Raw genomic sequence first — 55,447 nt, 5'->3', positions numbered from 1 at the left:
TCATGTTCAGCCGCGCGGCCTTCCCGGCCTGGCGCGCGATGGCCGTGGTCCGGGGAAGCCGGGCCGCGGTGTACTCGGCGAGGCCTGCGGTGATGGCGGCGCCCTGTGCTCCCGTGGCGCCGGGTGCCTGGAAGTGCGCAAGGACGATCGCGTCCTCGACGGCCTGGTTGCCGCCCTGCCCGAGGGTCGGCGGCATCGCGTGGGCGGCGTCTCCGAGCAGGGCCACCCGGCCGCGGTGGTACGCGGGCAGCGGCTCGGCGAGGTGGTGCACGTCGTGACGCAGCACGTCCTCGGGCCGGGCGGCGGCGAGCACGGCGGGTACGGGGTCGTGCCAGTCCCCGAACAGCCGCAGCAGCTCGGCCTTCTCGTCGTCGGGCGCGCGCCGCCCCGGGGGCGTGACGGCGGCGGCGTACGCGTAGACACGGCCGTCCTTGAGGGGATGCGTGCCCCAGATGCGGCCCCGGCCCCAGGTCTCGTGCGAGGCGAACTCCGCACCGGGCACGGGGATGACCACCCGCCAGGTGGTGAACCCGGCGTAGGCGGGCCCTGGATGGCGCGGGAAGAGGACGGGGCGTACGGCGGAGTCGACGCCGTCCGACGCGACGACCAGGTCGGCGTCCCACGCGCCGTCCGGGGTGGTCACGCGGGCCGGGCGGTCCGCGTCGCCGGGCTCGGCGAGGGTCGCCGGGGCCGAGGTGCGCACGAGGTCCTCGGGGAGGCGCGCCCTCAGGGCGTCGACCAGCGTGGCGCGGTGCAGCAGGACCAGCGGGCCGCCGAAGCGCTCGGCCAGCGCGTGGGCGCTGGACCGGGTCAGCCACCGTCCGTCCGGGGTGCGCAGTCCGCCGTCGCCCTGCCAGGCGGCGAGCGCGCGGATCTCGTCGCCGAGGCCGACGACGTCCAGGGCCCGCAGGGAGTTGGGCGCGAGCGAGATGGCCGCGCCGACGGGGGCGAGGGAGCGGGCGCGTTCCAGGACGGTGACCTGCCAGCCGCGCCGGTGCAGGGCGAGGGCGGCGGTGAGGCCGCCGATGCCGCCGCCGATCACGACGGCACGGGGCGGGACGGACGACGCTGCCATGGCTCCCCCTTGTTCCGGGTTCCCGAGGGTTCACTACATCTGTAGTTGGCTCGGTGTCGACCGTACTACAGGTGTAGTCGGAGCGGTAGGTTGAAGGGCATGTCCGTACCCACCACGGGCGCGTCCCGCGCCGATCTCGTCGCCGACACCGCCCTCGCCCTGCTGGCCCAGCGCGGGATGCGCGGGCTGACGCACCGGGCGGTGGACGAGGCGGCCCGGCTCCCCCAGGGCTCCACCTCCAACGTCGCCCGCACCCGCCAGGCGCTGCTGGAGCTGGCGGTGCGGCGGCACGCCGAACGGGAGGCGCGGGTCCTCGCCCTGCACGAGATGCCGGACCCCGAAGGAGGGCTCGACGCGCTGCTCGACGGCCTCGCCCTCGCGGTGCACCGCTCCCTCACCCACCACCGCGAACTGGTCGTCGCCCGCTACGAACTCGCCCTGGAGGCCACCCGCCGCCCCGAACTGCGCGCGTACTACGACGCCACGGGCGCCCGCTTCCGCGTGCAGCTGAACGAGCTCGTCACGGCGATGGGGTCGACCGACCCGGCCCGGCACGTGCTGATGCTGGTCGCCTGGGGCGAGGGGCTGATGTTCAGCTGTGTGGCGGGGTCGTTCAACGCGGAGGTGCCGGGTCCGGACGAGGTGCGGGCGGGGCTGCGCGAGCTGCTCGGCGGGATGTTCGGCGGGGCCGCCGGCGAGGAGTTCGGCCGGGCGCCGGGGCGGCCGAAAAGGACCTTGGTGGATCCTGCGGGGTGAGCGAGGATGCGCTCATGAATACGGAGCGCCGCGAGCCCGCCCAGGACGCCGATGAACGGGCCATGCTGGAGGGCTGGTTGGAGTATCACCGGCAGACGCTGGCGTGGAAGTGCGAAGGGCTGAGCGACGCGCAGCTCCGGACCGCGGCCGTGGAGCCGTCCGAGCTGTCCCTGATGGGGCTGGTGCGGCACATGGCGGAGGTGGAACGGGGCTGGTTCCGCAAGGTGCTGGTCGGCGACGACCCGGGGCCCATCTACTACACCGAGGAGGACCGCGACGGCGACTTCCACCTCACCGAGGCGGACACCTGGGCGGAGGCGTACGCCACCTGGCAGGCGGAGATCGCGACCGCCCGGACCAACGCGGCCGGCTTCGCACTGGACGACCTCTCCAAGGGCCGGAGCCGCCACACCGACAAGCCGTTCAACCTGCGCTGGATCTACACCCACATGATCGAGGAGTACGCCCGCCACAACGGCCACGCGGATCTGATCCGCGAGCGCGTGGACGGGGCGACGGGCGACTAGACCGCGGGCCCGGCGCACCTGACGCGCCCCGAACGTCAGCCCGGCGATTCACGCAGCCTCCCTGCGGGGGCGTACTTCACCCGTCCGGAGCAAACTGCGCTTGTCCATCGGGTCCCGCGGGGCCCGAGCCACCAGAGTTGCGCGGGTGCATCGAACGACGACCACCGCGACGCTGCTCGTCACCGTGGCTCTCTCCGCGGTCTCCGGCTGTGTGACCGTCCAGCGGGGCCCCGCCGCCGTGCCGCCGGCGCCGGCCCCGCCGTCGGCACCGGGTCGGGACGGCCGCACCGAGCCGCAGATCGTGCAGGCGCCGGCCCGCGAGGCCCTGGAGCTGATCGGCCCGTCCCGCCGGCCCGGCACCGCCGCGCCGGAGTCACGCCGTCCGCGGGCCCCGGCACCGGCCCAGCAAGTCCCGTCCCCGCCGCGCGCGCAGTCCCGCCCGCACTCCGACCCGCCCCGCCCGGAGCCGCACCGCCCACGGCAGCCGCCGCCGGCCGCGGTCCCGGACGTCTCCGCCACGATCGGCGCGACCACCGACGTGTGCGCCCTGGGCAGGAAGTACGGCGGCTGGCGCCCGGACAGCCCGGAGGCGGTGATCTGCGAGCAGACCTACGGCCGGTGAGGCAGCCGCCTCACAGATCCCAGGGCCGGTTGGGCGGCTGCCTCACAGACCCGGGCCCCGCGAGGCAGCCGCCTCGGCACCGGTACGGCTCACGGCCGCTGGCGAGGCGGCCCCCAGGAACTCCCACCCGGCAAACCCCCATCCCCAAGCCGCAGCTCCATCCGCCCGATGGCCGCCCGCACCCCCTCCCCGTACCGGTCGTCGGCCAGCGCGTCCGCCGCTCCGCGAGCCCGGCGGAGATGCGTACGGGCGGCGTCGGAGCGGCCGAGTTTGACGTAGTCGGCGGCGAGGTTCAGGTGGAGGGAGGGATACAGGGCGCGCACCGCGAGGGCGCCCTCGTGGGCCGCGAGGCGGTCGTCGCTCAGCTCCTCCGCGGCGCCCAGCGCCCTGAGATCCCAGGCCAGCTCGTCGCACGGGTCGTCCTGGGCGTCGGCCATGTAGTGGGCCAGCGTGCAGCGGTGCAGCGGGTCGCCGTCCTCGCCGATCTCCGTCCACAGTTGGAGGAAGCGGTGCCGGGCCTCCTCGCGGTCCCCCGCGTGGTGCAGCATGACGACCTGCCCGATCCGCGTCATCACGGCATCCGGCGCCGCCTGCTCCTGTTGCTCCGACACCGCATCCTCCGCGCGCTCACCGACATCCCGTCCGTGCCGACGCTAACGGCCGCCACCGGCAATCCCGGCGAGGCGGGGCCGACCCGGAACGCCGGCCGGCCCTCGGCTCCTCGCGCATCAGGCCGGGTCGGCCAGGTTCGGGATGCGCCAGTCCACCGGCTCGTGTCCCTGCCGCGCGATCGCCTCGTCGATCTGCGTGAACGGACGGGAGCCGAAGAACCTCTTCGCCGACAGCGGCGAGGGGTGCGCACCCTTCACCACCACGTGCCGCGTCTCGTCGATCAGCGGCAGCTTCTTCTGAGCGTAGTTGCCCCACAGCACGAACACCGCCGGGTCGGGCCGCTGGGCCACCGCGCGGATCACCGCGTCGGTGAACTTCTCCCAGCCCTTGCCCTTGTGCGAGTTGGCCTCGCCGGCCCGGACCGTCAGCACCGCGTTGAGCAGGAGCACTCCCTGGCGGGCCCACGGCATCAGATAGCCGTTGTCCGGGACCGGCAGGCCCAGCTCCTGCTGCATCTCCTTGTAGATGTTGCGCAGCGAGGGCGGGGTCTTCACCCCGGGACGCACCGAGAAGCACAGGCCGTGGCCCTGTCCCTCGCCGTGGTACGGGTCCTGGCCGAGGACCAGGACCTTCACCTTCTCGTAAGGGGTGGCGTCGAGCGCCGCGAAGACCTCCTCGCGCGGCGGGTAGACGGGACCGGCAGCCCGCTCCTCCTCCACGAACTCCGTCAGCTCCTTGAAGTAGGGCTTGTGGAGTTCGTCGCCCAGGACCCCGCGCCAGGACTCGGGCAGCATCGCGATGTCGGTCACGTCAACTTCCTTACGGTGTGCGGTCGGTTCCGGAGCACAGAACCTACCGGCGACCACTGACAACGCCCGCCACGGGCCGCGTCACCAGCTGGTCTTCCGGGACAGCTCCCACACCATCATGATCGTCGACGGGTCCAGGGCGCGCTCGGCGCCGGAGATCTCCACGCTGGCGGCGACATACTGCTTGCCCTGCCACAGCGGCAGCAGCCGTACGTCCTGGACGAGGATCTGCTGGGCCTCCTCGAAGTCGGACTCCACCTGGGCCCGGTCGCTCTCGCGGCGGGAGCGGGGCAGCAGCTCCCCGGTGATCTTGGGCGCCGGGTACGGCGTACCGAGGGCGTTCTGTTCGCCGACGAAGGGCGCGATGTAGTTGTCGGCGTCCGGGAAGTCGGGGAACCAGCCACGCCCGAACACCGGGTACTCGCCCTTCTGGTAGCCCTCGACGTAGGTCTTCCAGGGCCGGCTCTTCAGGGTGATCTGGAACAGGCCGGAGGCCTCCAGCTGCCGCTTGAGCTCCTGGAACAGGACGGCGGTCTCGGAGCCGTAGCGGTCGGTGGTGTACCAGAAGGTGAGCGGGACCGGCTCGTCGATGCCGTCGTCGCTGAGGATCGAGCGGGCCTTGTCCGGGTCGGGGTCGCCGAAGTTGTCGAAGAAGCCGGTGGTGTGGCCGGTGAGGCCCTTGGGGACCATCGAGTAGAGCGGGTCGACGGTGTCCTTGTAGATCGCATGGGCGATTCTCGGCCGGTCGACGACCTGGGCGACGGCCCGGCGCACGGACGGCTTGCCGGCCCACGAGTCCTTCGGGTTGAACACCAGATAGCTGATGTCGGCGCCCGCGCCCTCGACGAGCTGGAGGGTCTCGTCGGCGTCCCTGCCCTGCAGCGCGACGATGTCGTCGGCGGCGAGACCGCGGTAGGTCACGTCGATGTCCTGGTCGCGCAGTGCCTTGACCATGGCACCGGATTCCTGGAAGTAACGGATGGTGACCGCATCGTTTCTTCGTTCGGCGAAGCCCTTGTAGCTGTCGTTGCGCACGAGTTCGGCCCGCGTGCCCTCGTCGTACGAGTCGAGGAGGTACGGCCCGGAGCCGGTCACCCCGCCGTCCTCGCGGAGCTTGTCGGCCGGGTAGTCGTCGGGGTCGACGACGGACATGGCGGGGGTGGCGAGCACGAACGGGAAGGTGGCGTCCGCGGTCTTGAGGTGGAAGACGACCTCGCGGTCGCCGAGCGCCTGCACCCGGTCCAGGCTGCCCAGCAGCCCGGCGGGACCGCCCGGCGCGTCGATGGCCAGGATCCGGTCGATGGAGTGCTTGACGGCCTGCGCGTCGAGCGCGTCGCCGTCGGAGAAGGTCAGCCCCCCACGCAGCTTGCAGCTGTACACCCGGTTGGTCGCGTCGGCGAACTTGCAGCTCTCGGCGGCGTCGGGCTGGGGCGTGGTGGCGCCGGTGGGGTAGCTCAGCAACGTCTGGTAGATGTTGCGGAACAGCTCCCAGGAGCCGTCCCAGGAGGCGGCCGGATCCAGCGTGCTGGGGGCGCTGGTGGTCCCCACGACGATCGGACCCCCTTCGGCAGGGTCGCCGTCCGAAAACAGGCTGCAACCGGCCAACAGGGATATGGAAGCGATCGCCGCCACTTGCCGCAGGCCTCGGTTCCGGTTGAACACGCGCACGCTCCTCGATCTGCCATACCAAGGGTCGGCAGACCCTATCGCAGGCAAAGACGGCCTGAACCGTGCTTGCGCGAGGTCGTTGATCAGTCTCCGTATGACGACGTTGTCATCGACCCGCACGCCGCCAATTTGTCGACAGGGGCGCCGATTTCGTCAACAAAATCGCGTCAGGCGATCACCGTTGACGGAGCCGACGCCCCTGTCCGAAAAGATCCGATCCGCTCAGGCCCGATCCGGAACGTCCGAACCGATACGGCCCGATCCGGTCAGCCGACCCCGGCGTTGAGGAAGATGCCGCCGTCGACGACGAGCGTCTGGCCGGTGATCCAGTCGGCCTGCGCCGAGGTGAGGAACGCAGCGGCGCCGCCGATGTCGGAAGGCACGCCGAGCCGGCCGAGCGGGTAGGCCGACGCGGCCTCCGCCTCCCGGCCCTCGTACAGGGCCTGCGCGAACTTGGTCTTCACCACCGCCGGGGCGATCGCGTTGACCCGCACCTTGGGCGCGTACTCGTGCGCCAGCTGCAGGGTCAGGTTGATCATCGCGGCCTTGCTGATGCCGTAGGCGCCGATGAAGGGCGAGGGGGCGACACCGGCCACGGAGGCGATGTTGACGATCGCGCCGCCGTTCTCCTTCTGCCAGGCGTGCCAGGTCTTCTGGGCGAACCCGAGCGCCGAGACGACGTTGGTCTCGAAGACCTTTCGCGCCACGTCGAGGTCGAGGTCGGCGATCGGCCCGAACACCGGGTTCGTACCGGCGTTGTTGACCAGGTAGTCGACCCGGCCGAAGGCCTCCATCGTCCGCTCCACGGCGATGGCCTGGTGGTCGAGGTCGTGGGCCTTGCCCGCGACGCCGATGACCCGGTCGGAGCCGAGTTGCTCGACGGCCTCCTTCAGGGCCTCCTCGTTGCGGCCGGTGATGCAGACGCGGTCACCGCGTGCCACCAACGCCTCGGCGACGCCGTAGCCGATGCCGCGGCTGCCGCCCGTGACGAGGGCGGCCTTGCCGGAGAGTCCGGGCAGTTCAGTCATGTCCGTGCCCCCTAGTCGAGCGGTCCGCCGGCGACGTACAGCACCTGGCCGGAGACGAATCCGGCCGCCTCACCCGTGAAGAAGGCGATGGCGTTGGCGATGTCGTCGGGCTCACCGACGCGCTGCACGGGGATCATGGTGGCGGCGGCGGCCTTGAAGTCGTCGAAGCCCATGCCGACCCGCTCGGCGGTCGCGGCGGTCATGTCGGTGGCGATGAAGCCGGGGGCGACGGAGTTGGCGGTGACGCCGAACTTGCCGAGCTCCTTGGCGAGGGTCTTGGTGAAGCCCTGCAGACCGGCCTTGGCGGCGGAGTAGTTGACCTGGCCGCGGTTGCCGAGGGCGGAGGAGGAGGAAAGGTTGACGATGCGGCCGAAGCCGGCGTCCACCATGTGCTTCTGGCAGGCCTTCGACATCAGGAAGGCACCGCGCAGGTGCACGTTCATGACGGTGTCCCAGTCGGCGACGCTCATCTTGAACAGCAGGTTGTCGCGGAGCACGCCCGCGTTGTTGACAAGGATCACCGGCGCGCCGAGCTCCTCGGCGATCCGGGCGACGGCCGCCTCGACCTGCGCCTCGTCGGAGACGTCGCAGCCGACGGCGACGGCCTTGCCACCGGCCGCGGTGATCTTCTCGACGGTGTCCTTGCAGGCGGCCTCGTCGAGGTCGAGCACGGCGACCGCGCGGCCCTCGGCCGCCAGGCGTACGGCGGTGGCGGCCCCGATGCCGCGCGCGGCGCCGGTGACGACTGCGACCCGCTGCTCAGTGGTGGACATTGCTGCTTCTCCTCGCCCTTGGGATGCGGCTCAACGGCACTCTCTTCGATGAGCGACCGCTTAGTACCTTCAGCAGACGTGACGCTAGAAGCCCTGGCACCCGGTGTCAACGGCCCATCGGGTGCATGTGATCCATCACCTCACCAGCAGGTCGAGCAGCCGTTCGGTCTCGGCCGCCGGATCGAGGGTCAGCCCGGTGTGCACCGGGCCGGGCCGTACGACCGTGGAACGGGGCGCGATCAGCCAGCGGAAACGCCGCCCGGCGTCGTCGCCCGCCGCCTGTCCGGCCGCCTCCCCGCCCCCGCAGACGCTCTCCACCGCGCGCAGCGCGGCACGCACTCCGGCCACGTCCGCGTCCGGGTCGAGGGCCAGCAGTCGCGCCTCGTCGAGGTGGGTGCGGGCACCGACGTACGCCTTGGCGCGGCAGTACACGAGCACGCCCGCGTTGATGCACTCGCCACGTTCGACGCGCGGTACGACCCGCAGCAGCGCGTACTCGAAGACGTCCCGGCCGCCGCCCTGGCCGGCCCTGGTGATGTGGCGCTCGCTCACTTGATCCCCTCGATGCGTTCGTGGATGACGGCGGCGCGCGCCAGCAAGGGCCGCGCGTAGGCCCTGCGCAGGTCGTCGGGGGTGTCGAAGCCGGGCTCGCCGGTCAGCCAGGCGTCGGGGATCTCGGCGGTGACCTCGGCCAGCAGGTCCTCGGTGACGAGGGGGGCGAGCCCGGCCGCGGCCGCCGTGACGTCCGGTGCGAAGGTCCGCAGGGCGTGGTCCGAGGCGTCGTAGGGGCGGGCGGCGGAGACCTCGGCGCCGGGCCAGTTGTGGTGCCAGATCATGGTGGCGCCGTGGTCGATGAGCCACAGGTCGCCCTGCCACATCAGCAGGTTGGGGTTGCGCCAGGAGCGGTCGACGTTGTTGACCAGCGCGTCGAACCAGACGATCCGCCCGGCCTCCTCGGGGCCCACCGTGAAGGCGAGGGGGTCGAAGCCGAGCGCGCCGGACAGGAAGTCCATGCCGAGGTTGGGGCCGCCGCTGGACCGGAGCAGGTCCTGGACCTGCTGGTCGGGCTCGCCGAGCCCGAGGAGCGGATCCAGGCCGACGGTCACCAGACGGGGGACGCGCAGGCCGAGCCGGCGGGCGAGCTCGCCGCAGACGACCTCCGCGACGAGCGTCTTGCGGCCCTGTCCGGCACCGGTGAACTTCAAGACGTATGTCCCGAAGTCGTCGGCCTCGACGAGTCCCGGCAGCGAGCCACCCTCACGCAGCGGCGTGATGTAGCGGGTCGCGATGACTTCCTTGAGCATCGCCCCAGGCTACTGGGGTGTCCGGCGCCGTCGGCCCCGGCCTGCCGGTACCGCGTCGCGATCGTTCCCGTCAGATCTCGATCGAGTGAAGTTAGGCTCGGCCGCTGAACTTCGGCCCTCCGTCGACCGTACTGCTGAACAGATCAAGGGATCACCCAGTGTCCGTGGAAGGGAATGCCAGCATGCCCAGCCAATCGCTTCACACCGAGTCGGGTCCGGCCCGCCGCACCGTCATGGCGGCGGCCGGGGCCGCCGGGCTCGCCGTCGCGCTGACCGCGTGCGGGTCGGGCGACGACTCGTCCAGCACCGGCGTCGACTCCGATTCCGGGGCCGGCGCGGGCTCCGGTGCCGGCGGTGGCACCGCCCTCGCCAAGACCTCCGAGATCCCCGAGGGCGGCGGAAAGGTCATCGGCGACCTGGTGGTCACGCAGCCGACGGCGGGCGAGTACAAGGCGTTCTCCTCCAAGTGCACCCATCAGGGGTGCGCGGTGAAGGACGTCAAGGACGGGGCCATCATCTGCCCCTGTCACGACAGCCGGTTCTCGGCCACCGACGGCAGCGTGCAGCAGGGTCCGGCGACCCAGCCGCTGGCGGCTTCGGAGATCGTCGTGTCGGGCGACGAGATCCGCCTCGCCTGAGGGTCAGCGACGACGCGGGCGTCCGAAGCGGCCGAGCACCTCGTCCGTGGTCGCGACCGTGGCGACCAACGCGAGGGTGTTGCGGATCATCGCGGGGGTGTAGTCGGCGGGCACCCCCGCGACGGCGTCGGCCGGCAGCACGACCGTGTAGCCACGGTTCACCGCGTCGAACACCGCGTTGGGAACGGCCACGTTGGCCGAGACGCCGGTGACGATCAGGGTGCGGCAGCCGAGATTGCGCAGTAGCGCGTCGACGTCGGTGCCCTGGATCGGCGACAGGCCGTGCAGCCGCCGTACGACGAAGTCCTCCTCGGTGACCTCGATGGGGGCCACGACGCGCACCGCCGCGGTGCCGGACAGCTGCCGGACGGGCAGCCGTTCGGCGGCGCGGAAGAGGCGGGCGTTGCGGTTCGCGCCACGGCCGTCGGGGCGGCGTTCGGCGATGGCGTGGATCACCTGGACGCCGCTCTCGTGGGCGGCGGCCACCAGCCGGGCCACATTGCCGAGGGCGCCCGAGGAGCGGAACTCCTTCGCCAGCTCCGGCAGGGCACTGTCCGGGCCGACCACGCCCTGCTGGCACTCGACGGTCAGGAGCACCGTGCTCGCGGGGTCGAGCAGTTCACCGAGCTGTTCGTACGACGGCATGGCGCCCCCCTGGTGGCCGGCGATGTGGGAGCCGGTGAGATCAGCCACCATTGCACAGGGACGGAAGACGGTCCATGCTTTGCTGACATACCGTCAGATGCCGTTCTTCCGAGGGGAATCCGAGGGGAAACACATGACAGCCACTCAGCGCCGGGGCCGGAAGATCATGATGACGCCCGGTGAGCTGGACGCGTTCCTGACCAGCCAGCGCACCTGCCGGGTCGCCACGGTCTCGGCCGACGGGGCGCCGCACGTCAGCACGCTGTGGTTCGCCTGGGACGGCACCTCGATGTGGCTGTACTCGGTGGTGCGCAGCAAGCGGTGGACCGATCTGCGGCGCGATGCACGGGTGGCGATCGTGGTCGACACCGGGGAGGAGTACGACGAGCTGCGCGGCGTCGAGCTGTCCGGGACCGTCGAGTTCGTGGGCGAGGCTCCGCGCACCGGTGAGCTGTGCGCCGAACTCGACCTGCCGGAGACGCTGTTCGCCCGCAAGAACTTCGGGCTTCAGGAGATGCCGCACGACGGACGGCACGCCTGGATGCGGCTCACACCGGCGAAGACGGTCTCCTGGGACTTCCGCAAGCTCGGTTCGCCGTAGCGCGGGGTCAGCCGACGCTCTCGCCCGCCGACCGCAGTGCCGCCACCGCCGCCCGGATCGACGGCCGACGGTCGGCGTCCGCCCGCCAGACGACGTACACGTGCCGCCGCACCCGCTGCTTCAGCGGCACGGTGACGACACCGGCGGGCATGGGGTGGCGGCCGAGCAGCGGGCAGACGCAGACGCCGAGCCCGGCGGCGACCAGCGCGAGCTGGGTGTGCGTCTCGGCGGCGCGGTGCCCGAGAATCGGCTCGACGCCGCGCGAGCGCAGGGTGAACATCAGCCACTCGTGGCAGAACTCGCCCTGCCCCCAGGTGATCCACTCGTCCTCGGCGAACTCCGCGAGGTCCACCTCGTCCCGGTCGGCGAGCGGATGCCCGGCGGGCATCGCCACGTCGGCGGGATCGTCCAGGATCGACGCCTTGACCAGGCCGTCGGGCAGTGCCATCGGCTTGTTGTACCAGTCCAGGACCACCGCCAGGTCGATGTCGCCGCGCACCACGCCCTGGATGCCGCGCTCCGGCTCCAGCTCGCACGTGCGCAGCCGCAGCGCGGGGTGGGCGGTGCGCAGGGTGGCGAGCGCGCCGGGGAACAGTCCGCGCGCGGCGGTCGGGAACGCCGACAGGCGCAGCTCCCCGGCGACCTGCCCGCGCTGCGCCTCCAGGTCGGACTGGGCGAGGGCGACCTGCGACAGGATGCGCGACGCGTGCTGCGCCAGCAGCCGGCCTGCGTCGGTGAGCCGGACGCCCCGGCCGTGCTTGGCGAGCAGTTGCTGGCCGACCTCCCGCTCCAGTTTGGCCAGCTGCTGGGACACGGCCGAGGTGGTGATGTGCAGCCCCTCGGCCGCGCCGCTCACCGAACCGTGCCGGGCGAGCGCGTCGAGGGTGCGAAGACGGTCCAGGCTCAACATATAAGCGATGCTACGAGATACAGGGTGCGAAATCTCGCTTGTTCTACAGGGTCCGGTCCCGCATGGTTGCTTCCGTGACCACCGCCACGACCGATGCCACGCATGGCGCCACGCACGGCCCGCTCCGGGCCCCCGCCCGCCGCACGATCGACTGGAGAGTCCGCTTCGCGGCGCTGTCCCTGGTCTGGGGCTTCAGCTTCCTGCTCATCAAGGTGGGCACCGACGGCTACGCCCCCTTCCAGGTGACCCTCGGCCGACTGCTGTTCGGCACGGCGGTGCTTGCGGCGGCGATGGCGGTGAAGCGCCAGCGGCTTCCCCGCGGCGCGCGCACCTGGGCCCATTTGACGGTCGCCGCGTTCCTGCTGAACGCGCTGCCGTTCTCCCTGTTCGCCTACGCCGAGCTGACGATCCCGTCCACGCTCGCCGGCATCTGCAACGCCACCTCGCCGCTGTGGGGCATGGCCCTCTCGATGGTCGCCCTCTCCGAGGACCGGCCCACCCGGGTCCGGGTCGCGGGGCTGGGCCTGGGCTTCCTCGGCGTGCTGACGGTGCTCGGCGCCTGGCAGGGCTTCACCGGCGTCGACCCCACGGGCACGGCCCTGGCACTGCTGGCCTCGCTCAGCTATCCGATCGGCTGGATCTACGTCCGGCGCACACTGGCCGGATCCGGTAACTCGCATCTGTCGCTCACCGGCGCCCAGTTGCTGCTGGCCACACTGCAACTGGCCGTCGTGACGCCGCTGTTCACCAGCATGCCGAGCCGCTTCCCGGTGGTGCCGTTGCTCGCCGTCGCGGCCCTGGGCACCCTGGGCACGGGCTTCGCGGTGCTCATCCAGTACGGCCTGGTCGCCGAGGTCGGGCCGACCACCGCCCAGATGGTCACCTACTTCATCCCGGTCATCGCCACGGCGGCGGGCGTCGCCATCCTGGGCGAGTCGCTGACGTGGTCGACACCGGTGGGAGCGGTGATCGTGCTGGCGGGGGCGGCACTGACGCAGGTGCGGCCCAGGAGATGAAGCCGGGGCGCCGACGCCGCCCACGCGGGCGGCGCTCGCCTCAGGGGCGGATCGGGGCTCGCCGCACGGGTGGGCCCGCGCTCAGTCCTTCGGCGTGCCGATCCGCAGCCGGTTGCCGTCGGGGTCCCGCAGCTCGATCTCCCGGGCCCACGGAGCCTCCTCCACCGGCACGCCGAAATCGGCGGCGACCCCGTCGACGTCGGTGAGCCTCAGATAGACCAGCGTGTCCGGCCGGGCGTCGCCGGTGTGCTCCGACAGGAACAGGCTCACCGGCCCCCGCGCGACCTCCACGAACGCCGGCAGTCCCGGCTCGAAGCGGTGCTCCCACAGCCGGGCGAACCCCAGGCGCTCGTACCATCGCACCGCCGCGGCGGCGTCGGCCACGCGCAGGACCGGAATGATGTCCTCGTTCATGGCGCCATCGTTCCAGACGCCTCCTACACGTGGCTGCGCGCCGGCGCCGGGCGCACCGCTGCGGCGATCACGTCCGCCAGCGGTTCCGTCTCGGCCTCGGTGAGCGTGGCGACGGTGACCCGGATCCCGGGCGGGGCGCTCAGGCGGAAGCGGGCGCCGGGGGCGACGGCCCACCCGGCGTGCAGCAGACGGGAGACGGCCGCGGTCTCGTCCGGTACCGGGATCCAGACGTTCAGGCCGGTGCGGCCGTACGCCGCCACCCCGCGCCGCCCGAGCGCGTCGATCAGCGCGCCCCGGCGCCGTCCGTACGCCGCCGCGACGGCCGCCGTGTCCACCGCGCCGTGGGCCCACAGATGTGCCACCGCGCGCTGGGTGATCCGGCTGACCCAGCCGGGCCCGAGCCGCTGCCGCCCGCGCACCCTGTCCAGCGTGACCTCGTCACCGGTGAGCACGGCCAGCCGCAGGTCGGGTCCGTACGCCTTGGCCGCCGAGCGGACGAAGGCCCAGTGCCGGGTGACGCCGGCCAGGGGATGCAGCGGCACGTCGACGATGCCGTGGCCGTGGTCGTCCTCGATCAGCAGGGTCGCCGGATGCTCTCCGAGCACCGCACGCAGGGCACGCGCGCGTGCGGCGCTCAGCACGGCTCCGGTGGGGTTCTGCGCGCGGTCCGTGACGACGAGGGCGCGGGCGCCCGCCTTCAGCGCGCCGTCCACCTCGTCGGGGAGCGGGCCGTCGTCGTCGAGGGCGACGGGAAGAGTGCGCAGCCCGAGGGCAGGCACCAGGTCGAACAGGCCGCCCCACCCGGGATCCTCCACGGCGACCGCGTCCCCGGGCTTGAGGTGGGCGGCCAGCACCCGCTCGACGGCGTCCAGCGAACCGGAGGTCACCGCGATCGGGCCCGCGGGCACTCCCCCGGCGTCCATCCCGGCCCGTGCGAGGCGCGCCAGTTCGGGCTCCACCGGCGTCTCCCCGTACAGCACCGGCGCCCCGCCCGCCGCCTCGGCGAAGGCGGCCGCCGGCGACGGCAGCAACGCCGGGTCCGGGTTGCCGGCGGCCATGTCCCGCACGCCCTCCGGCACGTCCACCGCGATCTCCTCGCGGCCGGTGGTGGCCGGTCTGTACCGCACCCGGCTGCCGCGCCGCCCGTCGGTCTCGATGACCCCGCGCTCCCGCAGGGTCCGATAGGCGGCGGCCACGGTGTTCGGGTTCACTCCGAGGCGGGACGCCAACTCCCGCATGGACGGCAGCAATTGCCCCGACGCCAGCGCGCCCGCCGCCACCGCGCGCTCCACGCTCGCGGAAATCTCCGCTGCCCCCCGGCCCTCGATCCGATATTCTCCTAGCACAAAGACAAGTATGCACTAGTGCAATGGAGAGCGCCATGCAGGGGACCCAGGAGCCGACGTCGCAGGCCGCCGCCTACACCCCGAGCGACCGCACCGTCCCCACCCGCTCACCGGACCGCGCGTCGTACGACAAGGACCTGGTGCACGCGATACTCGACGAGGGGTACGTCTGCCACCTCGGCTTCGTCCGCGACGGCGCGCCGGTGGTCCTGCCGACGCTCTACGCCCGGGTCGGCGAGCGGCTCTACGTGCACGGCTCGACCGGCTCGCGCCCGCTGCGGATGACCGGGCAGGCCGAGCCCGGCCTCCCCGTGTGCCTGACGGTCACCCACGTCGACGCGCTGGTCCTCGCCCGCTCGGCCTTCCACCACTCGATCAACTACCGCTCCGTGGTGGTGCACGGCGTCGCCCATGACGTCACGGATCCGGAGGAGAAGCGGCTGGCCCTCGACGCGCTGGTCGACCACGTGGTGGCGGGCCGCTCGCGTGACTCACGGCCCGCCAACAAGAAGGAGTTCGCCGCCACCGCCGTCATCCGCCTCGACCTGGACCAGGTCTCCGCGAAGGCCCGCACCGGCGGCGTCAACGACGAGCCCGAGGACCTGGCGCTCCCCCACTGGGCCGGCCTCGTTCCGCTGCGCAAGGGGTACGGCACACCGGTGCCTGCCGCCGACCTGGCGCCCGGCACCGACCTGCCCGGCTACCTCACCGCGCGCTGAGCCCACGCGCCCCGCGCGCCTCGGCCACCGCCAGTCCCGCGACGGAGCCCAGCATCAGCAGGGTGCCGACCAGGGTGGCGGTGGTGAGCTGCTCGCCGAGCAGGGTGACGGCCAGGACCGCCGCGCTGACCGGCTCCAGCAGCATGATCACGGACACGGTGGCCGACCGCACGACGGCCGCGCCCGCGAAGTAGAGGGCGTAGGCGAGGGCCGTGGGGATCGCCGCAATGTAAACAAGAAGCCACAGCAGCAGGGCGGGTTCCGGCGTGTGCGGAACCAGGCCCTCCGTCAGCGCGAACGGCAGCAGGACCAGGGTCGTGACCGCGAACGCCCAGACGGTGGTGGCGGAGGCGTCGGCGCCGCCCCCGCGGCCCCAGTAACGGGTGAGCAGGGTCATCGCGCAGTACCCGGCAGCGGACAGCAGGGCGAGCGCGATCCCCCAGGGGCGTACGGCGGTGTCACCGCCGCCGAGCACCAGCACTCCGAGGCCGCCGAGCGCGCCGGTGACCGCCAGGACGCCGGCGCGGCCGAGCCGCTCCCCCATGGTCAGGCGTGCGCCGAGCGCGATGAGGACGGGGCCCGCGCCGAGGGTGACGACGGTGGCGACAGCGAGGCCGGTGGCGGAGACGGCGGCGAAGTAGGCCGTCTGGAACACCGCCAGCCCGAGGCCGATCGCGCCGATCCGCAACGCCTTGCGGGCGAGCGGCTCAGGGGCGGCCGCGACGGCGCGCGGGCGCAGATGGCGGGCGGCGAGCAGCAGGAGCAGGCCGGCCGCGCAGCGCCAGAACGACAGGGCGACGGAGCCCATGTCACTGGAGCGGTAGACCAGTGAGGCTGCCGCGCCCGCGGTGCCCCAGGCGGCACCGGCGACGATCAGATACAGGAGGCCTCGCCCGACGGGCAGGCCGGAAGCAATGGTGGACACGCGTTTCTCCGCATTGCGCCAGGAGCGCAGAAGTTCGGGAAGGACCGCCGCTCAGCGGGGTCCGGGGACGACTTCCGCGGGCAGCACCGTTCAACCCGGCGCGACAGCGCGGGGCATGAAGGTCCGGGGGCCCGCCCTCAGGCGGCCGGAGGCGGAAGAACGCGTGCGTCCGAATACATGATCAGCACTCTATGCGGCCGTTCCCCGGGCCGACAACTCACGCTCGGGACCGCCACCGGCCACCACCGGCTCCGGCGAGCCCTTGGCGGGCGTCGACGACTGCGCGATGAACGCACCGATCAGGACGATCACCCCGCCCACGATCTGCGGCGCCGAGAGGTGCTCGCCGAGCAGCACCCAGGCCAGCACGGTCGCGATGACCGCCTCAAGGCACGCCACGACGCCCGCGACCTGCGGGGAGAGCCGGCGTACCGAGACCACGCCGGTGACGTAGGCGACGACGGTCGCGATCAGCACGATCCAGGCCAGCAGGGCGGCCGCCGGGACGGCGGTGCCGTCCATGGGGGCGGAGCCGGCGAGCACCGACCAGTCCATGCCCCACGGGCGGGCCACGACGGTCAGCACGGCGGCGCCGATCAGGAGCCCGTAGGCGATCACGCCGAGCGGGTCCGGGGCGTCGGCGCCGGAATCGCTGCCCTGGTCGGACAGCACGAAGTAGCCGACCTGGCAGCAGGCGGCGCCGAGGGCGAGCAGCAGTCCGATGGCGTCGAAACCGAGTCCGGACCACACCTCGACGACGCAGGCCAGGCCGCCGACCGCCAGGACCACGCCGAGCGCCGCGGCGCGCGTCACGGGCCGCCGTTGCACGAACCGCACCCAGCCGAGCACCAGGGCGGGCGCGAGGTACTCGACGAGCAGCGCGACGCCGACCGGGATGCGCGATATCGCGGCGAAGTAGCAGGCCTGCACGCCGGCGACGGCCAGCAGGCCGAACCCGGCGAGCAGCGCGGGCCGGCGGCGCAGCAGCGCGCGGTGGCGCACGGCGAGCGGCAGCATCACGAGGGCCGCGCCGGCCACCCGCAGCCACACCACGTGCAGCGGGTCGAGGCCCGCCTCGATCAGCGGCTTGGCCGCGACTCCCGATCCACCGAAGGCGACCGCCGACCCGAGCGCGAGCGTGAGCCCGGTGCCCTTTCCGCGGCTTCCCCGACTGCTGACTGACGTATGCACCCGGACATGATGACAGGCGGCGACATGACCGTCATCCCCGATGACTCCTGTCTCAGCGAATGGACTCCGGCCGCCCGCTCAGGAACCGGCCTCGGCGCCCCCGACGCACTCCTGCGAGCCGTGCTCGATCCGCAGGAACAGCTCGGGCGCCTCCACCCCGGCGCGCTCCAGCACCTCGACGGCCCGCGACCGCGGATCCACGACGATCCCCGCGAGCAGATCGAGCCCCCGGGCCCGCCCGTCGCCGCGGCGCGCGGCGCGTTCCCCGGCGTACGCCATCGCCGTGGCGGCCAGCGGCGAGTGGCCCGGGACCCCGGTCGCGACCGGGATCGCGCCGGAGTCCTCGACCGCGCTCTGCCAGCGCAGGCCGTAGCCGATGCTGCGCTGCACGAGGTAGCCGAGCAGCCGCGCGAGCTGCGGTTCGCTGTCGAAGACGGCGCGCGCCTCGGGGTCGTGCTCCAGGAGCGAGTGCAGCAGATGGGCGGTGTCGACCTGCCGGTCCCCGTCCCGCACTGCCCGCCTGCGGGCTCCCGTGACCACCGCCGCCAGCTCGTCGCTGAGACTGGCATCGTTGTCCGCGTGGGGGTGTTCGCCGGCCTGCTGCCGGGGGATCGGGTATTGCACACCCCTACCCCACCAGTCCCCTCGGATCCGGTCATCCCCGGCCAGAACCATTTTCCCGTCCCACGGACAGGGGACATCCCTGGCCGGGATCTCCTCCTCAGGGATGAGATCAGGCCGAGACCGGCACGACGCACGCCGTCCCGCCGCGCGCCGTGTACAGCGCCGGGCACGTCCACATTCTCTGACTCCTCGTCAGTATTGAATGTTGCAGGCCCTGCGGCTACGTTCCGCGACACCGAAGCCCGAGACGAAGAGGTGGTCGCATGGCCGAAGTCAGCGCGGAGGCACGCATCGAGGCACCGGCCGAGAAGGTGTGGGACCAGCTCACGGACTGGTCCGCGTACGGGGAGTGGAACGCGACCCACACCAGCTTCCCCCGAGGCGGCCCTACGACCCTGGAGATCGGCGCCACCTTCCAGGAGAACATGAAGCTGATGGGCTTCCCGGCCGAGGTCGAGTGGACCGTGGAGGAGCTGACACCGGCCCGGGTGCTGGCGATTCGCGGCAAGGGCCCGATGTCCGTGACCGTCACCACGCGCTACACCCTGGTCCCGCACGAAGACGCCACGACGGTCCGTGTCGAAGGGGAGTTCACCGGTGCCGCGGTCTCCCTGATGGCGGGCAGACTCAAGGACTCGGCCACCGCCGCACTGGACGAGTCGCTGCGGAAGCTGGCCGGCCTGGTGACGTGAAGCCGCCGCGCACCTGGGGCTCGACGCACGGCAGAGCGCCCCGCGGATCGTTCCACGGGGCGCCTGTGGTGCCGTAGGGCAGGTGTCAGCCCTCGTCGGCGAGAATCAGATACAGCTTCTTGCGGGCCTCGTTGATGACGGTGAGCGCCTTCTCGCGCTGCCCCTTGTCGCCGGTCTTCCAGACCTGGCTGAAGGCCTCCATCAGTCCGAAGCCGGCCTGGCGGATCTCGCCGAGAGCCTCCCAGTCGACGCCGCGCGAGGCCTCCTCCCAGGGGGCCTCCGGGCCCTCCTCGGCCGCCGTGCGGCCCGCGTCGGTGAGCGAGAACAGCTTCTTGCCGCCCTCGGACTCACTGACGATCAGCCCCTCGTCCTCCAGCAGTTGGAGGGTGGGGTACACCGAGCCGGGGCTGGGCTTCCACGCCCCGCCGCTGCGCTCGGCGATCTCCTGGATCATCTCGTAGCCGTGCATCGGCCGTTCCTTCAGCAGGGCCAGGATCGAGGCGCGCACGTCACCGCGCCGCGCCCTTCCCCTCGGACCGCCGCGCCCTCGTCCGCCCCAGGGGCCGGGGCCGAAGCCACCGAAGCCGCCCGGGCCGCCGTGACCGAAACCGTGCCCGCCCGGACCGAAGGGGCCGAAGGCCGCGCGCAGTGCGTCGAAGTCACCACGACCGCGCCGGGGGCCCTCGTGTCCGTGTCCACGCTCGTATCCGTGGTTGTGCATGGTCATCACTCCATCTGTTCGTCGATCTAGCGCAGACCTACCGTAGATCCGTCGCGATACTTCAACGATATATCGGAATAGTTCGGTGAGCAAGGCTCATCGACCGGGCGCCGCGCCCGGAACGGGTCCACTGCTCGCGAATTGGCCTTGGCCCGCGGCTTCGCGCGGGTCCTAACGTCAGGGGCCATGCGGATGCGAATCGTCGATGCCTTCACCGACCGCCCCTTCACCGGAAACCCGGCCGGGGTCCTGCTTCTCGACGCGTTCCCCGAGGACCGCTGGATGCAGAGCGTGGCCTTGGAGGTCAACCACGCCGAGACGGCCTTCGCCCACCCGCTGCCCGAGGGCGGCGAGGCCGACTGGGCGCTGCGCTGGTTCACCCCGGTGGCGGAAGTGGCGATGTGCGGTCACGCCACGCTCGCCACGGCCCACGTGCTGCACACCACCGGTGCCTGCGAGGGCCCGGTCCGGTTCGCGACGCGCAGCGGCGTCCTCGTGGCCACGCCCCGGGAGGACGGTTCGATCACGATGGACTTCCCCACGGCGCCGCTCACGCCGGTCGACGTCCCCGAGGGGCTCGCCGAGGCGCTCGGCGCACAGCCGCTGACGGCCTTCGACACCGGCCCGAACGTGGGGGACCTGCTGGTGGAGCTCGCCGACGAGCGGACCGTCCACGCGCTGCGCCCCGATCACAGGGCCGTCGGCGCCCACTCGTCACGCGGCGTCATCGCCACCGCCCGCGCCCAGGAGCCGGCCCTCGGGTACGACTACGTCTCCCGGTGCTTCTTCCCGAACGTCGGCATCGACGAAGACCCGGTCACGGGCAGCGCCCACACCGCGCTGGCCCCGTTCTGGTCGGAGCGCCTCGGGCGCGCCGAGCTGACCGGGCTGCAGGCCTCGCCCCGGTCCGGCCGCGTCCGCACGGAACTGCGCGGCGGGCGCACCCTGCTCGGCGGCCGGGCGGTGACGGTGATCGAGGGCGAGCTGCTCGCCTAGACTAGGGCCTGTCGTACGGACGCGCGGGCCCCGACGGCACCTCAGGCGGTGGGCAGCCAGCCCACCTTGCCGGCGAGCAGGGCATATCCCACGAACGCCCCGATGTCGAGCAGCGAGTGCGCGACCACCAGCGGGCCGACGCGGCCCCAGCGCCGGTACAGAAGGACGAAGACGACGCCCATCACCATGTTGCCGACGAAGCCGCCGATGCCCTGGTAGAGGTGGTACGAGCCGCGCAGCACGGAGCTGGCCGTCAGCGCGGCGCCGGGCGACCAGCCCGACTGGTCCAGCCGGCGCAGCAGATAGCCGACGACGATGACCTCTTCGACGATCGAGTTCTGCAGGGCCGACAGGATCAGCACCGGGAACTTCCACCACACCTCGGGCAGGGCCTCGGGGACGACCGTGAGGTTGAATCCGAGGCCGCGTGCGGCGAGGTAGAAGGCGATGCCGCTGCTGCCGATCACCGCGGCGAGCACGGCTCCGCGCCCGAGGTCGGGCCAGGGACGGGTGCGGTCGAAGCCGAGGGTCCTGAGGCTCTTCCCCTCACGCATCAGGAAGTGCGCGACCAGGGCGACGGGGATCAGCGCGGTGGTGATCCCGAACAGCTGCCAGGCGAGATCGAGCCAGGGCCGACCCGGCGCGGCGGAGGCATTGAGCGTGGCGGCCTGGTCCTTCAGTCCGCCTGGCCGGGTGACGGACCCGACGAAGCTGATGAGCGCGGACAGGGCGCTGGCGCCCAGCGAGAGCCCGAGCACGAGCAGGGTCTCGTCCCGCAGCACCCGCCGCGACGGCACCCCGCCCGCCGGGGCGCCCTTCACGGTTCCCGCCTCACCCTGCACGCCCGCCTCCAGCCGAGTTGTCCCAGCGCACATCCTGCATCCTGGTCCAAGACGTGCGCAGGACAGCCTCGCAGACGTAGTTGTGCCCCGGCCTCCGGCCCCTGGTTCCGCCCCGGCCGCGCCCCTGGTTCCGCCCCGGCCGCGCCGAACCGGCCGGGCGGCGCTCACGACGTCCGGGCAGCCGCCTCCGGCACCCCGACCGGCCAGGTGTGCACCGGCTCGCCGTGGCGCATCAGCTCGGCGTAGCGCCGCGTCGTCGCGGCCAGGGCGGCCTCGCGGGGAAGGCCGCTCTCCAAGGCCCGGTGGAAGGTCGCGACCTGCCAGGACGCGCCGTTCACCCGCCGCCTGCACCGCTCGTCGATCACGCCGAGATACAGGTCCCGGTCGGCCGGTTCCACGCCCCAGGCGTCCAGCCCGGCCTCGGCGAGCGGCAGCAGTTCGTCGCGCACCAGACTCACCGCGTCCACCTCGGTCGTCCCGCCGTAGCGGCCCCGCCGCGGCCAGGTGAAGCGCGCCTCGATGCCGTACCGGCACGCGGCGTCGAAGTTGGCCTCGGCGGCCTCGAAGGGCAAGCGGGTCCACACCGGCCGGGAGTCCTCGGCGAGCGCGCGGATGAGGCCGTAGTAGAAGGCCGCGTTGGCGATGACGTCGGTGATGGTCGGCCCGGCGGGCAGGACCCGGTTCTCGACGCGCAGGTGCGGGACGCCGTCGGCGATGCCGTAGACGGGCCGGTTCCAGCGGTAGACCGTGCCGTTGTGCAGCACCAGTTCGGCGAGTTTCGGCACGCCGCCCGCGTCCAGGACGTCCAGCGGGTCCTCGTCGTCGCAGATCGGCAGCAGCGCGGGGTAGTAGCGCAGGTTCTCCTCGAAGAGGTCGTACGCCGAGCTGATCCAGCGTTCCCCGAACCAGGTGCGCGGCCGCACGCCCTGCGCCTGGAGCTCGGGCGGGCGGGTGTCGGTGGACTGCTGGAACAGCGGCGGCCGGGACTCTCGCCACAGCTCCCTGCCGAACAGGAACGGCGAGTTCGCACCCACCGCGATCTGCGCGGCGGTCGCGGCCTGCGCGGCGTTCCACACGTCGGCGAACCGTCCCGGGGTGACCTGGAGGTGCAGTTGCACGGACGTACAGGCGGCCTCGGGCGCGATCGACTTGGACGTGCAGGTCAGATGCTCCACGCCGTCGATGTCCAGGGTGAAGTCCTCACCCCGGGCGGCCACGATCTGGTCGTTGAGCAGGACGTAGCGATCCACGTCGGAGAGGTTCGAGGAGACCAGGTCGTCGCGTTCGAGGGTCGGCAGAATACCGATCATCACGATTCCGGCATCCACCTCACCGGCTTTCCGGTGGGCATATGCCAGTGACGTACGGAGTTCTTCCTCCAGCCGGTCGAAAACCCGACCCCCCAGCCGGTGCGGCGCGATGTTGACTTCCAGGTTGAACATGGCGAGTTCTGTTTGGAAGTCGCGGCTGGCGATCCTTTCCAGGACCTGACCGTTGAGCATTTTCGGCATACCGTCGGCACCGGCGAGATTCAGTTCGATCTCCAGCCCCATCAGGTTCTTGGGCCGATCGAACCGCTTCTCCTCCAGCAGTCGCTCCAGCCCCAGCAGGCACTGCTGGAGCTTGGTGCGGTAGCGCTGGCGATCGGACAGGTCGAACGCGCCCGCCACGACCTTCTCCCCCATCGAAGCGTCCCTCCTCGGTGGGCGGGCCGAAAGATCCGGCCGCCGGTGTCCGGGTCAGGGTGGATGATGCCCAGCCCCAGCGATCCATAACGCCCCCGGTGAACGACCGCAGTCGCTACTCTGGCCCCTTGAGCCAAGAAGATCGGTGGCACATTCACCGGGCATGACGCAGCATGCACTTCTCGACGTCGAAGACCTCGTGAAAAACGCCGACGAGAATTGGCCGACCGCTGTTCGGGCATTACCCGAGGTCATCGCGGTGTCCCCCCTTCGGAAACGGGATGATTTCCACGTATCGCTGACCGAATGAACTCTTGTGCGAGTGCCCGGAAACGGTTAGACGAAACACCGGCTGAACAAATGTCGTATAAACTCGGTCGACAGGGCAGCAGGCCGTCGCCCATGGTCGGAGGAAACTGTCGTCGTCGATCACGCCCGGCAGGCCTCACACCCACACCATCGTTCGCGGACCCGGCCTCGCCTGCCTCCCTGCCCTTCGTGAGCTGACAGCGCCGTCCGCCCCCGCCCCGTCGCGCCACCCTGCCTGTCGAATGAGAGGCGACCCACCATGCCGCTGCTTGTCCCCCCGGCACCCGCGCCCGCACTTCGCTCCGTCCTCACGGCCCTCGGTTCCCCCACCGCGGTCCGGGAGGCCCGAACCCCCGCCTTGCGCAATGCACAGGGCCCTGTCACGCCCGAGCTGCCGCTGCCGGTCCACGTGCTGGACCGGATCACCGCGAAGGGCGAGCCAGTCACCCGACTGGCCGGATGGCGCTTCCTGATCCGCTCCGGCGACCATGTGGTCGCCGCGGCGGAGAGCATGCTCACGCCGGACGGCTGGGCGTTCTCGCACTTCTTCGAGGGGCCGTACATCGTCTCCACCGAGCGCGCGCTGCGTCAGGCGGAAACCCTCACCCAGTCGTACCAAGCACGTCTGCTGTCCGTGCCGGGCCTGTACATGCTCACGCTCTGGCTCCACGGGGACCGCGCCTCCGACGGCACCGCCGGCCACCCCGCGGCGACCGATCTGCTCGTCCCGCTCGCTCCCGCTCCGCCCGGCATCGCGGCGAACCGCCCGCACCGGGTCGCCGAACTGCTCCCGGTGCTGACTCTCCGGGTGCCGCCGGCCCCGCCCACGCCCCTGCTCGGCTCCCCGGCCTGACCGCCGAGCGGACGTCACGCGGCGCACTCCGTACCCCGTCACCGGATCACCGGTGGCGGGGTACGCCGCTGCCGCTCCTACGAGTTCCGCCTCGCTCGTACGAGCCGGGAACGCGCTCCGACCCGTACGGACTAGCCCCATCCGGCCACCCCGAACCACCCGAAGTGACAGTGCAGTTGGGGTGAACCGTCCGCGCGGGTGATGCGTCATCAACCTGTGAGGAAGCGGTGCGGCGAAATCCCTGCGGAAAGACGCCCGTGGGGCAACACTGGGTTCGACCGACTTATGACAACGGGGGGCGGCCATGAACGAAGCTTCACGCCGCGGGACAGACACGACAGCGATCACCGACGACACAACAGAGCGAAAGATCCCTTCCATGTGCCAGCACCAGTCACCGTGCCCGACCGCCGACTCCGCCGACCGGGAATCCGCCCGTCTCGTGGCGCACCACCCGGAGCAGGGCTGGAGCCTGCTGTGCAACGGTGTCGTGCTCTTCGAGGACACCGGTGAGCTCCTGCCGGACGGCCAGATCATCGCCCCGCACCGGCTGCCCGCCGGCAGCCAGGTGATGACCGCCGCCTGAGCACGGACCGGGCGGCTGGCACCGCCCGGGGAGAACGAGGGGCCGGCCCGCGGACGTACACCGCGCACCGGCCCCGACGCGTGTTCGGCAGCGGTCACTGCCAGTAGTCGGTCATGCGCGCCCTACGTCAGGCGCTCCGCGAGCGGCCCCGGGGAAAGTGCGGGGAGGTGGCTGAGCAGCGCCGGCAGCGGAGCGGCACCGGTGGCCAGGACCACGAGTTCACACCGCGGGCCTGCAGGGTGCCGGCGGTGGCCCCCGGCCACTGCCTGACCGGCCGCCCGGCGAGCGCGAGCAGGAACGCCGTCGGCAGGTAGTGGCCGGGTCAGCACGAACATGACGGGGTTGTGGGTCGGCGTGCGCGGGTTCAGCTTGCGCAGCGCGGCGGGCAACGCGCGCCGGAGCCGCTGCGGATCGAGCAGACCGGCGCCGATCCTGCGCGCCGGCTCCGCAACGGCGGCCGTACCGCCTCGGCGGGTCTGTCTCGGGTGGGTGCGGGCGCGGTCATCAGAGGCGCTCCGGCTTGATCAAGGCCATCACCAGGTAGACGAGCGGGGCGATCGCGACGATCAGCCCCACCACGTTCTCGGCCGTCACGGGTTCCTCACATGTCGTGTCCAAGGGCTTGGGCCGCCTCCGGCCGAGGACTTGACGGGCACTCGGCCGGAGGCGGGCCGCCGGGGGGCCGCGCGGGCCTACAGACCCACGTCACGGCTGCGGATGTCGTCCAGGGACTCGCGGCGGACCAGGAGCCGGGCGCGGCCGTCGGCGACGGCGGCCACGGGCGGTCGGCCGACCATGTTGTAGCCGGAGGCCATGGACAGCTGGTAGGCGCCCGCGACGGGGACGGCGAGGAGGTCGCCGGGCCGTACGTCCGCGGGCAGTTCGACGTCGGCGGCAAGGACGTCTCCGGCCTCGCAGTGCCGGCCGACCACGGTCACCGGGGCCTGGGCCGCGGTGCTGTGCCGGCCGACCAGCCGGGGCGCGTAACGCACGCCGTACAGGGCGGGCCGCGGGTTGTCGCTCATGCCGCCGTCGACGGCGACGAAGGTGTGCGAGCCCGTGCGCTTCACGGCCAGGACGTGGTAGAGGGCGACGCCGGCGGGGCCGGCGATGGCGCGGCCCGGTTCGATCATCAGACGCGGCACCCTGAGCCCGGCCGCCGCGCACGCCTCGGTCAGCTCGCTACGCACCTTGCGGGCCAGCGTGGTGAGGTCCAGAGCCGGTTCGCCCGGGCGGTAGGCGATGCCGTGGCCGCCGCCGAGGTCGAGTTCGGACAGGGCCAGGCCGTACTGTTCGTACAGGCGGGCCATCAGGCCGACCATGCGCCGCACGGCCGAGAGGTACGGCTTGACGCTGGTGATCTGCGAGCCCAGGTGGCAGTGCAGGCCGGTCAGTTCGAGCTGCGGCTGGTCGAGGATGCGGGCGATGGCGTGCTGGGCGTAGCCGTCGGAGAGGGACAGGCCGAACTTCTGGTCGTCGGTGCCGGTGCGGACCTTGGCGTGCCCGCCGGCGCTGATGCCGGGTATCACCCGGACCATGACCTTCTGGTGCCCCTCGGGCCCGACGGCCGCCGCCAGCCGGGCGATCTCGGACGGGCCGTCGATGACGATGCGGCCGACCCCGAGCCGCAGCGCGGTCTCCAGGTCCCGTGGCGACTTGGCGTTGCCGTGCAGCACGATCTTCTCCGGCGGGAAGCCCGTGGTGACCGCCAACTCCAGCTCACCGGCGGAGCAGACGTCGAGTCCGAGGCCTTCCTCCTCCACCCAGTGGACCATCGCGCGGCACAGGAACGCCTTGGCCGCGTACACGACGTCGGCTTCGGGGAAGGCGTGCCGGTAGGTGCGGCAGCGTTCGCGCACTTCCGCCTCGTCGAGGACGTAGACGGGTGTGCCGAAACGCTCGGCGACGCCGGCGAGCTGTACGCCGCCCACGGCGAGTTCGCCGGGGTGCTGCTCGGTGGTGGAGGCCGGCCACACCGACAGGGCGTGGGTGGTGGTGACGGCGGGTTCGTGAAGCGTTGTCATCGTGCGGTCCTCTCAACCGATCCACAGCGCGAGCGCCGAAACGAGGGCGGCGGCGCCGGTCACTCGCAGGACGCCGACGGCCTGGGGGTTCCAGGAGGCGCCTCGGGGAGCCGTCGGTACCGGCACCGCGCGCGGCACGGGGTTCCCCGGAGCGGAGGCGGGCTCGGGGGCGGGCGAGGTCTTCGGCGCGGGCGCCGCGGCGGTGTTTCGGGCCGGTGCGGGTGCCGAGAACTGAGGGTCGATCGTGACGGTGGTGACCCCGAGCGGCGCGGTCAGCGCGCGCAGGGCGGGTTCGGCCAGCCGGATCCACGCCTGGTCGGGGCCCAGAGTCGCCCTGAGCCGCTGCTCGGAGGTGAAACCCACGGCCGTACGGTCGCCGAGGGGGGTGCGGAAGAGCCGAGCGGTGAAGCCTGCCGGTCCCGGCCGGACGGGAACGTGGAGAGGTCCGGCCGGGAACCGTTCGCAGGGCTCCGGGTCGTCGCACATGAGATCTGCCATGGGATGCCTCCTGGAGGATCCTGAACTGATTGCCTTCTGTGGCTGGAGGGCCCCGGACGCGGGGAGGCGGGCCGGGGCTCTCGCCCGACGCTATGCCCGGCGTCCGGCGGCGCCGACGGGTCATGACGCGATGCTGACGGCGAGCGGGCCGACGCTGACGGGTTGCTGACGGAACGGCCGGTCGGCCTCGCCGGAAGGTGCGGTGCCTGCAAGGAAGTGACTTTCCGCCTGTTCCCGTCCCTGGCGCCGAGTTGGGATGAGGTGCGGCCGCACGAGCCGCACGCGGAAGCGACCGCGCGAGTGTGCGAAGGAACGGTGGCGCCAAGTCCGATCACGACAACTCCGGTGCCGCGCGCGTGGTCGTCGGCGTGAGCGGCTCGCTGGGGAGTCTGACGGCGCTCGGGCGGGCGACTCAGGAGGCCCGGTGCCGGGGTGCCGAGCTGTGGCCGGTGCCGGCCTGGGAGCCGCCCGGCGGGCAGCTCGCCGCGAGCCGGTCCAAGGCTCGCTACTGCCTGGCCCACGCCCGCTGCCCCGTGCCCGCGGTGCCGCCGTCCCCGAGGGAGTCCGAACTGGCCGCCCTGCACCGCCGCAACGCCTGGCGGCTACGGCTGGACACCCGGGAAGTCACCGACCGGCCGGAGTCGGTCCGACCCGAGTCCTGAGGCCGGGAGGCATCGAGTCCTGAGGCCGGGACGCATCTGCTCCTGAGGCCGGAAGGCACCGCCGGCCGCGGGACCGTCCCTCGCTACGACACCACCTGCGCCAAGTAGTCCGGGCGGCCCGGTCGGCAGCCCGGTACCCTGCGCAGGCTCAGCACCATGGTGAGGCCGCCGCCGGGAGTGTCCTCGGCGTCGAGCGTGCCGCCCATGGCCTCGGCGAAGCCACGGGCGACGGCCAGGCCGAGTCCGACGCCGGCGCCGCGCGGGGCGTCGCCGTAGCGCTGGAAGGGCTCGAAGATGCGTTCCTTGGCCTCGTCGGGGACACCGGGCCCGCGGTCCATGACCCGTACCTCCACGCGGTCGTTGATGGCGCTCGCCGACACCAGGACATGGGTGTCCGGCGGGCTGTACTTGACCGCGTTCTCCACGAGGTTGGCCACCGCCCGCTCCAGCAACCCCTTGTCGACGTGGACCATGGGAAGCGTCTCCGGGATGTCCAGGTCCACGCTGCCCTCGGGAACGCCCCCGAGGGCCATCGGCACCACCTCGTCGAGGTCGATCTCCCGCAGCAGCGGCGCGACCGTGCCGGTCTGCAGGCGGGACATGTCGAGCAGGTTGCCGACCAGGTGGTCGAGCCGGTCCGCACCCTCCTCGATCGCCTCCAGCAGTTCCGCCTGGTCCTGCTCGGACCACTCGACGTCGTCCGAACGCAGCGACGACACCGAGGCCTTGATGCCCGCGAGCGGCGTCCGCAGATCGTGGCTGACGGCGGCCAGCAGCGCCGTACGGATGCGGTTGCCCTCGGCCAGCCTGCGGGCCTGATCCGCGGCCTCCTGGAGGCGTCGGCGGTCCAGGACGACCACGGCCTGCGCGGCGAACGCGGCGAGCACCCGCCGGTCCTCGGCGGGCAGCACGCGGCCGTTCAGCGCCAGCGCCGTGTGGTCACCGACCGGTATGTCGACGTCCGCGTCGTCCGGGGACTCGGCCGGCCGCGGACCCACGCTGCCCGCGCAGGTCCAGGGGGCGACGTCGGAGTCCCGCTCCAGCAGGCCCACGGACTCCATGCCGAACGTCTCGCGCCCCCGCTCCAGCAGTTCCTCCAGGCTGGTCTCGCCGCGCAGCACGTTGCCCGCGAGGAAGGACAGGATCTCCGACTCCGCCCGCAGCCGGGCCGCCTGGTGGGTGCGCCGGGCGGCCAGGTCCACCACGGAGGCCACCGACACCGCCACTCCTATGAAGATGGCGATGGCGACGATGTTCTTCGGGTCGGCGATCGTCAGGGTGTGGACCGGTGGCGTGAAGAACCAGTTGAGCAGCAGTGACCCCACCACAGCCGAGGCCAGCGCCGGAAGCAGTCCGCCGAGCAGGGCCGCCGCCACCGTGAGCGTCAGGTACAGCAGCATGTCGTTGGCGAGGCCGACCTCGGGCGTGACGCCGGTCAGCAGGAGGGTCAGCAGCACGGGGCCGAGTACGCCCACGAGCCAGCCCCGGATGATGCGGGACCGGCCCAGGCGGGCGCTTCGCGCCACGGGCAGTCCGCGGCCCTTGCCCGCCTCGGCGTGGGTGATGAGGTGGACGTCGAGGTCGGGCCCCGACTCACGGGCGACGGTCGCGCCGACGCCCGGCCCGAAGACGTACTGCCAGGTCTTGCGGCGGGAGACGCCGAGCAGGATCTGGGTGGCGTTGACACCACGGGCGAAGTCCAGCAGCGCGGCAGGTATGTCCTCGCCCACCACCTGGTGGAAGGTGCCGCCGAGATCCTCCACCAGGGTGCGCTGGACGGCCAGTTCCTTCGGCGAGGCACCGGAGAGTCCGTCGCTGCGGGAGATGTACACCGCGAGCACCTCGCCGCCGGCGCCCTTCTCCGCCAGCCGCACGGCGCGCCGGATGAGGGTCCGGCCCTCCGGGCCGCCGGTCAGCCCGACCACGATCCGCTCACGCGAACCCCAGATCTTCGACACCCGGTGTTCGCTGCGGTATTCGGTGAGGTACTCGTCGACGCGGTCGGCCACCCACAGCAGCGCCAGTTCGCGCAATGCAGTGAGGTTGCCGGGCCGGAAGTAGTTGGAGAGCGCCGCGTCGACCTTGTCCGGCTTGTAGATGTTGCCGTGCGCCATCCGCCGGCGCAGCGCCTCGGGGGACATGTCGACGAGTTCCACCTGGTCCGCGCGCCGTACGACCTCGTCGGGCACGGTCTCGCGCTGCCGGATGCCCGTGATGGACTCGACGACGTCGCCGAGGGACTCAAGGTGCTGGATGTTGACCGTGGAGACCACGTCGATGCCCGCCGCCAGCAGTTCCTCGATGTCCTGCCAGCGCTTGGCGTTGCGGGAGCCGGGGACGTTGGTGTGGGCGAGTTCGTCGACCAGCGCCACCTGGGGTCGCCGGGCCAGCACGGCGTCCACGTCCATCTCGCTGAACACGCCGCCCCGGTAGGCGAGTTGCCGCCGGGCCACCTGTTCCAGACCGTGCAGCATCACCTCGGTCCGCGGTCGGTCGTGGTGCTCGACGAACGCCACCGCGCAGTCGGTGCCCCGTTCGACGCGCCGGTGCCCCTCGGAGAGCATCGCGTACGTCTTGCCGACGCCCGGGGCAGCGCCGAGGTAGATCCGAAGCTTGCCGCGTGCCATGTTCACCCTTCGAAGCGGTAACCCATACCGGGTGCGGTGACGAGGTGGCGGGGGTGCGAGGGATCCGCTTCCAGTTTGCGCCGGAGCTGGGCCATGTAGACCCGCAGGTAGTTGGTCTTGTTGCGCTGGGACACCCCCCAGACCTCCTGGAGCAGGTGCTTCTGCGTGACGAGCCGGCCGGGGTTGGTGACCAGGATCTCCAGCAGATGCCATTCGGTCGGTGTGAGCCGCACGTCCCGTCCGTCCCGCACGGCCCTCTTGGCGAGCAGGTCGATGGTGAAGGCCGCGGTCTCCACCAGGGTCCGCTCGGGGGCGACGGGTGTCTCCTCGGTGCGGCGGACGGCCGCCCGCAGGCGGGCCATGAGTTCGTCCATGCTGAACGGTTTGGTGACGTAGTCGTCGGCGCCGGCGTCCAGCGCCACGACCTTCTCGTCCGACGCCTGACGGGCCGACAGCACCACAATCGGGACCTTCGTCCATCCGCGCAGTGCCTTGATCACGTCGATGCCGTCCATGTCCGGCAGTCCGAGGTCGAGCATCACCACGTCGGGCTGACGGGCGGCCGCGAGGCGCAGGGCCGTGGCGCCGTCGGGGGCCGCGTCCACTCCGTAGCGGCGCGCCTGCATGTTGATCACGAGGGCCCTGACGAGTTGTGGGTCGTCCTCCACCACCAGCACCCGGGTCATGGGTGTGCGCCTTTCGTCTCGAACACGCCGGTTGCGGCGCAACCGGCCCCACGGCGGCGGGAGCCGGCCGACCCGGAAGGTGTCTCCGGCCGCCGACTCCCGCGTGACTCGCACAACGCCATCAGTTCTTGGCCACGAGTTCCTTGAGCGCGACGTTCAGCTCCAGGACGTTGACCCGGGGCTCACCGATGAAGCCGAGCGTGCGCCCCTCGGTGTTCCGCTCCACGAGCTTCTGCACCTCGGCGACGGGCAGTCCGTTCTTCTCGGCGACCCGGTGCACCTGGATGTCGGCGTACTGGGGCGAGATGTCCGGGTCCAGGCCGGAGCCGGAGGACGTCACCGCGTCGGCGGGCACCTGGGACGGCTGCACCGTCCAGCCGGGCACCGAGTTGTCCTTGACCACCGCGGTCTTGGCGTCCTTCACCCACTGGACGAGCTCTTCGTTGTCACCGGAGCGGTTGGTCGCGCCGGAGAGGATGAGCGAGTACTGGGTGTTGACGCTGTTGGTGCCCAGGCCGTTCTGCGGGCGGCCCTGGAACCACTGGAGGTCGGGCTCCGGGGTCTCTTGGCCCTCCTTCAAGGGCAGGTTGTACGCCTGACCGATCAGGGAGGACCCGACGACCTTGCCCTGGGCGCTGATCTCCGAGCCGTTCGCCTTGTCGTTGAACAGTCCCTGTGCGACGCCGGTCACGACCAGCGGGTAGATGACGCCGGTCACCAGGGTCAGCGCGAGGAGGGCGCGCAGGCCCGCCCCGAGCAGCCGGGCGGTGTTCGATACCGAGTTGTTCATGGCGATCAGCCGATTCCGGGAATGAGGGAGATGATCATGTCGATGATCTTGATGCCGATGAAGGGGGCTATCAGGCCGCCGAGTCCGTAGATCCCGAGATTGCGCCTGAGCAGCCGGTCCGCGCTCACCGGCCGGTACCGCACGCCCTTCAGGGCGAGCGGCACCAGCGCGATGATGACCAGCGCGTTGAAGACGACCGCCGAGAGGATCGCGGAGTCCGGCGAGGACAGCTGCATGATGTTCAGCTTGTCCAGGCCCGGGTAGACCGCCGCGAACAGCGCCGGGATGATCGCGAAGTACTTCGCGACGTCGTTGGCGATGGAGAACGTCGTCAGCGCACCCCGCGTGATCAGCAACTGCTTGCCGATCTCGACGATCTCGATGAGCTTCGTCGGGTTGGAGTCGAGGTCGACCATGTTGCCGGCCTCCTTCGCGGCCGACGTGCCGGTGTTCATCGCCACGCCGACGTCGGCCTGGGCGAGCGCCGGTGCGTCGTTCGTGCCGTCACCGGTCATCGCGACCAGCTTGCCGCCCGCCTGCTCCCGCTTGATGAGCGCCATCTTGTCCTCGGGAGTCGCCTCCGCGAGGAAGTCGTCGACGCCGGCCTCCTCGGCGATCGCCTTGGCGGTGAGCGGGTTGTCGCCGGTGATCATGACGGTCCTGATGCCCATGCGGCGCAGTTCCTCGAACCGCTCCCGCATGCCGTCCTTGACGACGTCCTTCAGGTGGATGACACCCAGCACACGGGCCCCGTCGGCGTCCTCGACGGCCACGAGCAGCGGAGTACCGCCGACCTCCGAGATGCGGCCGGCCAGCCGGTCGGCGTCCTCGTGGATCCGGCCGCCGCGCTCGTCCACCCAGGCGATGACCGAACCGGCCGCGCCCTTGCGGACCTTCCTGCCGTCCACGTCGACACCGGACATCCGGGTCTGGGCGGTGAAGGCGATCCATTCGGCGTGTGCCAGCTCACCCTGGTGGCGCTCGCGCAGCCCGTACCTCTCCTTCGCCAGGACGACGATGGAACGGCCCTCGGGCGTCTCGTCGGCCAGCGACGACAACTGGGCGGCGTCCGCGACCTGAGCGGCCGTCACGCCGCTCACCGGCACGAACTCCGACGCCTGCCGGTTGCCGAGGGTGATGGTGCCGGTCTTGTCCAGCAGCAGCGTGGAGACGTCACCGGCGGCCTCGACCGCGCGGCCCGACATCGCCAGGACGTTGCGCTGGACAAGGCGGTCCATGCCCGCGATGCCTATCGCGGAGAGCAGGGCGCCGATCGTGGTCGGGATCAGACAGACCAGCAGGGCCACCAGCACGACCAGCGTCAGCCCGGTGCCCGCGTAGTTCGCGAACGGGGGCAGCGTGGCGCAGGCGAGCAGGAAGGCGATCGTCAGCGAGGCGAGCAGGATGTTCAGCGCGATCTCGTTGGGCGTCTTCTGCCGTGCCGCACCCTCGACCAGTTTGATCATTCGGTCGATGAAGGTCTCGCCCGGCTTCGTCGTGATCTTGACGACGACGCGGTCGGAGAGCACCTTCGTGCCGCCGGTGACCGCGGAACGGTCGCCGCCCGACTCCCGGATCACGGGAGCCGACTCACCGGTGATCGCCGACTCGTCGACGCTCGCGACCCCCTCGACGACATCGCCGTCGCCGGGGATGACGTCGCCGGTCTCGCAGACGACCAGGTCACCGAAGCGCAGTTCGGTGCCGGGCACCCGCTCCTCTCGGTCACCCACGAGGCGTCGCGCCACGGTGTCGGTCTTGGCCTTGCGCAGGGTGTCGGCCTGAGCCTTGCCACGACCCTCGGCGACGGCCTCGGCCAGGTTGGCGAAGATCACCGTGAGCCAGAGCCACACGCTGATGGTCCAGCCGAACCAGTCGCCCGGGTCCATGAAGGAGAAGACGGTGGTCAGGACGGCACCGATCCACACCACGAACATCACGGGCGACTTGACCATCACCCGCGGGTGGAGCTTGCGACAGGCGTCCGGCAGCGACCTGACCAGTTGCTTGGGGTCGAAGAGGCCCGCACCGACACGGCCTTCTGCGGACTTGTGCCCGGTGGGTACGTCGCTGTGCGGCGCCCGGGTCGGAGTGGCTGTGGACATCGAGTCCTCTTGCTTCTGTATGCGAGTGGTCATCACGCCAGCCCCTCGGCCAGCGGTCCCAGCGCCAGGGCCGGGAAGTACGTCAGACCGGTGATGATGATGATCGTGCCGACCAGCAGACCGGCGTAGAGCGGCTTGTCCGTGCGCAGGGTGCCCGCGGTCGCCGGAACCGGCTTCTGCTGGGCGAGCGAGCCCGCGAGCGCCAGGACGAAGACCATCGGCACGAACCGTCCGAGCAGCATCGCGATGCCGAGCGTGCTGTTGAACCACTGGGTGTCCGCGTTCAGGCCGGCGAAGGCCGAACCGTTGTTGTTCGCGGCGGACGTGTAGGCATACAGGATCTCGGAGAAGCCGTGCGCCCCGCTGTTGGTCATCGAGTTGCCCGGGGTGGGCAGCGCCATCGCGAACGCGGTGAGCACGAGCACGAGTGCCGGAGTCACCAGGATGTAGAGGGCCGCCAGCTTGATCTCGCGGGTGCCGATCTTCTTGCCCAGGTACTCGGGCGTACGGCCGACCATCAGGCCGGCGATGAACACCGCGATGATCGCCATGATCAGGATGCCGTAGAGGCCGGAACCGACGCCACCGGGCGCGATCTCGCCCAGCATCATGCCGAGCATCGTGATGCCCCCGCCGAGGCCCGTGAACGAGGAGTGGAAGGAGTCGACCGCGCCGGTCGACGTCAGGGTGGTGGAGACCGCGAAGAGCGACGAACCACCGATGCCGAAGCGGACCTCCTTGCCCTCCGTCGCGCCGCCGGCGATCTCGAACGCCGGGCCGTGGTGGGCGAACTCGGTCCACATCATCAGCCCGACGAAGGCGATCCAGATGGTGACCACGGTCGCGAGGATCGCGTAACCCTGCTTGACCGAGCCCACCAGGACACCGAAGGTGCGGGTCAGCGAGAACGGGATGACCAGGATCAGGAAGATCTCGAAGAGGTTCGTGAACGGCGTCGGGTTCTCGAAGGGGTGGGCGCTGTTGGCGTTGAAGTAGCCGCCACCGTTGGTGCCCAGCTCCTTGATCGCCTCCTGCGAGGCGACCGCGCCGCCGTTCCACTCCTGGGTGCCGCCCATGAACTGGCCGACCTCGTGGACACCGGAGAAGTTCTGGATCGCGCCACCGGCGACCAGGACGACCGCGCCGATGATCGCGAGCGGCACCAGGACGCGGACGGTGCCGCGCACCAGGTCCGCCCAGAAGTTGCCGAGGTCACCGGTGCGGGAGCGGGCGAAGCCGCGCACCAGCGCCACCGCGACGGCCATGCCGACGGCCGCGGAGACGAAGTTCTGCACGGCCAGACCGCCGGTCTGCACGACGTGGCCCATGGCCTGTTCGCCGTAGTACGACTGCCAGTTGGTGTTGGCCACGAACGACACGGCCGTGTTGAACGCCTGGTCCGGGTCGATCGCTGCGAAGCCGAGCGATCCGGGCAGGACGCCCTGGAGCCGCTGGAGCAGGTACAGGAAGAGGACACCGACCGCCGAGAAGGCGAGCACGCCGCGCAGGTACGCGGTCCAGCGCATCTCGGTGTCGGGGTTGGCGCCTATGCCCTTGTAGATCCACTTCTCGACACGCCAGTGCTTGTCGGAGGAGTAGACCTTGGCCATGTAGTTGCCAAGGGGAACGTGGACGATCGCCAGTGCGCCGATCAGGGCGAGCAGCTGGAGTACGCCGGCGAGTACGGGACCCATGTCGTGCTCAGAACCTCTCCGGGAAGATCAGGGCGAGGACGAGATAGCCCAGCAGGGCGACGGCCACGACCAGGCCGACTACGTTTTCGGTGGTCACAGCTTCGTCACCCCCTTGGCGACGAGGATCACCAGCGCGAACAGCGCGATCGTGGTGACGACGAAGGCCAGATCGGCCATCGTGAGCTCCTGGAGTCGAGGTTCGAATGGACAAGGACGTGTTAGAGGTAACCCCCTCCTTGACCGGTTTCGACCGTTGTTGACGGGTCCCTTACGGTGCCCTGCGCCGCCTTGACGGGACCCTGACGGCGCCCCTGCCTGGGCCCCTGCCTGCGCGGACGTGGAACCGGGTCCTCCGGGCCCCCGGCACCGCGGTCGGCGGAGCACGGCATCGGAATTCCACCGCGGGGAGAAGGGGGCACGCCCTCGCAGGACCGGAGCCGGCCCGCGCACGAGCCCGGGGGGCCTCACTCGTCGAGGACCGCATGCTCGACGTGCACCGCATGCTCGACGTGCACCGCATGCTCGACGTGCACCGCATGCTCGACGTCGCCGTTCCGCCGGCCGAACGGGCCCCTTCGAGGCTTAGTTGCCGAAACGGTGTGAGCAGGGCAGGACCTCCGAAGGGCCCGCGACCCGCTGCCGTACGTCAAGAAACCCTCCCCCACTCGTCAGCGAGCCATCAAGGCCCCTGGCCGTCGCTCATGAGGCCCCTACCGTCGGCCGCATGGGACACCGTGACGACCCGACCAGGGATCTGACCGACCGGCCCGTCCAGCACCCCGCCCCGCCGGTCCACGACCGGCACTGGGCGCGTGACATGCGCAGCTCGATCGGCTGCGCCGGGGTGCTGCTGGCCCTGCTTCTCCTGGTGGACCGGGGTGCCGGCACCCTGACGCCGTGGCGCGCGGCGATCTGGGTCGTACTCGCCGTGCTGCTGCTCGTGGTGCTCTGTCCGCCGCGCGTCTCCGCCGGCAAGGGATGGATCGCCGCAGGGTCCCTGCTGCACGGTCGACGGGTCCGTACGGACCTGCTCGTGTCGGTGCGCTGCGTGGACGGCGTCTCCCAACGGCTGCTGCTGCGCGACGCCTTCGGCGACCGGGTCGAGATCGACCCGCGGGTACTGATCGACAACCCCGAGCTGTGGCACCGCCTCGACGAGGACGCCCGCCGGGCGGAGGCGTCCGGCCTCCTGCTCTGCGGGGCGACGGCCCTGAGCCGCGTCTCGGCCAGGATCGACGGCGAGACGGCACAGACCGTCTTCAAGGTGTCGGGCCTGGACCAGGGGCGCACCGTGCGACTACGCAGCCCGGATCACCCGACCCGACGCCAGTCCGACCCCACCGGTTCACATGTCCGGGACCTGACCCGGCACGACCGGCTTCCTCGTCCCGGATTTGGCCCGGCACCCCGGTTCACCCGTCTCGGCCCGGGACTGCACCACCCGTTTCCTCGTTCCTGCCCCGGTGGTGCACCACCGTTTCCTCGGACCCAGCCGGACCCCGGTCCAGAACAACCGACCCACGAACCCGGACCGGCACAACGACCGACCCCCCAGCCGGCCCCCCGGTTCCAGCACTGCCCCGGTCCCGGTCCTCACCCCGTTCCCGGCGCCGCCCAGCCGCCCGCCGGCACCCCCGGGTCCTCAAACCGGCCCTGCCGTCAGGGCCGCGCCCCCTGCTTGACATGGCCGGACGCTCCTGGGCCCGGCCCGGCGCGTGCGGCCGTTCGGCCGGCGGCATCCACATCACATCGCCGCCGCCTTGCCGTGAACCGGCAACCGACGTGCCGGTCGGCACCGTCGTGGCACTCGGTGTCCATCTCTGAGTCGCGGAGCGCTCACCCGATACAGGTCAGCAGGGTCGAAGTCGGCACGACTGCCACTCTCTTGATGCGCCGACGCGCCCCACCGCCCAGCCTTAACGCAAGCTTGACGCCGCGAGCCCGCCCGACCGCAGGCCCAGGCGTCACTCTCCGCATACGCTGAGGGCGCCGTCCGACGTGATGGCCGGAAACCCACGTTGAGCCGCACCTCTGGAGCACGTCGATGGCCCCGACCGAACACGCCGCGCCCGCCCGCTTGCGCGCCTGGATGCTGGAAGGGCTGTCCGACATGGGCAAGGCGGGCGGCCACCAGGGCCCGCACGCCCCTCCCGCTCCCCCGGCTGAGGGCCGCCCCTGGTACCGCGTGATGTGCCTGACCGGCGTCGACTACTTCTCCACCCTCGGCTACCAGCCCGGCATCGCCGCCCTCGCGGCCGGTCTGCTCTCGCCCGTCGCGACCGTCGTGCTCGTGATCGTCACCCTGGCGGGCGCCCTTCCCGTCTACCGGAGAGTGGCCGAGGAGAGCCCGCACGGCCAGGGCTCGATCGCGATGCTGGAACGCCTGCTCACCTTCTGGAAGGGCAAGCTGTTCGTCCTCACGCTGCTCGGCTTCGCCGCCACCGACTTCCTCATCACCATCACCCTCTCGGCCGCCGACGCCTCCACCCACCTGGTGGAGAACCCCAACCTGAACGACGCCCTGCACGACCGGCAGTTGCTGATCACCATGGTGCTCATCGCCCTGCTCGGCGCGGTGTTCCTCAAGGGCTTCCTGGAGGCGATCGGCGTCGCGGTCGCCCTGGTGGCCACCTACCTGGCGCTCAACGCCGTGGTGGTCGTGGCCGGGCTCTGGCACGTCGCCACCGAGGGCCATGTCGTCGCCGACTGGTCCAGCGCCCTCACCGCCGAGCACGGCAACGTCTTCGTGATGATCGGCGTGGCCCTGATCGTCTTCCCCAAGCTCGCCCTCGGCCTCTCCGGCTTCGAGACCGGCGTCGCCGTGATGCCCCACGTCAAGGGCGACCCGAGCGACACGGAGGAGCGCCCCGAGGGCCGGATCAGCGGCACCAAGAAGCTGCTCACCACCGCCGCACTGATCATGAGCGTCTTCCTGATCACCACCAGCTTCATCACCACCCTGCTCATCCCGGCGGACGAGTTCGAGGAGGGCGGCCAGGCCAACGGCCGCGCGCTGGCGTATCTCGCGCACGAGTACCTCGGCACCGCCTTCGGCACGGTGTACGACGTCTCGACCATCGCCATCCTGTGGTTCGCCGGCGCCTCGGCGATGGCGGGCCTGCTCAACCTGATGCCGCGCTACCTGCCCCGCTACGGCATGGCCCCGCACTGGGCGCGCGCGGTACGCCCCATGGTCATCGTCTTCACCTTGATCGCCTTCCTGGTCACCTGGCTCTTCGACGCCGACGTGGACGCGCAGGGCGGCGCCTACGCCACCGGCGTGCTGGTGCTGATCAGCTCCGCGGTGATCGCGGTGACCATCGCCGCCCGCAAGGCCGGACAGCGGAAGTGGACCATCGGCTTCGGCGTGATCTCGGTGGTGTTCCTCTACACCACGGTGGTGAACGTGGTCGAGCGGCCCGACGGCGTGAAGATCGGCGCCTGCTTCATCGCGGGCATCATGATCCTCTCCCTGGTCTCCCGGCTGGCCCGCGCCTTCGAGCTCCGGGTGACCGGCGTGACGCTGGACCCCATGGCGGAACGGTTCGTGCGGGACATCGCCAGCCGCAAGATCCGGTTCATCGCGAACGAGCCCGACAAGCGGGACATCGCCGAGTACCGCGACAAGATCGAGCAGATCCGCCAGGACAACGACGTCGCCGGCCCCGAGGACTTCGTGTTCGTCGAGGTGACGGTGACCGACCCGTCCGAGTTCGAGGCCGGTCTGATGGTCCACGGCGAGGTCCTGCACAACCGCTACCGCGTCCTGACCCTGGAGTCCTCCTCCATCCCCAACGCCCTGGCCGCCCTGCTCCTGCACGTCCGCGACGCCACGGGCAGCACCCCGCACATCTACTTCGAGTGGACCGAGGGCAACCCCTTCGCCAACTTCCTGCGCTTCTTCCTCTTCGGCCAGGGCGAGGTCGCCCCGGTCACCCGTGAGGTCCTGCGCGTGGCGGAACCTGACGTGACCCGGCGGCCCCGCGTGCACACAGGCTGACGGTCTCGTCCCCTACGGCGACGGGCCCACGTCAGCGCCCCGACCCACCAACCCAGCCCCGCCCCGCCGCACACCTCAGCGCCACCGACCACCATCCCCACGCCGCCCGCCGCCCGCCGCCCGCCGCACACCTCAGCGCCACCACCCCCGCCGCGCCGCCCCGGCCGGCACCCGCCCGTAACTGAGCCGGCCGCCCACAACTGCCCTCCTGTTCGATGCGGACGACGTCCTTCGCCCCGGCCGGGACGGGCAGGTCACCGATCAGCACGGCCAGCTCCCCCATCGTGCGCGCGGTCAGGGCCGCCTCCACCCGCTCCTCCAGCTCGTCGCCGGTCAGCCGCCCGTCCCCGGCGGCGGCGGACAGCACCTCGACCACCCGGTCCCGGTCCGCATGCGATGCCCTCACCTCGGACGTCACACCCGCACGCGACAACTCGGCTGACACACCCTCACCCCGATCGCCCCTCCGGCACGGCCTGTCACGCACTAACGCTATATCGCGATATATCCAATGGCCAACCCCCCGTCCACCCCCGGCGATCCCCGCCCTATCGTGACCGGCATGCACTCCTACACCATCGGCCAGGCCGCACGGCTCCTCGGCGTGAGCCCCGACACCGCGCGCCGCTGGGCGGACGCCGGCCGGGTGGCCACCCACCGCGACGACAGCGGTCGGCGGCTGATCGAGGGCAAGGACCTGGCCGCGTTTTCGGTCGAGCTCGCCAGGACGGGGAGCGGCGAGGAGGAGGCCCCGTACACCTCGGCCCGCAACGCCTTCCCCGGCATCGTGACCGCCATCAAGCTCGGCGACGTCGCCGCCCAGGTCGAGATCCAGGCCGGCCCGCACCGCCTGGTCTCCCTGCTGACCCGCGAGGCGGTCGAGGAGTTGGGCCTGGAGGTCGGCATGGAGGCGACGGCCCGGGTCAAGTCGACAAACGTACACATCGACAGGGCCTGACCGGCCGCCGGGTCCTTCCCGAGAAGACAACGAGGGCCCCCGCAAAGGGAGCCCTCGTCCACCGACGTCGGTCCTGCCCCGACCGACGCCGTCTCGTTCCTCAGTCCTCGTACGCGTCCAGCGGCGGGCAGGAGCACACCAGGTTCCGGTCACCGAAGGCCTGGTCGATACGGCGCACCGGCGGCCAGTACTTGTCGGCGACCGACACCCCGGCCGGGAAGACGGCCTCGTCCCGCGAGTAGGCGTGGCTCCACTCGCCGCCCAGCAGGCCGGCGGTGTGCGGAGCGTTGCGCAGCGGGTTGTCGTCGGCCGGCCAGTCGCCCGCGCCGACCTTCTCGATCTCCGCGCGAATCGCGATCATCGCCTCGCAGAACCGGTCGAGTTCGGTCAGGTCCTCGGACTCGGTCGGCTCGATCATCAGCGTCCCGGCCACCGGGAACGACATCGTCGGCGCGTGGAACCCGTAGTCGATCAGCCGCTTGGCCACGTCGTCGACGCTGACGCCCGTCGCCTTCGTCAGCGGCCGCAGATCGATGATGCACTCGTGCGCGACCAGCCCGCCCGGACCGGTGTACAGCACCGGGTAGTGCGGCTCCAGCCGCTTGGCGATGTAGTTGGCGCTCAGCACGGCCACCTGCGTGGCCCGCTTCAGGCCCTCCCCGCCCATGAGCCGCACATAGGCCCACGAGATCGGCAGAATGCCCGCCGAACCCCACGGCGCGGCCGAGATCGGCCCCACCCCGGTCTCCGGTCCGGCCTCCGGCTGCAGGGGGTGGTTCGGCAGATACGGCGCCAGGTGCGACCGCACGGCCACGGGACCGACGCCCGGACCACCGCCGCCGTGCGGGATGCAGAACGTCTTGTGCAGGTTGAGGTGGGACACGTCGCCGCCGAAGTGCCCCGGCTTCGCGAGCCCCACCAGCGCGTTGAGGTTGGCCCCGTCGACGTAGACCTGACCGCCGGCGTCGTGCACCTGGGCGCAGATGTCGGCGACGTGCTCCTCGAACACACCGTGCGTGGACGGGTACGTGATCATCAGCACCGACAGCTCGTCCCGGTACTGCTCGATCTTCGCCCGCAGGTCCTCGACGTCGATCTCGCCGTCCCCGGCGGTCTTCACGACGACGACCTTCATGCCGGCCATGACGGCGCTCGCGGCGTTCGTGCCGTGCGCGGAGGACGGGATCAGGCACACGGTCCGCTGCGCGTCGCCGTTGGCCCGGTGGTACCCGCGCACGGCGAGCAGCCCGGCCAGCTCACCCTGCGACCCGGCGTTCGGCTGCAACGACACCTTGTCGTACCCGGTGACCTCGGCGAGGCGGTCCTCCAGCTCATGAATGAGCGTCAGGTATCCCGCCGCCTGCTCGGCCGGCGCGAACGGATGCAGCTGCCCGAACTCCGGCCAGGTGACCGGCTCCATCTCCGTGGTCGCGTTGAGCTTCATGGTGCAGGAGCCCAGCGGGATCATGCCTCGGTCGAGCGCGTAGTCGCGGTCGGAGAGCCGGCGCAGATAGCGCAGCATCGCGGTCTCGGAGCGGTGCTGCTGGAAGACCGGGTGCGTCAGGTACGCGTCGGTACGCAGCAGCCCGTCGGGCAGCGCGTCCTGCGTGCCGCCGTCCAGCGCATCGATGTCCGCCTGGACACCGAACGCGGCCCATACGGCGGCCAGTTGGTCCCGTGTGGTGGTCTCGTCACAGGCCATGGAGACGTGGTCGGCGTCGATCGGCCACAGGTTGACGCCGTTCTCGCGCGCGGCGGCGGTGACCTCGTCCGCCCGGCCCGGAACCCGCGCGGTGACGGTGTCGAAGTAGGCGCCGTGGACGATCTCGGCGCCGCCGTCACGCAGGCCCGCGGCGAGGATCGCGGCGTACCGGTGGGTGCGCTGCGCGATGCCCCTCAGCCCCTCGGGACCGTGGTAGACGGCGTACATCCCGGCCATCACGGCGAGCAGCACCTGCGCGGTGCAGATGTTGCTGGTCGCCTTCTCGCGCCGGATGTGCTGCTCTCGCGTCTGGAGCGCCAGCCGGTAGGCCTTGTTCCCGTCGGCGTCGACGGAGACGCCCACAAGCCGTCCGGGCAGGCTGCGCGCGAACTTCTCCTGCACCGCCATGTAACCGGCGTGCGGCCCGCCGAAGCCCATCGGCACACCGAACCGCTGCGTCGTACCGACCGCGATGTCCGCGCCCAGCTCACCGGGCGACTTCAGCAGCGTCAGCGCCAGCAGATCCGCGGCGACGGTGACGAGCGCGCCCAGCCCGTGCGCCTGGTCGATGACCGCCTTGATGTCGCGTACGGCCCCGGAGGCGCCCGGGTACTGGATCAGCACACCGTTGATCTCACGGTCGGCGACCTCAGCCGGAATGCCCTCGGCGAGGTCGGCGACGACCACCTCCACCCCGGTCGGCTCGGCGCGGCCCTGGATCACGGCGATGGTCTGCGGCAGCGCGTCCGCGTCGACCAGGAAGAGGCCCTTCTTGTTCTTCCCCATGCGCCGGGAGAGCGCCATCGCCTCGGCCGCGGCCGTGCCCTCGTCGAGCAGCGAGGCACCGGAGGTCGGCAGCCCGGTGAGGTCGGCGACCACGGTCTGGAAGTTCAGCAGCGCCTCCAGCCGGCCCTGCGAGATCTCCGGCTGATAGGGGGTGTACGCGGTGTACCAGGCCGGGTTCTCCATGACGTTGCGCATGACGACCGGCGGGGTGAAGGTCCCGTAGTAGCCGAGCCCGATCATGGAACCCAGCACCTGGTTGCGGTCGGCGAGGGAGCGCAGCTCACGCAGCACCTCCGCCTCGGTGCGCGCGCCCGGCAGATCCAGGGAGTCGGCGTTCTTGATCACATCCGGTACCGCGGCGGCGGTGAGCTCGTCGAGCGAGCCGTAGCCGACCTGCGCGAGCATCTTGGCCCGCGCCTCCTGGTCGGGCCCGATGTGGCGCTGCTCGAACGGGATGCCCTGTTCGAGTTCGGAGAGCGGAATGCGCTGGGCGGTCATTGCGGAGGCCTCCTGGTCTGACGCGACCTTCGAGGGACACCCCGGCACGGGTGCCCCGACGGCCTCCCCCTCTGTCATCTCAACCTGAGAGCTTCACCGGCCGCCCGAGGACGCCCGGCTTGCACCGTCGGTGAGAGCGGGAGCCGTGACACCCGCTCTGCTTTCCAGAGTGACCTCGTCCGTGCGGTACGTGGGCCTGAGAGATTCCGGGGAGGATTTGCTCCTTCGGCGCCCCCGGTGGTGGTCTCCGGAGGACTCTCCCGCACGGGGTCAGCAGCCGTTTGCCAGAGTACCAGCGAGGTCGACACCCGGGCGTTCGAGTGGCCGCCTTCCTCAATGTGCTCTTTTGTAGTGCTTACGGATGAGGTGCGAGCGAGTGGAGGGCCCGTGCAGACCGACATCGATCCGCGCAACCTGATCGGCCGCAAGGCATTCGACCGCCACGGCAGCAAGATCGGCACCATCGACGAGGTCTACCTCGACGACGCGACCGGCGTACCGGAGTGGGCGGCCATACGGACCGGCCTGTTCAGCAGGGACGCCTTCGTCCCACTGGAGCCGAGCGAGCTGATCGACGGCACTCTGCACGTCCCCTTCGAGCGCGCCCTGATCAAGGACGCCCCCGACTTCGGCGTCGGCCGGCACCTCTCCCCGGAGCAGGAACTCCAGCTCTACCACCACTACGGCCTCGACGTGGCCGCTCCCCCGGCGCTGCCGGACCGCGACTTCGGCAAGCTGGCGGGTTCGGACGAGACGTGACCCCGGAGGCTCAGCCCTGGAGCTCGGGTCTTCGCGCCACGAGTGGCAGCGGCTCCGCCGGCTCCAGCGCGGGATCGTCGACCCTGAAGGTCCGCACCCGCCCCGGCTCCGACTCGGGGGTCTCGAACCGCACGGTCACTCTCCCCAGCCCGCTGCCCTGTACCCATCCGTGTCCGTACTCGGCGTGCCGCACATCGTGTCCGGCGGCCCACCGCCGCTCGACGGGCCCGGCCTCCTCCCGCTCGGGCTCTTCCGCCACGTCCTCCACCTGCCCCTCGTCCCGCTCCTCGGCCGCCTGCGCGAACAGATCCTCCTGCGTGTAGTCGGCCAGCCCGCTGACCCCGACCCCCAGCAGCCGCACGCCCCCGGTGGTGTCCACGGAGTCCAGCAGCCGGGCCGCCGCCTCCCGCACCACCGCCGGATCGTCCGTGGGCCCACGCAGCGTCTCGGACCGGGTCAGCGTCGAGAAGTCGTACCGCCGCACCTTCAGTACGATCGTCCGCCCCGAGAGTCCGGCCCCGCGCAGCCGCCGCACGCACCGGTCGGCGAGCCGCTGCACCTCCAGCCCGACCCGGACCCTGTCGTGGATGTCCACGTCGTAGGTGTCCTCGACCGACACGGACTTCGCCTCACGCTCGGCGACCACCGGCCGGTCGTCGAGGGCCAGCGCCATCGCGTACAGCGCGTGCCCGTGCGCCCTGCCCAGCAGCCGTACGAGCTCGTCCTCGCCCGCCTCGGCGATCTCGTCGACCGTGGTGATACCGGCCCGGCGCAGATGGTCGCCCGTCGCGGGTCCCACCCCCGGCAGCGTCCGCACCGACATCGGCCCCAGCAGATCCCGCTCCGTACCCGGCTCGATCAGCACCAGACCGTCCGGCTTGGCCTCCTCGGAGGCGATCTTCGCGAGCATCTTCGAGGCGGCGAGCCCTACGGACCCGGTGAGGCCGGTGACGGCCCGTATGTCGGCCCGCAGCCTGACGCCCGCCAGCCGCGCCGACTCTCGGTCCCAGGCCGTCCCCCCGGCCTCCAGGTCGACGAACGCCTCGTCCAGGCTCAGCGGCTCCACCAGCGGCGACAGTGCCCGCAGCAGGCCCATCACCTGCTCGCTGATCGTCCGGTACAACCCGAAGCGCGGCACCAGATAGGCGGCGTTCGGCGCGAGCCGGCGCGCCTGGCCCATCGGCATCGCCGAATGCACCCCGAACACCCGGGCCTCGTACGAGCAGGTCGCCACCACTCCGCGCGGCCCGAGCCCACCCACGATCACGGCTTTCCCGCGCAGGCTCGGCTTGGACGCCTGCTCCACCGAGGCGAAGAAGGCATCCATGTCGAGATGCAGGATCGTGGGCGCGGTTCTCACATGTCCGATGCTGCCTCATGCCACTGACAACGCCCGCGCGGCACGAGCCGCCGCCGACAGTGCCTCAGACGGCCCGGTTGCGCCGCCGTGCCAGCTCGTCCGCCGGGTTGTGCCCGAGGAGCGTCTCACCGGTGTCGATGCGTTCTCCGTGCAGCTGCGACAGGGCGCTCTCCACGTCCCGCCAGACCACGCCGACGGCGATCCCGAAGATCCCCTGGCCGCCCTGGAGCAGCGCGTGCACCTCGTCGGGCGAGGTGCACTCGTAGACGGTGGCGCCGTCGCTCATCAGCGTCATCCGCTCCAGGTCCCGGAAGCCACGCTCCCGCAGGTGCTGGACGGTGGTGCGGATGTTCTGCAGCGACACCCCGGTGTCGAGGAATCTCTTGACGATCTTCAGAACGACGACGTCGCGAAAGCTGTACAGGCGTTGCGTGCCGGACCCGTGGGCGGGCCGCACGCTCGGCTCGACCAGACCCGTCCGGGCCCAGTAGTCCAGTTGCCGATAGGTGATGCCGGCGGCCGCGCAGGCCGTCGGACCTCGATAGCCGATCTCCTCGGACGCCATGGGCGCCGCCCCTCCGCCGCCGGGAACGGCCATAGGTCGCTGCGGCGCGTGATCACTCGCCCTGCCGTGCGGAGGGTACCCCCCACTCGGGCGAAGCTGAGAGCTCGGGGGAGGGTACGGACCGCTCTCCCCGAAACTGCGTCCGGGGGCACCCCCAGCCGTACCGTCGCCGCTGCTTCTCACGCCGACCTCCGTCCTTGACCTGCCTTCTCGACGGTAGGCAGTCACCAAGGGTGCGTCAACGATCGCCACACTCGGCACGCCGAGTGATAATCACCCTAAGAGTGGTTTCCCGCACCCCATCGCGGGGAAAGGCTAGCCGAATGCTCTGTCGGGAAGCCGCATGACGCTCTCACTCGCCGCCGGCACGTGCCGGGGCGGGGAGCACGGCCCGGACACACACCGGCCCGCCGCGGACCCCCGGCCCGCGCGGGCCGCCACCACTCACTGGCTGCTGCTGCCGAAGTCCTCGGGCGAGATCTGGTCGAGGAACTCCCGGAACTTCTCCACCTCGTCCTCCTGCTCGTCGGGGATCGCGATACCGGCGTCGTCGAGCACCCCGTCACTGCCGTAGATCGGCGTGCCGGTGCGCAGGGCAAGCGCTATGGCATCGGACGGGCGGGCGCTCACCTCGACGCCGCTGGCGAAGACCAGCTCGGCGTAGAAGACGCCTTCACGCAGGTCCGTGATGCGTACTTCGGTGAGCTCCTGGCCGACGGCCTCCAGCACGTCCTTGAACAGGTCGTGGGTCAGCGGTCGCGCGGGGGCCATGCCCTGCTGGGCGAAGGCGATCGCCGTCGCCTCCCCCGGCCCGATCCAGATGGGGAGGTAACGGTCGCCTCCCACTTCGCGCAGGAGCACGATCGGTTGGTTGGAGGGCATTTCGACCCGGACACCTACGACATCGAGCTCGTTCACACAGCAACCCTAGGCCGTGCCCGGGACGTTTGGGTAGTCGGGCCGTCATCCCCCACGCGATCCGGCCGCCGCCCGCCAGCTCGGCGCGCTCCCCCTGATGAGCGGGACATACCCCCGCGGCTCCTGAGGCGCGGACAATCCGGGGCCCTGAGGTGCGGACAACCCGGCGCCCCTGTCCTGGGGCCACGACACAGCTCAGCCCCTTGAGCCCCCACCGGCCTTGCTCAGCCGCTCACCGAGCCGCCACCAGGGGGGCCCACACGCCGCACGGCGACCCCGCCATGAGGCACACCGGCAGCAGCACAGCTCCTTGAACCGGCGCCGGCGCCTGGCCCTGTGCACCCATCGGCGGACCCCGAGGCTCCGCGCAACCATCAGCGGGCCCCGGGCCTGGGCCCGGGGCAATCCTCACGGCCCACGCACAGCCCGCCCTGCCCGAGCGCACACTTCCGCAGGCCGCCTCGCACGGACCGCCCCACACAACCCGCTCAGGGCAACCGCACCCCGAGCGCACTCTGCACCAGCGCCGCGTGCAGTTTCACCGTGAGCCCCGCCAGCTCCTTCGCCCGGGCCTCAGCATGCGCCCTCGTCTGGGGGTTCCGATGCCTCTTCAGCGGAGCCACCACCTGGTCCACGAGCCCGGCCTCACGGTCGGCCGCGGCCTTCATCGCGCGCAGATGCCGCGGCTCGATACCGGACCGCCCGAGCTCGACGATGAGCGCCGACACGGTGACCGCCTCGGCGTCGTAGACCCCGTCCGCCACTGGAGTGACCAGCCCGTACGACTCCCACTCGGAAAGCTCCCGCTCACCGATCCCGGCCGCTGCCAGCAACTCCGCCCGTGCGATCCGGGACGCCGTCGGCCCGTCGGCTAGCCCGGCCTCGCCGTCACGCTGTCGGCCCAGCGTCGGCAGCCGCAGCTGCTCGCCGCGCTCCATCGCGTCAAGGTGCTCACGGATCACCTTGAGCGGCAGGTAGTGGTCCCGCTGCATCCGCAGCACATGCCCGAGCCGCTCCACGTCCCCCGGGCCGAACTTCCGGTACCCCGAGGGCGTCCGCTGCGGCTCGATCAGCCCCTCCGACTCCAAGAAGCGGATCTTGGAGATCGTGACCTCGGGAAACTCCTCGCGCAGCACGTTTAACACCGTGCCGATACTCATCAGCCCGCTGTCCGTGGCGGCGGCACCGTACCCGGAGCCGCCGCTCGGTGTGTGACGCATGGAACTTCCCTCGGAGTTTCTCCGGACGGACTCCGGAGGAGGGTCAGATGCCCTGCCTGCTCGCGTGGAAGACGAGCCGGTACTTGCCGATCTGCACCTCGTCACCGTTCGACAGAGCGACCTGGTCGATCCGCTCCCGGTTGACGTACGTGCCGTTCAGGCTGCCGACGTCGGCCACCGTGAACGACCCGTCCGGGCTGCGCCGGAACTCCACGTGGCGGCGCGAGACCGTCACGTCGTCCAGGAAGATGTCGCTCTGCGGGTGCCGCCCGGCCGTGGTCAGGTCGCTGTCCAGCAGGAAGCGGCTGCCCGAGTTCGGCCCCCGGCGCACCACCAGCAGCGCGGAGCCCAGCGGCAGCGCGTCCACCGCGGCCTGCGCCTCGGGAGACAGCGTGGGCAACTGTGTCTGACCGGTGACCTCGGCGTCGTACGCCTCGAGACCGCTGATGGAGATCGTGGAGGTCGTCTCGGACGGACGCTCGGGCGTCACCCCCGGCCGCAGCGGCGCACCGCAGTTGGAACAGAAGCGGCTGCTCTCCGCGTTGCGGTTACCGCACCTCGTACAAACCAGGGCCGACATGGACGGATCCTCCTGCCGCGGCTGCCCCGCAGGGGCGTGGGACGCGTACGGGTCGGCGGAAAACCCTCCACCCGCACTTGAGGTTGACGGTTGCCCGAAACCTATGCCGCCGGCCTGGGCAGGGTCAACCGACGGCGCGCCCTGACCACCGGAAATGTCGCCACCCGGACCAGCGACCTGGTCCCGGAACAGCGGGCGCTGGCCCTCCGCGTCAGGCTGTGCGCGATGCCGAGCGGTCGCGTTTTCGCGACCCTCTCGCGCGCTCTTGCCGAACAACTTCGCAAACAACTTCACGGGCGATTCCCCTTGACCGAAACAGACCCGCCCGTGGGGCAGGACGAACCCTGATTGCACACACTGGTCGACCCGGACATCCTCACAACGTCCGTATCCACCAGACAGTTTCCACCACGCACCACCCAATCGGTGCGCCGACCCCCCGCAACCTCATGCCCTCCCCGGACGTCCGCCATGCACCGCCGGTTCACTGGGAGGACGACCGAGCGTAGTCAGGTCGCTTCACCGCTCGCAAGGCGTCCACGACGATCTTGTCCGACCGCTCGACAGTCACGGTGGCCTGCTCCTTCTCAAGCGTCTGCACCACGCCTCCTGGGATGTTGAGCGCCGGTTCGAGGTCCTGCGACTTGCCGATGACCTTGAAACGATAGGGAGCGTTGATCTTGTTCCCGTCGACGCTCACACTTTGCCCGGAGTCCGTCAGATAGGTGCTCGCGACGACCCGCACGCCGTTCACCTGGATCGCCTCCGCGCCGGCCGCGCGCAGCTCCTGGATCGCGTCGAGCAGCATGTCCGCCTCGACCGTCCCCTTCGTGTCGTCGATGGTCATCGTGATGCCGGGCCCCTGTGCCGCCACCGTGCCCGCCAGCACACCGAGTTGCCTTTCCTTCTCGATCGTCTGCCGCCGGGCCTCCTCGGCCTGGTTCGAGCTGTTCTCCAGCTCGTCCCGCTGGTTCTCGAGACCCTGCTTCTCGTCCTCAAGACGCTGAGTACGGTCGTCCAGTTCATCGAGGATCCGCACGAGATCCTCCTGGCGGGCTCCGCGCAGGGCGCTGTCGCCGTCGCTGTTCGAGGCGACCTGCACCGCCAGGCCGAAGCCGAGCCCGAACAGCAGCAGGGCGACGATCAGTTGGGCCCGGGTGATCCGCGGCGGCCACAGTCCGTCGACGAGCCGCTGCCGCCCCGTGATCTCGGACCGCGTCTTTTCCCCGGCGGTGTCCGGGAGTGTCGTGTCGTCCGTCGTGGGCGTGGCCTCGGCCCGCACCTCGTCGGGCAGCTCCTTGCGCAGCCGGTTCTCGCCCGTCGTCCCGCCGGCCTTCTCGTCCTGATCGCTCATCGGCCTCACGCCCGGAAGACGTGCCGACGGATCGCCGCGGCGTTGGAGAAGATCCGGATACCGAGGACGACCACCACACCCGTGGACAGCTGGGCGCCGACGCCCAACTTGTCGCCCAGGAAGACGATCAACGCGGCGACGACCACGTTCGACAGGAACGAGACCACGAAGACCTTGTCGTCGAAGATGCCGTCGAGCATGGCCCGCAGGCCACCGAAGACAGCGTCCAAGGCCGCCACCACGGCGATCGGGAGATAAGGCTCGACGACCGCCGGAACCTCGGGCCGGACCAACAGGCCGGCCACGACTCCCACGACGAGGCCCAGTACGGCGATCACGATGTGCCTTTCTCACTTCTCTGCTGTGCTGACTCGGTTATCGGCTGTGCTGTGCGGACGATCACACTCGGCGCGGCCGGCAACCGCAGCTCCCCCTCCGACGAGATGCTCGTCCGGATGCCGAAGTTCTCCTGCAGGGCATGCAGGTACAGCCCGTCCGCGCTGTTCTGGAACTTCGTGCTCAGCCCCTCGCCGTCCCCCACCGCGAGCACCGTGTACGGCGGCACCAGCGGCCGGTTGTCGACCAGTATCGCGTCACCCGCGGCCCGGATCGCCGACAGCGCCGTCAGGCGCTGTCCATTGATCGAGACGGCCTCGGCGCCCGACTCCCACAGCCCGTTCACCACGCGCTGCATGTCACGGTCACGCACCCGCCCGGTGTCGGAGAAGCCGGTCGTCCCGCGCGGGTCGCTGTCAGCGCCGGAGGTGGCCTCCTTGGCGTCGTTCACGACCAACTTCACGCCGGGGCCATGCACTTCGACGGCACCCGACAGGATGCCGACCAGTTCCGTCTGATCTCCGCCGCCGCTCTGCTTGAGCGCCTCCCGCTGCCGGGCGCTCACGTCTTCCCGCAGCTTGTCGACGGTGCTCTCCAGCTCGTCCGCCGCCGCGGTCTCCCGGTCGATCCGGTCGATGAGCTCCTCGCGCTCCTTCGCCACGACCGGCGCCGCCACCCGGGCCTGGGCCGCGCCGACGGTCACGACCAGAGCCGCCAGCACCAGACCGGCGGCGAGACCGAGCTTCGCCCGCAACGTCTTCGGCATGCCTCCGGTGGTCTTCTTCCGGGCCGCCGCCTCGGCGTAGCCGTCATCGAGGCTGTGATCCATGACGTTGGTGAGCAGCGACATGGACGCGTCCGGGCGCGTAGGGCGCGCGGGTGTGCTCCGAACGGGCGGCTGCTGCGGCATGCCGCACATCGTCGCACGTCGCGGCCGCTACCTCCGAATGGCCCCACCGGCGTGCCGGACAGGCCCTTTTGGGGACACTTGTCCGGCACGCGCGCGTGCTGCTGTTTTACCGCCCGGCGCTGTCCACGACCGACGACCACTCGTCGAGCAGTGCCTGCGCGGAGGCGTCGTCCGGCCCCTCCGCCCACAGGTGGGTGACCGCCTCGGCCGGGTCGGGCAGCACCATCACCCAGCGCCCGTCGGCCTCGACCACGCGCACACCGTCCGTGGTGTCCACGTCACGATCTCCGGCCGCCTCGACCACGCGCCGCATGACGAGACCCTTGACCGCCCACGGAGTCGCCAGATCCCGCTTGAGGACGTGCGCGCGCGGGATGCGCGCGTCGATCTGGCTCAGCGTGAGCTGCGTCCGGGCCACCAGTCCGATCAGCCGTACGAAGGCCGCCGTACCGTCGAAGACGCTGCTGAACTCGGGGACGATGAAGCCGCCCTTGCCGTCACCGCCGAAGATGGTCGTCTCGTCCCGGCCGACCCGGGTCAGGTCGTCGGGTGACGTGGTGGTCCACTCGACCTGGGTCCCGTGGTACGCCGCGACCTGCTCGGCGATCCTCGTGGTGGTCACCGGAAGCGCGACCCGCCCGCTACGGCGCTCGGCCGCGACCAGGTCGAGCATCACGAGCAGCGCCCGGTCGTCCTCGACGATCCGCCCCTTCTCGTCGACCAGCGACAGCCGCTCGCCGACGGGGTCGAACCGCACACCGAACGCGGCTCGCGCGGACGCCACGATCTCTCCCAGTCGCACCAGCCCCGACCGCCGCGCATCCGCCGACTCCGTCGGCCTGGACTCGTCCAGACCCGGGTTGATCGTCAGCGAGTCCACACCCAGTTTGCCGAGCAGGCTGGGCAGCACCAGCCCCGAGCTTCCGTTCGAGGCGTCGACGACGACCTTCAGTCCCGACTCGGCGATCCCGCTGATGTCGACGTTCCTCAGCAGCGACCCGGTGTAGGAGTCGAAGACGCTGGACGGGAAGTGCAGATCCCCGATCTCGCCGGGAAACGCCCGTCGGTACTCCTGACGCGCGAAGACCCGGTCCAGCTTCCGCTGACTCGCCTGCGAAAGATCGGCACCTTGCCCGTCGAAGAACATGATGTCCACGGAGTCCGGCACCCCGGGCGTCGTCCGGATCATGATCCCGCCCGCACTGCCCCTGGCCGTCTGCTGCCGAGCGACCGGCAGCGGTACGTTCTCGAGGTCGCGTACGTCGATGGCGCTGGCCTGCAACGCGGAGATCACGGCCCGCTTCAGCGCACGGGCACCGCGGGAGTGGTCACGTGCCGTGGTGACGGTGGACCCCTTCTTCAGCGTCGTCGCGTACGCACCGGCCAGCCGTACGGCCAGCTCCGGTGTGATCTCGACGTTCAGGATTCCGGAAACGCCACGTGCACCGAAGAGATGGGCCTGGCCCCGCGACTCCCAGATGACCGAGGTGTTGACGAAGGCGCCGGCCTCGATCGTCTTGAACGGGTAGACCCGCACATTTCCCTGCACGATCGATTCTTCACCGATGAGGCACTCATCACCGATGACGGCGCCGTCCTCGATGCGGGCCGCCCGCATGATGTCGGTGTTCTTCCCGACGACACAGCCGCGCAGATTGCTGTGCTGTCCGACATACACGTTGTCGTGCACCACAGCCCTGTGCAGGAACGCGCCGCTCTTGACGACCACGTTCGACCCGACGACGGTGTGCTCACGTATCTCCGCGCCGGCCTCGACCTTCGCGTAGTCGCCGATGTAGAGCGGCCCGCGGAGCACGGCGTCGGGATGTACTTCGGCCCCTTCGGCCACCCACACGCCCGGCGAGATCTCGAAGCCGTCGATCTCGACGTCGACCTTGCGCTCCAGGACGTCCGCCTGCGCCTTGACATAGCTCTCGTGCGTGCCGACATCCTCCCAATAGCCCTCGGCGACATAGCCGTATACCGGCTTGCCCTCCTTCATGAGCTGCGGGAAGACTTCACCGGACCAGTCGACGGACACATCGGCCTCGACATAGTCGAAGACCTCGGGCTCCATGACGTAGATTCCGGTGTTCACGGTGTCCGAGAAGACCTGCCCCCAGGTCGGCTTCTCAAGGAACCGCTCGACCTTGCCCTCTTCGTCGACGATCGTGATTCCGAATTCCAAGGGATTCGGGACACGGGTCAGACAGACCGTGACCAGCGCACCCTTTTCCTTGTGGAAGTTGATCAGTTCGGTGAGGTCGAAGTCGGTCAGGGCATCACCGGAGATGACAAGGAAGGTGTCGTCCTTCAACGCCTCTTCGGCGTTTTTGACACTTCCGGCGGTTCCGAGTGGCTTCTCCTCGTTGGCATACGTGAGCTCCATACCGAGCTCTTCGCCGTCACCGAAGTAGTTCTTGACCAGTGACGCAAGGAACTGGACAGTCACGACTGTCTCGTTGAGCCCATGCCTTTTGAGCAGCCGAAGCACATGCTCCATGATCGGCCGGTTGGCCACCGGCAGGAGCGGCTTGGGCATGCTTGAGGTCATGGGACGAAGGCGCGTGCCCTCGCCACCGGCCATCACGACGGCCTTCATGTCGGAAGCGTCCTCCTCGAAGAGACGACGGTCTAGCCGACTTCACCCGTCCGAATTGTCCCGCACTTTTCCCTTGCGGGCCATCGCACCGCTGCGGCCGCGCATTCGACGAGCTCAATCGGCCATGGCGTCCGCGCGAACCAGACGGCGGACCTGTACCACGTAGAGGACTCCTGCCCACCAGTAGAGGGTTGTACCCCATCCGGCGAACGCCCATCCGAAAATCGCAGCGAGTGACGTCAGCCATCCGCTTCCGTCACTGAGCAGCAGCAACGGGAAGGCGTACATCAGGTTGAAGGTGGCGGCCTTGCCGAGGAAGTTCACCTGGGGCGGCGGATAGCCGTGGCGTCTGAGGATGCCCACCATCACCAGCAGCACCAGTTCCCGCGCAAGCAGTACAGCGGTCAACCAGAGGGGCAGAATCTCGCGCCACGTGAGCCCGACCAGGGTCGAGAGAATGTAGAGCCGGTCCGCGGCAGGATCGAGGAGCCGGCCAAGGCTGCTGATCTGGTTCCAGCGCCGGGCGAGTTTGCCGTCCAGGTAGTCACTGATCCCGCTCAGAGCCAGCACCAGCAGCGCCCAGCCGTCACTCTTCGGCCCGCCGAACTCGGGCCTGAGGATCAGCCACAGAAACAGGGGCACGCCAAGAAGCCGGGCCATGCTGAGGATGTTCGGGATGGTGAGGACCCGGTCCGTCTGAACGCGGGTCTCCTGGACCTCCAACCGGGGGCCTCCTGTCGAAAACGAGCCAACGATGCCCCCCGACCTTACCTCAACGCAAAAAAGCTCCGGCTCCTGGGCATGTGCCCAAGAGCCGGAGCTCTAAAGGTAGTTCGGCGGCGTCCTACTCTCCCACAGGGTCCCCCCTGCAGTACCATCGGCGCTGTAAGGCTTAGCTTCCGGGTTCGAAATGTAACCGGGCGTTT

General features: G+C 70.9%; 54 protein-coding genes, 1 rRNA gene, 1 pseudogene and 1 riboswitch (1 of these 57 cut by a window edge). Of the genes and pseudogenes, 16 read left to right on the top strand and 40 right to left on the bottom strand.

The window, feature by feature from the left end; translation table 11 throughout:
• Positions 1-1,075: the 5' portion of an FAD-dependent oxidoreductase gene (locus AB0O67_RS10200; RefSeq protein WP_365448195.1), read on the bottom strand. 158 nt of this gene lie to the left of the window's left edge; the window shows 1,075 of its 1,233 coding nt (coding positions 1-1,075); its start codon is at positions 1,073-1,075; its stop codon lies off the left edge, out of view.
• A gap of 99 nt (positions 1,076-1,174) precedes the next feature.
• Between AB0O67_RS10200 and AB0O67_RS10195 the strand changes: the two genes are divergently transcribed.
• From AB0O67_RS10195 to AB0O67_RS10185, 3 genes are all read left to right on the top strand, one after another.
• Positions 1,175-1,831, top strand: a complete 657-nt coding sequence (locus AB0O67_RS10195; RefSeq protein ID WP_365448193.1) for a TetR/AcrR family transcriptional regulator — start codon at positions 1,175-1,177, stop codon at positions 1,829-1,831.
• Between the two features lie 14 nt (positions 1,832-1,845).
• Positions 1,846-2,358: a DinB family protein gene (locus AB0O67_RS10190; RefSeq protein ID WP_365448191.1), complete on the top strand. Its 513-nt coding sequence runs from the start codon at positions 1,846-1,848 to the stop codon at positions 2,356-2,358.
• Positions 2,359-2,503: 145 nt separating this feature from the next.
• Positions 2,504-2,980 carry a hypothetical protein gene (locus tag AB0O67_RS10185; RefSeq protein ID WP_365448189.1) on the top strand — a complete coding sequence of 159 codons (477 nt, stop codon included), beginning with the start codon at positions 2,504-2,506 and terminating at the stop codon, positions 2,978-2,980.
• Positions 2,981-3,069: 89 nt separating this feature from the next.
• On the opposite strand, the gene AB0O67_RS10180 is transcribed toward AB0O67_RS10185, so the two are convergent.
• The 7 genes from AB0O67_RS10180 to AB0O67_RS10150 all read right to left on the bottom strand — a co-directional run bounded on the left by AB0O67_RS10180 (position 3,070) and on the right by AB0O67_RS10150 (position 9,174).
• A complete protein-coding gene (locus AB0O67_RS10180) occupies positions 3,070-3,591 on the bottom strand; it encodes a hypothetical protein (protein WP_365448187.1) in 522 nt (173 codons plus the stop codon).
• A 117-nt stretch (positions 3,592-3,708) separates the two neighbouring features.
• Positions 3,709-4,401 (bottom strand): uracil-DNA glycosylase, encoded by a 693-nt coding sequence (gene ung, locus AB0O67_RS10175; RefSeq protein WP_365448185.1) that lies wholly within the window; start codon positions 4,399-4,401, stop codon positions 3,709-3,711.
• 81 nt (positions 4,402-4,482) lie between these two features.
• Positions 4,483-6,063, bottom strand: coding sequence for an ABC transporter substrate-binding protein (locus tag AB0O67_RS10170; protein ID WP_365448183.1), 1,581 nt, complete (start codon positions 6,061-6,063; stop codon positions 4,483-4,485).
• Between the two features lie 272 nt (positions 6,064-6,335).
• Complete coding sequence (locus AB0O67_RS10165) at positions 6,336-7,097, bottom strand: SDR family oxidoreductase (RefSeq protein WP_365448182.1); 762 nt, start codon at positions 7,095-7,097, stop codon at positions 6,336-6,338.
• An 11-nt stretch (positions 7,098-7,108) separates the two neighbouring features.
• Positions 7,109-7,870, bottom strand: coding sequence for a 3-oxoacyl-ACP reductase FabG (gene fabG / locus AB0O67_RS10160; RefSeq protein ID WP_365448180.1), 762 nt, complete (start codon positions 7,868-7,870; stop codon positions 7,109-7,111).
• A gap of 135 nt (positions 7,871-8,005) precedes the next feature.
• The gene (locus tag AB0O67_RS10155) at positions 8,006-8,422 is read right to left on the bottom strand and encodes a DUF3037 domain-containing protein (RefSeq protein WP_365448178.1); all 417 of its coding nucleotides are present in this window, start codon (positions 8,420-8,422) and stop codon (positions 8,006-8,008) included.
• Positions 8,419-9,174, bottom strand: a complete 756-nt coding sequence (locus tag AB0O67_RS10150) for a HipA family kinase (protein WP_365448176.1) — start codon at positions 9,172-9,174, stop codon at positions 8,419-8,421. The genes AB0O67_RS10155 and AB0O67_RS10150 overlap by 4 nt, the downstream gene beginning before the upstream one ends.
• 182 nt (positions 9,175-9,356) lie before the next feature.
• On the opposite strand from AB0O67_RS10150, the gene AB0O67_RS10145 reads away from it, so the two are divergent.
• A complete protein-coding gene (locus AB0O67_RS10145) occupies positions 9,357-9,812 on the top strand; it encodes a Rieske (2Fe-2S) protein (protein WP_365448174.1) in 456 nt (151 codons plus the stop codon).
• Between the two features lie 3 nt (positions 9,813-9,815).
• On the opposite strand, the gene AB0O67_RS10140 is transcribed toward AB0O67_RS10145, so the two are convergent.
• Positions 9,816-10,457, bottom strand: a complete 642-nt coding sequence (locus AB0O67_RS10140) for a cysteine hydrolase (protein ID WP_365448221.1) — start codon at positions 10,455-10,457, stop codon at positions 9,816-9,818.
• Between the two features lie 133 nt (positions 10,458-10,590).
• Between AB0O67_RS10140 and AB0O67_RS10135 the strand changes: the two genes are divergently transcribed.
• Positions 10,591-11,058 (top strand): pyridoxamine 5'-phosphate oxidase family protein, encoded by a 468-nt coding sequence (locus AB0O67_RS10135; protein ID WP_365448172.1) that lies wholly within the window; start codon positions 10,591-10,593, stop codon positions 11,056-11,058.
• A 7-nt stretch (positions 11,059-11,065) separates the two neighbouring features.
• Here AB0O67_RS10135 and AB0O67_RS10130 read toward each other — a convergent pair whose 3' ends face one another.
• Complete coding sequence (locus tag AB0O67_RS10130) at positions 11,066-11,968, bottom strand: LysR family transcriptional regulator (RefSeq protein ID WP_365448171.1); 903 nt, start codon at positions 11,966-11,968, stop codon at positions 11,066-11,068.
• Between the two features lie 38 nt (positions 11,969-12,006).
• On the opposite strand from AB0O67_RS10130, the gene AB0O67_RS10125 reads away from it, so the two are divergent.
• Positions 12,007-12,984: a DMT family transporter gene (locus AB0O67_RS10125; protein WP_365448169.1), complete on the top strand. Its 978-nt coding sequence runs from the start codon at positions 12,007-12,009 to the stop codon at positions 12,982-12,984.
• Positions 12,985-13,065: 81 nt separating this feature from the next.
• On the opposite strand, the gene AB0O67_RS10120 is transcribed toward AB0O67_RS10125, so the two are convergent.
• Both AB0O67_RS10120 and AB0O67_RS10115 read right to left on the bottom strand, forming a co-directional pair.
• Complete coding sequence (locus AB0O67_RS10120) at positions 13,066-13,398, bottom strand: glyoxalase superfamily protein (protein WP_365448167.1); 333 nt, start codon at positions 13,396-13,398, stop codon at positions 13,066-13,068.
• A 23-nt stretch (positions 13,399-13,421) separates the two neighbouring features.
• Positions 13,422-14,744, bottom strand: coding sequence for an aminotransferase class I/II-fold pyridoxal phosphate-dependent enzyme (locus AB0O67_RS10115; protein WP_365448165.1), 1,323 nt, complete (start codon positions 14,742-14,744; stop codon positions 13,422-13,424).
• A gap of 35 nt (positions 14,745-14,779) precedes the next feature.
• Between AB0O67_RS10115 and AB0O67_RS10110 the strand changes: the two genes are divergently transcribed.
• Positions 14,780-15,463 (top strand): pyridoxamine 5'-phosphate oxidase family protein, encoded by a 684-nt coding sequence (locus AB0O67_RS10110; protein ID WP_365448163.1) that lies wholly within the window; start codon positions 14,780-14,782, stop codon positions 15,461-15,463.
• Here AB0O67_RS10110 and AB0O67_RS10105 read toward each other — a convergent pair.
• The 3 genes from AB0O67_RS10105 to AB0O67_RS10095 form a co-directional block, all read right to left on the bottom strand.
• Positions 15,450-16,388, bottom strand: coding sequence for an EamA family transporter (locus tag AB0O67_RS10105; RefSeq protein WP_365448161.1), 939 nt, complete (start codon positions 16,386-16,388; stop codon positions 15,450-15,452). The two genes, AB0O67_RS10110 and AB0O67_RS10105, sit on opposite strands and share 14 nt — an antisense overlap.
• A 189-nt stretch (positions 16,389-16,577) precedes the next feature.
• Positions 16,578-17,579: an EamA family transporter gene (locus AB0O67_RS10100; RefSeq protein WP_365448159.1), complete on the bottom strand. Its 1,002-nt coding sequence runs from the start codon at positions 17,577-17,579 to the stop codon at positions 16,578-16,580.
• Between the two features lie 78 nt (positions 17,580-17,657).
• Positions 17,658-18,203 (bottom strand): Clp protease N-terminal domain-containing protein, encoded by a 546-nt coding sequence (locus tag AB0O67_RS10095; RefSeq protein WP_365448157.1) that lies wholly within the window; start codon positions 18,201-18,203, stop codon positions 17,658-17,660.
• Between the two features lie 263 nt (positions 18,204-18,466).
• On the opposite strand from AB0O67_RS10095, the gene AB0O67_RS10090 reads away from it, so the two are divergent.
• Positions 18,467-18,895, top strand: coding sequence for an SRPBCC family protein (locus AB0O67_RS10090; RefSeq protein WP_365448155.1), 429 nt, complete (start codon positions 18,467-18,469; stop codon positions 18,893-18,895).
• A gap of 85 nt (positions 18,896-18,980) precedes the next feature.
• Here the strand turns inward: AB0O67_RS10090 and AB0O67_RS10085 are convergent, their stop codons facing one another.
• Entirely contained in the window at positions 18,981-19,616 is a 636-nt protein-coding gene (locus tag AB0O67_RS10085; RefSeq protein WP_365448153.1) for a PadR family transcriptional regulator, read from the bottom strand.
• A gap of 186 nt (positions 19,617-19,802) precedes the next feature.
• On the opposite strand from AB0O67_RS10085, the gene AB0O67_RS10080 reads away from it, so the two are divergent.
• Positions 19,803-20,612 (top strand): PhzF family phenazine biosynthesis protein, encoded by an 810-nt coding sequence (locus tag AB0O67_RS10080; RefSeq protein WP_365448151.1) that lies wholly within the window; start codon positions 19,803-19,805, stop codon positions 20,610-20,612.
• 41 nt (positions 20,613-20,653) lie between these two features.
• Here the strand turns inward: AB0O67_RS10080 and AB0O67_RS10075 are convergent, their stop codons facing one another.
• Positions 20,654-21,454, bottom strand: coding sequence for a type II CAAX endopeptidase family protein (locus AB0O67_RS10075; RefSeq protein WP_365448219.1), 801 nt, complete (start codon positions 21,452-21,454; stop codon positions 20,654-20,656).
• A gap of 164 nt (positions 21,455-21,618) precedes the next feature.
• Positions 21,619-23,139, bottom strand: coding sequence for a glutamate--cysteine ligase (locus AB0O67_RS10070; RefSeq protein ID WP_365448149.1), 1,521 nt, complete (start codon positions 23,137-23,139; stop codon positions 21,619-21,621).
• 163 nt (positions 23,140-23,302) lie between these two features.
• Here AB0O67_RS10070 and AB0O67_RS10065 point away from each other — a divergent pair, with 163 nt between their 5' ends.
• From AB0O67_RS10065 to AB0O67_RS10055, 3 genes are all read left to right on the top strand, one after another.
• Positions 23,303-23,449 carry a hypothetical protein gene (locus AB0O67_RS10065; protein WP_365448147.1) on the top strand — a complete coding sequence of 49 codons (147 nt, stop codon included), beginning with the start codon at positions 23,303-23,305 and terminating at the stop codon, positions 23,447-23,449.
• A 258-nt stretch (positions 23,450-23,707) separates the two neighbouring features.
• A complete protein-coding gene (locus AB0O67_RS10060) occupies positions 23,708-24,301 on the top strand; it encodes a hypothetical protein (protein WP_365448145.1) in 594 nt (197 codons plus the stop codon).
• 379 nt (positions 24,302-24,680) lie between these two features.
• Complete coding sequence (locus AB0O67_RS10055; protein ID WP_365448143.1) at positions 24,681-24,887, top strand: DUF5999 family protein; 207 nt, start codon at positions 24,681-24,683, stop codon at positions 24,885-24,887.
• Between the two features lie 504 nt (positions 24,888-25,391).
• Here the strand turns inward: AB0O67_RS10055 and AB0O67_RS10050 are convergent.
• From AB0O67_RS10050 to AB0O67_RS10040, 3 genes are all read right to left on the bottom strand, one after another.
• On the bottom strand, positions 25,392-25,481 hold the full coding sequence (locus tag AB0O67_RS10050; RefSeq protein WP_365448141.1) for a potassium-transporting ATPase subunit F: 90 nt from the start codon (positions 25,479-25,481) through the stop codon (positions 25,392-25,394).
• Positions 25,482-25,579: 98 nt separating this feature from the next.
• A complete protein-coding gene (gene lysA, locus AB0O67_RS10045; protein WP_365448139.1) occupies positions 25,580-26,911 on the bottom strand; it encodes a diaminopimelate decarboxylase in 1,332 nt (443 codons plus the stop codon).
• Positions 26,912-26,923: 12 nt separating this feature from the next.
• Positions 26,924-27,409, bottom strand: a complete 486-nt coding sequence (locus AB0O67_RS10040; RefSeq protein WP_365448137.1) for an SAV_915 family protein — start codon at positions 27,407-27,409, stop codon at positions 26,924-26,926.
• A gap of 302 nt (positions 27,410-27,711) precedes the next feature.
• Between AB0O67_RS10040 and AB0O67_RS10035 the strand changes: the two genes are divergently transcribed.
• A complete protein-coding gene (locus AB0O67_RS10035) occupies positions 27,712-28,071 on the top strand; it encodes a hypothetical protein (RefSeq protein ID WP_365448136.1) in 360 nt (119 codons plus the stop codon).
• Positions 28,072-28,154: 83 nt separating this feature from the next.
• On the opposite strand, the gene AB0O67_RS10030 is transcribed toward AB0O67_RS10035, so the two are convergent.
• The 6 genes from AB0O67_RS10030 to kdpF form a co-directional block, all read right to left on the bottom strand.
• Positions 28,155-30,698 (bottom strand): sensor histidine kinase KdpD, encoded by a 2,544-nt coding sequence (locus tag AB0O67_RS10030; RefSeq protein WP_365448134.1) that lies wholly within the window; start codon positions 30,696-30,698, stop codon positions 28,155-28,157.
• Positions 30,699-30,700: 2 nt separating this feature from the next.
• Positions 30,701-31,384: a response regulator gene (locus AB0O67_RS10025; RefSeq protein ID WP_365448132.1), complete on the bottom strand. Its 684-nt coding sequence runs from the start codon at positions 31,382-31,384 to the stop codon at positions 30,701-30,703.
• Positions 31,385-31,505: 121 nt separating this feature from the next.
• A complete protein-coding gene (locus AB0O67_RS10020) occupies positions 31,506-32,174 on the bottom strand; it encodes a potassium-transporting ATPase subunit C (protein WP_365448130.1) in 669 nt (222 codons plus the stop codon).
• Between the two features lie 5 nt (positions 32,175-32,179).
• Complete coding sequence (gene kdpB / locus AB0O67_RS10015) at positions 32,180-34,312, bottom strand: potassium-transporting ATPase subunit KdpB (protein WP_365448128.1); 2,133 nt, start codon at positions 34,310-34,312, stop codon at positions 32,180-32,182.
• Complete coding sequence (gene kdpA / locus AB0O67_RS10010; RefSeq protein WP_365448126.1) at positions 34,312-35,973, bottom strand: potassium-transporting ATPase subunit KdpA; 1,662 nt, start codon at positions 35,971-35,973, stop codon at positions 34,312-34,314. The genes kdpB and kdpA overlap by 1 nt, the downstream gene beginning before the upstream one ends.
• Positions 35,974-35,980: 7 nt before the next feature.
• Positions 35,981-36,070, bottom strand: coding sequence for a K(+)-transporting ATPase subunit F (kdpF, locus tag AB0O67_RS10005; RefSeq protein WP_161183200.1), 90 nt, complete (start codon positions 36,068-36,070; stop codon positions 35,981-35,983).
• Positions 36,071-38,017: 1,947 nt separating this feature from the next.
• Here kdpF and AB0O67_RS10000 point away from each other — a divergent pair.
• Positions 38,018-39,973 (top strand): amino acid transporter, encoded by a 1,956-nt coding sequence (locus AB0O67_RS10000; protein ID WP_365448124.1) that lies wholly within the window; start codon positions 38,018-38,020, stop codon positions 39,971-39,973.
• A 202-nt stretch (positions 39,974-40,175) separates the two neighbouring features.
• Here the strand turns inward: AB0O67_RS10000 and AB0O67_RS09995 are convergent.
• Positions 40,176-40,418 (bottom strand): annotated as a pseudogene (locus tag AB0O67_RS09995) (DUF1707 domain-containing protein); the annotation flags it as partial.
• 117 nt (positions 40,419-40,535) lie between these two features.
• On the opposite strand from AB0O67_RS09995, the gene AB0O67_RS09990 reads away from it, so the two are divergent.
• On the top strand, positions 40,536-40,931 hold the full coding sequence (locus tag AB0O67_RS09990; protein ID WP_365448122.1) for a helix-turn-helix transcriptional regulator: 396 nt from the start codon (positions 40,536-40,538) through the stop codon (positions 40,929-40,931).
• 100 nt (positions 40,932-41,031) lie between these two features.
• On the opposite strand, the gene gcvP is transcribed toward AB0O67_RS09990, so the two are convergent.
• The gene (gene gcvP, locus AB0O67_RS09985; protein ID WP_365448120.1) at positions 41,032-43,917 is read right to left on the bottom strand and encodes an aminomethyl-transferring glycine dehydrogenase; all 2,886 of its coding nucleotides are present in this window, start codon (positions 43,915-43,917) and stop codon (positions 41,032-41,034) included.
• 174 nt (positions 43,918-44,091) lie between these two features.
• A riboswitch (glycine riboswitch) is annotated at positions 44,092-44,190 on the bottom strand.
• 114 nt (positions 44,191-44,304) lie between these two features.
• Between gcvP and AB0O67_RS09980 the strand changes: the two genes are divergently transcribed.
• Positions 44,305-44,676, top strand: a complete 372-nt coding sequence (locus tag AB0O67_RS09980) for a PRC-barrel domain-containing protein (protein ID WP_365448118.1) — start codon at positions 44,305-44,307, stop codon at positions 44,674-44,676.
• A gap of 10 nt (positions 44,677-44,686) precedes the next feature.
• Here the strand turns inward: AB0O67_RS09980 and AB0O67_RS09975 are convergent, their stop codons facing one another.
• The 11 genes from AB0O67_RS09975 to rrf form a co-directional block, all read right to left on the bottom strand.
• Positions 44,687-46,036 carry a DNA polymerase IV gene (locus AB0O67_RS09975; RefSeq protein WP_365448116.1) on the bottom strand — a complete coding sequence of 450 codons (1,350 nt, stop codon included), beginning with the start codon at positions 46,034-46,036 and terminating at the stop codon, positions 44,687-44,689.
• Between the two features lie 64 nt (positions 46,037-46,100).
• A complete protein-coding gene (locus tag AB0O67_RS09970) occupies positions 46,101-46,784 on the bottom strand; it encodes a MerR family transcriptional regulator (protein ID WP_365448114.1) in 684 nt (227 codons plus the stop codon).
• A 261-nt stretch (positions 46,785-47,045) separates the two neighbouring features.
• On the bottom strand, positions 47,046-47,519 hold the full coding sequence (locus AB0O67_RS09965) for a bifunctional nuclease family protein (protein WP_026281837.1): 474 nt from the start codon (positions 47,517-47,519) through the stop codon (positions 47,046-47,048).
• Between the two features lie 488 nt (positions 47,520-48,007).
• Positions 48,008-48,739 carry a MerR family transcriptional regulator gene (locus AB0O67_RS09960; RefSeq protein WP_365448112.1) on the bottom strand — a complete coding sequence of 244 codons (732 nt, stop codon included), beginning with the start codon at positions 48,737-48,739 and terminating at the stop codon, positions 48,008-48,010.
• A 43-nt stretch (positions 48,740-48,782) separates the two neighbouring features.
• A complete protein-coding gene (locus AB0O67_RS09955) occupies positions 48,783-49,742 on the bottom strand; it encodes an FHA domain-containing protein (protein ID WP_365448110.1) in 960 nt (319 codons plus the stop codon).
• 61 nt (positions 49,743-49,803) lie between these two features.
• Positions 49,804-50,673, bottom strand: coding sequence for a DUF881 domain-containing protein (locus AB0O67_RS09950; protein ID WP_365448108.1), 870 nt, complete (start codon positions 50,671-50,673; stop codon positions 49,804-49,806).
• A 5-nt stretch (positions 50,674-50,678) separates the two neighbouring features.
• Entirely contained in the window at positions 50,679-51,011 is a 333-nt protein-coding gene (locus AB0O67_RS09945) for a small basic family protein (protein ID WP_003988855.1), read from the bottom strand.
• Complete coding sequence (locus AB0O67_RS09940; protein WP_365448106.1) at positions 51,008-51,928, bottom strand: DUF881 domain-containing protein; 921 nt, start codon at positions 51,926-51,928, stop codon at positions 51,008-51,010. Before AB0O67_RS09940 ends, AB0O67_RS09945 begins: the two co-directional genes overlap by 4 nt.
• Before the next feature lie 97 nt (positions 51,929-52,025).
• Complete coding sequence (locus tag AB0O67_RS09935; protein WP_365448104.1) at positions 52,026-54,521, bottom strand: mannose-1-phosphate guanyltransferase; 2,496 nt, start codon at positions 54,519-54,521, stop codon at positions 52,026-52,028.
• Positions 54,522-54,635: 114 nt separating this feature from the next.
• Positions 54,636-55,244, bottom strand: a complete 609-nt coding sequence (locus AB0O67_RS09930) for a CDP-alcohol phosphatidyltransferase family protein (protein ID WP_365448102.1) — start codon at positions 55,242-55,244, stop codon at positions 54,636-54,638.
• 108 nt (positions 55,245-55,352) lie between these two features.
• A 5S ribosomal RNA gene (rrf, locus tag AB0O67_RS09925) occupies positions 55,353-55,447 on the bottom strand; the annotation flags it as partial.

Origin of the sequence: Streptomyces sp. NPDC086077 (assembly GCF_040686175.1) — a bacterium.
In the GTDB taxonomy this organism is placed as follows: domain Bacteria; phylum Actinomycetota; class Actinomycetes; order Streptomycetales; family Streptomycetaceae; genus Streptomyces.
This window is presented reverse-complemented; position numbering and strand designations above follow the sequence as displayed.

What these genes read in the sequence shown, in the direction of transcription:
- AB0O67_RS10195 (WP_365448193.1), top strand. Translation starts at nt 1,175, where the DNA reads ATGTCCGTACCCACCACGGGCGCGTCCCGCGCCGATCTCGTCGCCGAC.
- AB0O67_RS10190 (WP_365448191.1), top strand. Translation starts at nt 1,846, where the DNA reads ATGAATACGGAGCGCCGCGAGCCCGCCCAGGACGCCGATGAACGGGCC.
- AB0O67_RS10165 (WP_365448182.1), bottom strand. Translation starts at nt 7,097, where the DNA reads ATGACTGAACTGCCCGGACTCTCCGGCAAGGCCGCCCTCGTCACGGGC.
- fabG (WP_365448180.1), bottom strand. Translation starts at nt 7,870, where the DNA reads ATGTCCACCACTGAGCAGCGGGTCGCAGTCGTCACCGGCGCCGCGCGC.
- AB0O67_RS10150 (WP_365448176.1), bottom strand. Translation starts at nt 9,174, where the DNA reads ATGCTCAAGGAAGTCATCGCGACCCGCTACATCACGCCGCTGCGTGAG.
- AB0O67_RS10145 (WP_365448174.1), top strand. Translation starts at nt 9,357, where the DNA reads ATGCCCAGCCAATCGCTTCACACCGAGTCGGGTCCGGCCCGCCGCACC.
- AB0O67_RS10140 (WP_365448221.1), bottom strand. Translation starts at nt 10,457, where the DNA reads ATGCCGTCGTACGAACAGCTCGGTGAACTGCTCGACCCCGCGAGCACG.
- AB0O67_RS10135 (WP_365448172.1), top strand. Translation starts at nt 10,591, where the DNA reads ATGACAGCCACTCAGCGCCGGGGCCGGAAGATCATGATGACGCCCGGT.
- AB0O67_RS10130 (WP_365448171.1), bottom strand. Translation starts at nt 11,968, where the DNA reads ATGTTGAGCCTGGACCGTCTTCGCACCCTCGACGCGCTCGCCCGGCAC.
- AB0O67_RS10120 (WP_365448167.1), bottom strand. Translation starts at nt 13,398, where the DNA reads ATGAACGAGGACATCATTCCGGTCCTGCGCGTGGCCGACGCCGCCGCG.
- AB0O67_RS10110 (WP_365448163.1), top strand. Translation starts at nt 14,780, where the DNA reads ATGCAGGGGACCCAGGAGCCGACGTCGCAGGCCGCCGCCTACACCCCG.
- AB0O67_RS10090 (WP_365448155.1), top strand. Translation starts at nt 18,467, where the DNA reads ATGGCCGAAGTCAGCGCGGAGGCACGCATCGAGGCACCGGCCGAGAAG.
- AB0O67_RS10085 (WP_365448153.1), bottom strand. Translation starts at nt 19,616, where the DNA reads ATGCACAACCACGGATACGAGCGTGGACACGGACACGAGGGCCCCCGG.
- AB0O67_RS10080 (WP_365448151.1), top strand. Translation starts at nt 19,803, where the DNA reads ATGCGGATGCGAATCGTCGATGCCTTCACCGACCGCCCCTTCACCGGA.
- AB0O67_RS10070 (WP_365448149.1), bottom strand. Translation starts at nt 23,139, where the DNA reads ATGGGGGAGAAGGTCGTGGCGGGCGCGTTCGACCTGTCCGATCGCCAG.
- AB0O67_RS10065 (WP_365448147.1), top strand. Translation starts at nt 23,303, where the DNA reads ATGACGCAGCATGCACTTCTCGACGTCGAAGACCTCGTGAAAAACGCC.
- AB0O67_RS10060 (WP_365448145.1), top strand. Translation starts at nt 23,708, where the DNA reads ATGCCGCTGCTTGTCCCCCCGGCACCCGCGCCCGCACTTCGCTCCGTC.
- AB0O67_RS10055 (WP_365448143.1), top strand. Translation starts at nt 24,681, where the DNA reads ATGTGCCAGCACCAGTCACCGTGCCCGACCGCCGACTCCGCCGACCGG.
- lysA (WP_365448139.1), bottom strand. Translation starts at nt 26,911, where the DNA reads ATGACAACGCTTCACGAACCCGCCGTCACCACCACCCACGCCCTGTCG.
- AB0O67_RS10040 (WP_365448137.1), bottom strand. Translation starts at nt 27,409, where the DNA reads ATGGCAGATCTCATGTGCGACGACCCGGAGCCCTGCGAACGGTTCCCG.
- AB0O67_RS10030 (WP_365448134.1), bottom strand. Translation starts at nt 30,698, where the DNA reads ATGGCACGCGGCAAGCTTCGGATCTACCTCGGCGCTGCCCCGGGCGTC.
- AB0O67_RS10025 (WP_365448132.1), bottom strand. Translation starts at nt 31,384, where the DNA reads ATGACCCGGGTGCTGGTGGTGGAGGACGACCCACAACTCGTCAGGGCC.
- AB0O67_RS10020 (WP_365448130.1), bottom strand. Translation starts at nt 32,174, where the DNA reads ATGAACAACTCGGTATCGAACACCGCCCGGCTGCTCGGGGCGGGCCTG.
- kdpB (WP_365448128.1), bottom strand. Translation starts at nt 34,312, where the DNA reads ATGACCACTCGCATACAGAAGCAAGAGGACTCGATGTCCACAGCCACT.
- kdpA (WP_365448126.1), bottom strand. Translation starts at nt 35,973, where the DNA reads ATGGGTCCCGTACTCGCCGGCGTACTCCAGCTGCTCGCCCTGATCGGC.
- AB0O67_RS10000 (WP_365448124.1), top strand. Translation starts at nt 38,018, where the DNA reads ATGGCCCCGACCGAACACGCCGCGCCCGCCCGCTTGCGCGCCTGGATG.
- AB0O67_RS09990 (WP_365448122.1), top strand. Translation starts at nt 40,536, where the DNA reads ATGCACTCCTACACCATCGGCCAGGCCGCACGGCTCCTCGGCGTGAGC.
- gcvP (WP_365448120.1), bottom strand. Translation starts at nt 43,917, where the DNA reads ATGACCGCCCAGCGCATTCCGCTCTCCGAACTCGAACAGGGCATCCCG.
- AB0O67_RS09960 (WP_365448112.1), bottom strand. Translation starts at nt 48,739, where the DNA reads ATGCGTCACACACCGAGCGGCGGCTCCGGGTACGGTGCCGCCGCCACG.
- AB0O67_RS09950 (WP_365448108.1), bottom strand. Translation starts at nt 50,673, where the DNA reads ATGAGCGATCAGGACGAGAAGGCCGGCGGGACGACGGGCGAGAACCGG.
- AB0O67_RS09940 (WP_365448106.1), bottom strand. Translation starts at nt 51,928, where the DNA reads ATGTGCGGCATGCCGCAGCAGCCGCCCGTTCGGAGCACACCCGCGCGC.
- AB0O67_RS09935 (WP_365448104.1), bottom strand. Translation starts at nt 54,521, where the DNA reads ATGAAGGCCGTCGTGATGGCCGGTGGCGAGGGCACGCGCCTTCGTCCC.